The sequence below is a fragment of the Bradyrhizobium vignae genome, from assembly GCF_004114425.1.
In the GTDB taxonomy this organism is placed as follows: Bacteria; Pseudomonadota; Alphaproteobacteria; order Rhizobiales; family Xanthobacteraceae; genus Bradyrhizobium; species Bradyrhizobium vignae.
The window spans coordinates 5,001-56,127 of the sequence record NZ_RDQF01000051.1 but is presented as its reverse complement, the minus strand read 5'-3'; the positions used below and the strand labels follow the sequence as shown (position 1 = coordinate 56,127).

Genomic DNA, 51,127 nt, shown 5'->3' with positions numbered 1-51,127 from the left:
CGTCCTCGCCGCTCTGCAGATAGCGATTGTAATACTTGCGGAACGTCTGCGAGCAGGTCCCGTGGTGCCGGTAGAAGTCGCCGACCCGCTTGAACAGCGGCGATCGGCCAGCCTTCACCGCCTCATACTCCCAAATCAGAAAACGCCACTTCTGCAGATAGTTGCGTTCAACCGTTCGGTCATAGCTGTTGTCTCGCATCGGATCGTTCCTCCGCTGGAGCGATCCAATCAGCGAATTATTGAACATGCACAATTGCGAGCGCAGCGAAGCAATCCAGAATCCCTCCGCGAAGACAACCTGGATTTGCTTCGCTGCGCTCGCAATGACGATGTTGCTCAAGCTGTGCTCATAGTCACAGCGCCTGGCAACTATGGCCGCCCCGTTTGCAACCTCAACGCTGTTCGTTCGCGTGCCCTCAACTCCGGTTTGCCCAATAAGGATCACGCAGCTTGCGCTTGAAGATCTTTCCGGTCGCCTCACGGGGCAGCGCGTCCAGGAATTGGACCTCCTTCGGCACCTTGAAATTGGCCAATCGCTCGCGCAGAAAAGCCTGCACGCCCGCGGCCGTGAGCTGCGCACCGGGCTCCGGCTCGATGCAGGCGCACAGCCGCTCGCCAAATTCGGCGTCGGGAATGCCGAACACGGCGCAGTCGCGCACCCCTTGCATTGCGATCAGCACGTTCTCGATCTCGGCGGGATAGATGTTGACGCCGCCCGAGATCACCATGTCGCGCTTGCGGTCGCACAGGAACAGATAGCCGTCTTCGTCGAGATAGCCGACGTCGCCGACGCTGACCAGGCCGTCGCGTCCGGCTTCGGCGCGGGCCTGCGCCTTGCCGTGATAGTCGAAGTCCGGCACCGCCGTTTGGCGCATGTAGATCTCGCCGACCTCATTGACGTCGCAAAGGCTGCCGTCATCGCGAAAAATCTTGACGATGCCGCCTTCGATGGCGCGGCCCACCGTGCCGGGCTTCCTCAGCGCCTCCTCGGCCGAGTGCCACACCGGGATGCCGGTCTCGGTCGAGCCGAAATATTCGTTGATGACCGGTCCCCACCAATCGATCATGGCGCGCTTGACCTCGGGCGGGCAGGGCGCGGCGCCATGCACGACGAAGCGCAGCGACGACAGGTCGTAGTGCTGCCTGACGGCCTCGGACAGGCGCAACAGGCGGACGAACATGGTCGGCACCATGTGGATATGCGTCACCCGGTGGCGCTCGATCAGCGCCAGCAACTCCTCGGCGTCGAACCGCGCCTGCAGCACGATGGTGCAGCCGTTGCGGAAGGCCATCATGCCGTAGGAATGCGGCGCGGAGTGATACATTGGCCCGTTGATCAGCACGACCTGGTCCTCGCGCGGCTTGATGCCGTAGGCGATCGCGCCGACGCGCTCGGAGGCGGCCGCCTGTTCCGGCTGCATCGGCATGCGCCGCACGCCCTTCGGCATGCCCGTGGTCCCCGACGTGTAGATCATCGCCGCGGCACGGCGCGGCGGCTCCTGCATTTCCGGATGACTGTTGCGCCAGCGGTCCCAATCGGTCAGTCCGGCCGGGACCTCGGTCAGCTCATGGGGAATGGCGAAGGTCGTCGCCAGCTCGGGCGGCGTCGCGACGACGAGCAGGCGGACATCTTCCGGAATGCCGCCACGAATTTGCGGCAGCAGGTCGGCGTGGCAGACCAGGATCTTCGCAGCGCTATCCGTCAGGATATAGCGGACCTCCCCGGCTTTCAGGTGCCAGTTGATCGGCACCACGGGGCTGCCGAGCGCGGCCGAGGCCGCGACCACCTCGAACAGGGCGAAATCGTTGCGCAGCATCATGGCGACTGGCGCGCCTTCGGCAAGGCCGAGGGTGCGCAGCCCGCTTGCCGCGCGTCTGATGCGCGCCTGGATCTCGTCGTAGCCGATCTGGCGCTCACCGCTGATGATCATTGTGTGTCCTCGAGTCTAGCGATCGTCCAGCACGTCACCGAACCCCACCCAGCTCTTGCCGTTGAAGCGCCGGAGCTGAAGCTGCTGGAACGGCAGATAGTCGTCGGAGCCGGTCGAAACTGCCATGCCCGGCAGCAGCAGCGGCAGCTTCACCTCCTTCAGCGAGGCCGCCTGGCGCATGATGTTGTCGCGGCTGAAATCATCCTTGCACGCCTTCAGCACGGTCATCAGCAGTGTCGCATAGTGGTAGCCGGCTGCGTAGTTGGAATTGGAGAGATCCGCGTTCGGCATGTAGTGCTTCATGAAGGCGAAATATTCCTTCACACCGGGATCGTTGGCCCATTGCGGGTCCATCGTGTCCTTCTGGTTGCTCGACGAGATCAGGCCGACGGCGTTGTCGAGCCCGGCGGGCTCCAGGAACGAGATCGACGAGGCCGAGGTCGGCACGAAGAACAGCTCGGGCTTCCAGCCGATCTCGGCCACGCCCTTGATCATCTGCGAGGTGAACTTGCCGAGCACGACGCCGAACAGCACGTCGGCGCCCGACGCCTTCAGGGTCGAGAGCTGCGAGCTGATCGTCGGCGCGCTGGTCTCATAGGTCTGCTCCGCAACGATCATGCTGGCGGCCTTGGCGCCGAGCGCGCGTTTGAAGCCCGCGACATAGTCGCGGCCGAAATCATCGTTCTGGGACAGGATGGCGATCTTGGCGTCGGGCTTGGTCCGCAGCACGTGCTTGCCATAGACCACGCCCTCGGACTCGTAGGCGGCCATGCCGGGCATGGTCCACGGATATTTCTGCGGATCGGCCCATTTCGTCGCGCCCGAGAGCACGAACAGCTGCGGGACTTTCTTGCCGTTGAGATAGCGCTGCACGGCGCTGTTGGTGGCGGTGCCGAGCGAGCCGAACATCATCAGCACTTCGTCCTGTTCCACCAGCTTGCGGGTCTGCTCGACTGTTTTTGGCGGCGAGTAGGCATCGTCCAGCGTGATGAACTTGACCTTGCGGCCGTTGATGCCGCCCTCGGCATTGACCTTCTCGAAGAAGGCCTCCTGCGTCCGCCCGATCGCGCCGAAGCCGGAGGCCGGGCCGCTATAGGGCAGGGTTTGTCCGATGCGGATCTCGCCGCTGCCTTCGGCATGGGCGCCGCCGCTGGCGAGCGCCAGCAGGGACAGGCCGATCAATGCGGCTGCCAGCTTCATGATGTCCTCCCTTTTTTTCTTGCCCGGTCCGAGACGTCAGGCGCTCACGCGCATCAGGAAATCCTGACCGGCCTGATCGAATTCACTCTTCATGCGGTCGACGAGCTCCGCGACGGGAGGGACATCGGTGATCTGTCCGATGCCCTGGCCCGATCCCCAGATGTCGCGCCACGCTTTCGATTTCATGTTGCCGCCGGAGCCAAAGTTCATCTTCGATTTGTCGGCGACCGGGAGATTGCCCGGGTCGAGGCCGGCGGCGGCGATCGAAGGGCCGAGATAGTTGCCGTGCACGCCGGTGAACAGGTTGGTGTAGACGATGTCGTGCGCGGCATGCTGCGTCAGCGCCGACTTGTAGGCTTCGTCGGCATTGGCTTCCCTCGTGGCGATGAAGCGCGTGCCCATATAGGCGAGGTCGGCGCCCAGCGTCAGCGCGGAGGCGATGCCAAAGCCGTCGCTGATCGCGCCCGACAGCAGGATCGCGCCGTCGAACCATTGCTTGACCTCGCGGACCAGCGCGAAGGGCGACAGCGTGCCGGCATGTCCGCCGGCACCGGCGCAGACCAGGATCAGGCCGTCGACGCCCTGCTCGGCGGCTTTGCGCGCATGCTTGACGTTGATGACGTCGTGGAACACCAGCCCGCCATAGGAGTGCGCGGCCTCGACGATCTTCGCCGGCGGCCGTAGCGAGGTGATGATGATGGGCGCCTTATGCTTGACGCAGGTCTCCATGTCCTTCATCAGCCGGTCGTTGGAGGTATGACAGATCTGGTTGACGGCGTAGGGCGCGACCTTCTTGCCGGGATTGCGCGATCTGTATTCGCCGAGCTCGTCCTCGATGCGGCTCAGCCATTCGTCGAGCTTCTCGGCCGGACGGGCATTGAGCGCGGGAAAGGACCCGACCACGCCCGCCTTGCACTGGGCGATCACCAGCTCCGGCCCGGAGACGATGAAGAGGGGCGAGCCGACGACGGGCAGCTCGAGCGAATCCTTCAAGAGAGTGGGCAGCGCCATCATGTCCTCCTGAAACGCGGCACCGCCGGCGGGCGGATGACGAGGCGTTTCCATGTTGATTGTCGCGCGGGCGGATTGGCGCCCGTGTTGCGGATTTGAGTCCATTATAAGGTTGGACGGCGCGGCCCGGCCGTTCAATAATGAACGGACCATCATTTAGATATGAACAAGGCTGCCGATGGACTGGGACCTTTGCAAGACCTTCGTTGCGGTCGCCGATACCGGCAGCTTCACCGCCGCCGCCCGCCGGCTGCACACCAGCCATCCCACCGTCAGCCGCAACATCGCGGCGCTGGAAGCCCAGCTCGGCACCCGATTGGTGGCGCGCGCCGCCGACGGCCTGGCGCTGACCGCGGATGGAAGGACGTTGCGCGAGCACGCCGAGGCAATGGCTGCGGCGGCGCTACGGGCCGAGACCGCGGTCGCGGCGAAAGGACACAAGGCGCGCGGTATCGTCAAGCTGTCGATCGGCGCGACGCTGGCCTCTCATTGGCTGATGCCGCGCTTGCCTGCCTTCCTGCGTGCGCACGATCATATCCAGCTCGAGATCATCACCCATCCGTTTCCGGCAAGCGTGCGCCGGCGTGAGGCGGACGTGGTATTGCGGCCCGTCGACAGCGGCGAGGAAAACCTGGTTGGCCGCAAGATCGGCCGTCTCGGCACGGGATTCTATGCCTCCCGCGATTATGCCGCCGGGCGGTCACTGCCTGAACGGCGCGGCGAGTGGAAAGGGCACAGCGTCATCGGTTTCGCCGACCAGGCGTCCAATGCGCAGCTCGCGCGCTGGAGCGACGTCGTCACGCGGCAGGCGAGGGTGGTGATGCGCTGCTCCTCCCAGGGGGACATGCTGGCGGCGGTCCGCGCCGGGATCGGAATCTCGGCACTGTCGTGCTTCGTCGCCGAAGCCTATTCCGATCTCGTGCGCGTCGCCCCGCAGAAGCTCGCCAGCGTCGCGGATCTGTGGCTGCTGGCCCATCCCGACCTCGTCGAGCTCCCGGCGGTGCGCGCCGTGGTCGATTTCGTCGCCGAATGCGCCCGGGCCGACCGCGCGCGGCTGCGGGGCTAGCCCGCCCCCGCGAGCACGCCCTCGCGTTTCTTCACCGCGCGGTAATAGCTCCACCACAGATGCGCCGCCGCGCCGCGCAGTGGACGCCAGGGTTCGGCGAGCGGCGCCATTTGCTTCTCCGTCGGCCGCGCCTTGAGGCCGAGCCCGATCTTGATGCCCTCCTGCACCGCGAGGTCGCCGGCCGGCCAGGCATCGCCGTGGCCGAGGCAGAACAGCAGGTAGACGTCCGCGGTCCACGGCCCGATGCCGGGCAGCGCGATCAGCGTGTGATGCGCGGCATCGGCATCTTCTTCTGCAAGCACGTCCAGGTTCAACCGCTGCGCGGTGATCTCGCGGGCGAGATGCTTGAGGGTCTTGATCTTGGCGGCGGAGAGGCCGAGCCGTCCCAGCCGGTCGGTGCGCGCGCGGCGCACGGCGTCATGGTCGAACGGATCGAACGCCGCCGACAGCCGTCCCCAGATCGCCGCGGCACTCGCGGTCGAGAGCTGCTGCCCGCAGACGATGTGCGCCAGCCCCGTAAAACCCGGCTCGCGCCGCCGCAGCGCCGGCATGCCCGCGATCTCGAGCACGGGTTTAAGGCGCGGATCGCGCTTGATCAGCGCGTGAACGGCGTCTTCGAGATCGGACTGGGTTTCGAGGTGAATGGTCATTCTTATGGGATCATTGTTATGGGACTCGTCATGGCCGGGCTTGACCCGGCCATCCATCTCCTATCGTAACAGAGTCATGGAGGATGGAGTGCCGGGTCAAGCCCGGCAATGACGGATACACCGAGAACTCATGCCACCCGTTTTCCGATTTGCCCCGAGCCCGAACGGCTTCCTGCATCTCGGCCACGCCTATTCTGCGCTGCTCAATTTCGATCGCGCGCGAGAGACCGGCGGGCGGCTGCTGTTGCGGATCGAGGACATCGACGCGACGCGCTGCCGGCCGGAATACGAGACGGCGATCTACGAGGATCTCGCCTGGCTCGGAATTGCCTGGGAGAGGCCGGTGCGCCGGCAGTCCGAACATCCCGCCGATTATCGCGCCGCCCTGGAAAAGCTCTCTGCGCTCGGTCTCGTCTATCCCGCCTTCGAAAGCCGGGCCGAGATCGCAAAGCTTGTGGCCGCGCGCGAGGCCGATGGGCCATGGCCGCGCGATCCGGACGGCGCACCGCTTTATCCGGGCGACGCCAAATCACTGTCGGCTGACGAGCGCTCGCAGCTGATCGCCTCGGGCGCGCCTTACGCGCTGCGTCTCGACATGGCGGCCGCCTGCCGCGGCGCCGCCGGCCTGAGTTGGAACGAGCTCGGCGAGGGGCCCGATGGCGAGCGCGGCAGCGTCCCGGCGCGGCCCGAGGTGTGGGGCGACGTGATCCTGGCCCGCAAGGAGACGCCGACCAGCTATCATCTGTCGGTGATCGTCGACGACGCACTCCAGGGCGTCAGTGAGATCGTGCGGGGCCAGGACCTGTTTCATGCCACATCGGTGCACCGTTTGTTACAGGTCCTGCTCGGCCTGCCCGAACCCACCTATCGCCATCACCGGTTGATTCGCGACGAGGCAGGCCGGAAGTTGTCGAAGTCGAGCCGCTCGACCGGTCTGCGCGCCTTGCGTGCGGCCGGCATCGCGCCTGCCCGTGTCCGCCAGCTGGTGGGATTAGATTAAGTTTCTCTGGGGGTTAGCTAAACGTCGCCGTGACTCCGGGGGTTCCTCCATGCCATGCTTGGCCAGTGCGGGGTTCGAAGAGGGTACTTCGAAGGGGATTCATGGCGGCGAAAATGCGTCCAGCGCGCACAACGCGGACGTCCAGGCGGCTGCCTCGGAAGCCCGGGGCGGCCGCCCGGTTGCGCAAGCGCAGCACCAAGGCGGTCGGGCCGGACGTGGTCCAGGCGGCGCTGGCCGCCTTTGCTCATGAGGTCCGCACCCCCCTGACTGGTATTCTGGCGATCAGCGACCTGCTCGCGACCTCCGATCTCGGCGAACGGGAGCGGCGCTGGGCCGATACGATCAAGGCCGGTGCCGAGCATCTGGCGAGCCTCGCCACGCTGTTCGTGGATGCCGCCAAAACGGGCAAGGGGGCGGGAAAGGGCGGCGGCGCGCTGCGGCAGGACCTGTTCGACCTCAGGACGCTTGCCCGCAGCGCCGGCGATTCGCTGGCCGGCCGCGCCGCGGCCAAAGGTCTCCGGGCCGAGGTCGGGATCTCCGAAAAGCTCCCTGGACTTGTGGTCGGTGATCCCGTCCGCCTGCGCGCCGCGCTCGAGAACCTGATCGACAATGCCGTGAAATTCACCGACCAGGGCGGCGTGGCGCTCGCAGTCGAGCCGTGGCGTCCGGCCAAAGGTCAAGCGAAGGGCAAGGGCAGGGTCGGCGTCGCCTTTGCGGTCTCCGACAGCGGCATCGGCCTCACCATGGCCGAGATCAAGCGGCTGTTCCGTCCGTTCACCCAGGCCAATGTCACCATCGCCTCACGCTTCGGCGGTGCCGGCCTGGGGCTCTCCTCGGTCAAGCAATTGGCCCGCGCGATGGGCGGCGATATCACCGTGGCACCGCGCCGCGGCGGCGGCGCCACCTTCACGTTGACGGTGTCGCTGGATGCTGCGGGGTCAGGCAAGACTCGCAAGGCGAAGGACGGCAGCGAGCCCGAAGCGGTCGCCGCCCTTCGCGTGCTCAGCGTCGAGGACAATCCATTCGGCCGCGTCGTGCTCAACACCATCCTGACCGAGCTTGGCCATCATGCCGAGTTCATCGGGCGCGGCGAGGATGCGGTCGGCCGGCTGGAGCAGGGCGCGTTCGACGCGGTGCTGATGGACATGGTCCTGCCGGGCATCGACGGCATCGAGGCCATCAAGCGGATTCGCGCGCTGCCGACGCCGCTGGCTCAGATTCCGATCATCGGCGTGTCCGGCCGCGGCGAGGACGAGGCAGCCTCGCGCCAGGCCGGTGCCGATGCCTTCCTAGTCAAGCCTGTGTCTCCGCGGGCTTTAGCGACTGCGCTGCTTGAAGCGACACGCCGTGAGGAAGCCGCGACTTGATGATCGCAGCGTTGAGTTCGCCGCCGTAAACGAAGATCGCGGCGATGAAATACAGGAACACCAGCGCGATGATCACCGAGGCGAGGCCCGCATACATCGTGACGTAGTTGTTGGCGAAGCGCGCCAGATACTGTCCGAAGACGACGCCGGAAACCAGCGACGCCACCACTGTGAAGATGATGCCCGGCACGATCTGGAGGAAGCTGCGCCGTCCCGCCGGCAGCCAGGCGTGCAGGATGAACAGCGCCACCACCAGCGCGCTGATGGTGATGCCGTAGCGTAGCCAGGTGAGAATGCTTTCGTTCGATTCGACGAACAGGGGAATGTGGCGCCGCGCGGCCTCGATGATCAGCGGACCGAGCACGATCAGGAATGCCATGGCGAGGGCCGTGAAGGCCGCAATCAGCGTATAGGCGATCGATTCCAGCCGCAGCCAATACCAGCGCCGCATCTCCACCACTGCATAGGCGCGGTTGAGCGCGACCCGGAGCGCCTCGACGCCGTTGGAGGCGAAATAGACCGACAGCGCCGCGCCGATGGTCAGGATGCCGGTGCGCGTGGTGGTCAGCACGTCATGCACCTCTCCGGAGATCGAATCGGCGACCTGCTTGGGCCAGACCTGAAGCATCAAGCCGGCGGCTTGGTCGGCGAGTTCCTTGGAGCCGAAGAAGCCGGCGAGCGAGGTCAGCACGATCAGGAACGGGAATAGCGCCATCAGCGTCGACAGCGCGATGTGGCTAGCGATCGCCCAACCATCATCGGCGAGGAACGTGTAGAACGCGTCCATCACCACGACGTAGATGTAGCGGATCGCTTTCACCGCTTGCTCCAGCTTCGCCTCTCCCCGCGCGCGAGGAGGGGCCGACGCAAGCCGAGCGATGCGCAGCATCGTTCGGCGGCGGGTGAGGGGGACTCTCCGCGGGGACGAAGAGAGAGGGACGCGCGGAGAATCCCCCTCACCCGGAATCCGCGCTGCGCGCGCATTCCGGCCTCTTCCCGCACGCGGGGAGAGGCGAAGAGAACGGGGCGCTCGCGCAAATCGGAAATCATCGAACCAGCTTCTGATATTATTGGCTCAAAAGCCAGATCGCGAACGCCATGGCGGACCGGCGCACACGGTGTTATCTACCCCCAATGGCATCTCTCCTCAGTACTTTCATCCTGCCGGCGGCAGCGGGCGCCGTGGCGCTGGTGCTGCTGCTCGGACTCGTCAACATGATGCGCGGTGGTTCGCCCAACACCTCGCAGAAGCTGATGCGCTGGCGCGTGCTGCTTCAGTTCGTGGCGATCATCATCGCGATGCTCGCGGTCTGGGCGATGGGGCGATAGGGCATGATCCGAAACCCGAAGGGCCGCGTTTGCGAAAAGTGCGAAGCGGTTTTCCGACAAGGTCATGCCCTAAACCAAGGAGACCAGCATGGTGGTGCTGAACCGCATCTACACGAAGACCGGTGACGACGGCACGACGGCGCTCGGAACCGGCGAGCGGCGTCCGAAATACGATCTGCGCATCGAGGCCTATGGCACCGTCGACGAGACCAATGCGGCCATCGGCGTGGTCAGGCTTCACACGCGGGACATGCCCCAGTTCGATGCGATGCTTGGCCGCATCCAGAATGATCTGTTCGATCTCGGCGCGGATCTCGCCGTGCCCGAACGGGAGGGCAAAGCCGAGCGGCTGCGGGTAGTGGTGGGTCAGGTCGAGCGGCTCGAGCGCGACATTGACGCGCTCAACGACAAGCTCGCGCCGCTGACCTCCTTCGTGCTTCCCGGCGGCACGCCGGCCGCTGCCTATCTGCATGTGGCGCGCACGATATGCCGCAGGGCGGAACGCGTGATCGTGGAACTGGCGGCTCGGCCTGGCGAGCCGGTCAGCGCGGCTGGCATCCAATATATGAACCGCCTGTCCGACTTCCTGTTCGTGGCCAGCCGGGCCGTTAATGGCAATGGCGCCGGCGATGTGCTCTGGGTTCCGGGCCAGAACCGCTGACCCATCGCGGTCCGCAATTCAGAAGGCCAAAATTAGAGCCGTTCGCGCGTTGACCGGGGCAGATCAGGCCTTTAGGTTCCGCGCCAGTTGATAACCCCCCTCCTAAATTGAGTGAAAGAGGATCGATGAAGGTCTTAGTGCCGGTAAAGCGGGTGGTCGATTACAACGTCAAGGTCCGCGTCAAGGGCGATGGGTCGGGCGTTGAACTCGCCAACGTCAAGATGTCCATGAACCCGTTCGATGAAATCGCGGTCGAGGAAGCGTTGCGCCTGAAGGAAGCCGGCAAGGCCACCGAGGTCGTGGTGGTCTCCATTGGACCGGCGCAAGCGTCTGAGACGATCCGCACTGGTCTCGCCATGGGCGCCGATCGCGGCATCCTGGTCAAGGCCGAGGGCACCGTCGAGCCGCTCGCCGTCGCCAAGATCCTGAAGAAGGTTGCCGAAGAGGAGCAGCCTGGCCTCATCATCCTCGGCAAGCAGGCGATCGACGATGACAGCAACCAGACCGGCCAGATGCTGGCCGCGCTGCTCGGCTGGTCGCAGGCGACCTTCGCTTCCAAGCTCGAGGTCGAAGGCTCTGATTTCAAGGTCACGCGCGAAGTCGATGGCGGCCTGCAGACTGTGAAGCTGAAGGGACCGGCGATCGTCACCACCGATCTCCGCCTCAACGAGCCGCGCTACGCTTCGCTGCCCAACATCATGAAGGCGAAGAAGAAGCCGATCGCGGAGAAGACCGTCACCGATTACGGCGTCGACGTCGCCGCGCGTCTCGAGGTTCTCAAGACGGCTGAGCCGGCCGGCCGCAAGGCAGGCGTCAAGGTCAAGGACGTCGCCGAGCTGGTGTCGAAACTCAAGAACGAAGCCGGGGTGCTCTGATGACGACGCTTCTGATTGCCGAACACGACAATGCGTCGCTGAAGGATGCGACCAACAAGGCCCTGACCGCGGCTGCCGCGCTCGGTGCGGATGTCGAGGTGCTGGTCGCCGGAAAGAACGCCAAGGCCGCGGCGGATGCCGCTGCCAAGCTCGCCGGCGTGAAGAAGGTTCTGCTCGCCGATGGCGACGTCTACGCGCACGACCTCGCCGAGCCGCTGGCCGCACTGGTCGTGTCGCTGGCGTCCGGCTATGACGCGATCGTCGCGCCGGCGACCTCGCGCTTCAAGAACGTGATGCCCCGCGTCGCCGCCCTGCTCGACGTCATGCAGGTCTCGGAGATCATCAAGGTGGTCGCGCCCGATACATTCGAGCGCCCGATCTACGCCGGCAACGCCATCCAGACGGTGAAGTCGAAGGACGCCAAGAAAGTCATCACGGTGCGGACCTCGACCTTCGCCGCAGCTGGCGAAGGTGGCAGCGCGCCGGTCGAGAACGTGGCGGCGGCCGCTGATCCGGGTCTGTCGACTTTCGTCGGCGAGGAGGTCGCCAAGAGCGACCGTCCCGAGCTGACCTCCGCGAAGATCATCGTCTCCGGCGGCCGCGCCATGCAGAGCCGCGAGAACTTCGCCAAATACATCGAGCCGCTCGCCGACAAGCTGGGCGCCGGCGTCGGTGCCTCGCGCGCCGCGGTCGATGCGGGCTATGCGCCGAACGATTGGCAGGTCGGCCAGACCGGCAAGGTCGTGGCGCCCGAGCTCTACGTCGCGGTCGGCATTTCCGGCGCTATCCAGCATCTGGCCGGCATGAAGGACTCCAAGGTGATCGTTGCGATCAACAAGGACGAGGATGCGCCGATCTTCCAGGTCGCCGATTACGGCCTGGTCGCCGACCTCTACCAGGCGGTTCCGGAGCTCACGGCCGAACTCGCCAAGCTCGGCAAGTAAAGCCGTACAAAACACCGGCCGGGAGGTATAAACTCCGGCCGGTGTTTCATTTTTGACGCGTTTTCTTTGGCGTGGGGCACGCCTTCGAAGCGATCCAATCTAGGTTTCGAGCCAAGGTTCTGATTAAATCAGGCTTCTGGTCAAATCAGACCTCCCGGCTCAGGGGATAGGCAGGGCGCGACATGCGCGCCGTTCCGGTGGATGACATTATGGCGGCAGTGATCAAGAAGGTCGGCGTGATCGGCGCGGGTCAGATGGGCAATGGCATCGCGCATGTCGCGGCGCTCGCCGGCTTCGACGTGGTGCTCAACGACGTTTCGGCCGACCGCCTCAAGTCGGGCATGGCCACCATCAACGGCAATCTGGCGCGCCAGGTCTCCAAGAAAGCCGTCACCGAGGACGACAAGGCGAAGGCGATGGCGCGCATCACGCCGGCCGAGAAGCTGGACGATCTCGCCGATTGCGACCTCGTGATCGAGACCGCTGTCGAGAAGGAAGAGGTCAAGCGCAAGATCTTCCACGAACTCTGCGCCGTCTTGAAGCCGGAGGCGATCGTCGCCTCCGATACGTCCTCGATCTCGATCACACGGCTCGCCGCCGCCACCGATCGCCCGGAGCGCTTCATCGGCATTCACTTCATGAATCCGGTGCCGCTGATGGAGCTGGTCGAGCTGATCCGCGGCATCGCCACTGATGATGCGACCTTCGACACGGCCAAGGAATTCGTGGCCCGGCTCGGCAAGCAGGTCGCCGTGTCGGAGGATTTCCCGGCCTTCATCGTCAACCGCATCCTGCTGCCGATGATCAACGAGGCGATCTACACGCTGTATGAAGGCGTCGGCAATGTCGAGGCGATCGATGCGGCAATGAAGCTCGGCGCGCATCATCCGATGGGCCCGCTCGAGCTTGCCGATTTCATCGGCCTCGATACCTGCCTCTCCATCATGCAGGTGCTGCACGAGGGGCTGGCCGATTCCAAGTACCGCCCGTGCCCGCTACTGGTGAAATACGTCGAGGCCGGTTGGCTCGGCCGCAAGACCCAGCGCGGCTTCTACGACTATCGCGGCGCCAAGCCGATTCCGACGCGGTAAGACAGTCCTGTGCCCCGGACGCAGCGCAGAGCGCTGCCGAGACGGCGCACAGAAGCCACGTGCACGGGGCCCCGGCTCTGAGGCGCGTCACTTCGTGCCGCACCTCGTCCGGGACACCAAACCTTTCCCACTCACCTCTCGTTAACGCCTCGCGCCTAGGTTACGGCCGGTACGAGGGCTCGCGTCATGGATATGATGGCAATGGTCAGCACCATGCTGGCCGCTCAGCAAGGCGCGCTGCAGTCGAATATTGCGGCGACGCTGACCAAGCAGAACATGGATATGGAGAAATCCACCGTTCTGACGCTGCTCGGTGCCGGTCAGCCATCGCTCGCCAATGTCGGCCCTGGCGTCGGCGGCAATCTCAACGTGACGGCTTAAAGCGACGCGGCGGCCTTGCCGGTCGCCGCCCGGATTAGCTTGAGCGCGTCCTCGCTTGCCCATTCCGCCGGTCCCGCGATCGTCGCGATCTCGCACCCCTGGGGGTCGACCAGCACCGAGGTCGGCATGCCCAGCGCCCGGCCTATGGCCTTAAGATCCTGAAAAACCTTTGCTTTCTGGTCGTTGAAATAGCCGAGCCGGGTCAGATTGGCTTCTTTCAGGAACGCCCTGGGCTTCTCGGGGTCGCGGGTGTCGATGTTGATCGCCACGACCTCGAAATTCGGGCCCGACAGCTTGCCCTGGAGCTCGTCCAGCGCCGGCATTTCCTTCCGGCACGGCACGCACCAGGTCGCCCAGAGGTTCACCAGCAGCGTCTTGCCGCGGAAGTCGGACAGTTTTTTCGGCTTGCCGTCCGCGTCCTCGAAGACAAGGTCGGGCAGCTTCAACGGGGCGCTCGCCATGGTCAGCGCCGCCACCTCGCCATGGGCGAGCGGGGCAATCTTCTGCGCTGTGGCCACCGCCGTTCGGCAAGCGGGATCGCCAGATGGTGCGCGGTTGAGGCGGAGCCCGTACAGCGCGGCGAAGCCAGCCAGTCCGCCAATCGCCACGGTGGCGATGACGAGGGGGATGCGGCGCGTGGCGGAGGGCTTCTGGTCGAGCATATCGTTTGTCATCCGGTCGCAGATATGGCTATCAGGGGCCTCTTAATACGGCTGGCTGCGGCCAGCAAACGTGCGGCAAATCAAGGCGTGAGCAGGGGATCATGAGCAACAAGATGTGGGGCGGCCGGTTCTCGGAACGTCCCGACGAGATCATGGAAGAGATCAACGTCTCCATCGACGTCGATCGTCACCTCTTCGCCCAGGACATTGCCGCGTCCAAGGCCCACGCCGCGATGCTGGCCAACCAAGGCATCATCACGGCTTCTGATGCGAAAAATATCGGCAAGGGTCTAGACACGATTTTGTCAGAGATCGGCAAGGGCGGCTTCGAATTCAAGCGCGCGCTCGAGGACATCCATATGAATGTCGAGAGCCGCCTGTCGGAGCTGATCGGCCCCGCCGCCGGTCGCTTGCACACCGCGCGCTCGCGCAACGACCAGGTCGCGACCGACTTCCGTCTGTTCGTCCGCGATGTGATCGACGAGACCGATGCCGCGCTTGCCGCGTTCCAGCAGGCGCTGGTGCAGCGCGCGCTGGAGCACGCCGGCACGGTGATGCCCGGCTTCACGCATCTGCAGACGGCGCAGCCTGTCACCTTTGGCCACCATCTGCTCGCCTATGTCGAGATGGCCGCGCGCGACCGCGGCCGCTTCAGGGACGCGCGCCAGCGGCTGAATGAATCCCCGCTCGGCGCGGCCGCGCTCGCCGGCACCTCGTTCCCGATCGACCGCCACGCCACCGCGAAGGCGCTCGGCTTCGACCGGCCGATGGCGAACTCGCTCGATGCGGTCTCCGATCGCGACTTCGTGCTGGAGACGCTGTCGGCGGCCTCGATCTGCGCCGTGCACATGTCGCGCTTTGCCGAGGAGATCGTGATCTGGACTTCGCCGCTGGTCGGCCTTGTCAGGCTCAGCGACAAGTTCACCACGGGATCCTCGATCATGCCGCAGAAGCGCAATCCGGATGCCGCCGAGCTGGTGCGCGCCAAGACCGGCCGCGTCATCGGCGCGCTCAACGGGCTGCTGATCGTCATGAAGGGCCTGCCGCTCGCCTATCAAAAGGACATGCAGGAGGACAAGCAGGGCGCCATGGAGGGTTTTGCCGCGCTGTCGCTCGCGATCCGGGCCATGACCGGCATGGTCCGCGACCTCGTCCCTGACCAAGCCAAAATGAAGGCGGCCGCTGGCGAGGGTTACGCAACGGCGACTGATCTTGCCGATTGGCTGGTGCGGACCCTGAAGATGCCGTTCCGCGAGGCCCATCACGTGACTGGCCGGATCGTGGCGAAAGCCGCGGAGGGCGGCGTGGCGCTGCACGAGCTGCCGCTCAAGGAGATGCAGGCCATCGAGCCAAAAATCACCAAGGAGGTGCTCGGCGTGCTCTCGGTCGAATCGTCCGTGAAGAGCCGCACCAGTTTTGGCGGCACCGCGCCGAAGAACGTGGCGTCCCAGGCCAAAGCCTGGGCGAAGCGGCTGGAAAAAGAGCGAAAATTGGGCTGAGGGCAAAATTTCGCTTATGTTTCATGATCATCCGGCTCTCGCCAGAACGCGCCAATCTCTGTATGGTGCGCCGCGCGTAGTGGGGATTTCGTCGTGACGTCAAAGTTTCGCCCGGCCAGTTCGGGGTGGACCATCATTGTCTTGAGCCTGACGGCGCTTGCGCTGGCCGGCTGCGGCCGCAAGGGTCCGCTGGATCTGCCGCCGACCGCCTCCAACGCGTCCACGACCAGCGGTGCCGCACCTGTAGATACCGAGGCCGAAACTCAGCGGACGCCGAGCGTGTTCAACCCGACCTACGGTGCGGATGCCGCGCCCGCGGCGGCGAAGGGCAAGAAGAAACCGTTTATTCTCGACCCGCTCCTGGACGAACCTCCCGCCAAGAAATAAGCCGGGACAACCGAGCCTGCGCCATGAACCATTTCGAATATCGCAACGGCGTGCTGCACGCCGAGGCGGTGAACCTGTCCGAGCTGGCCGCGACCGTCGGCACGCCGTTCTATTGCTATTCGACCGCGACGCTCGAGCGGCACTACCGCGTCTTCACCGACGCCTTCGCCGGCGAGAAGGTGCTGGTCTGCTACGCCATGAAGGCGAACTCCAACCAGTCGGTGCTGCGCACGCTGGCCAAGCTAGGGGCCGGCGCCGACGTGGTCTCGGGCGGCGAGTTGAAGCGCGCGCTGGCCGCAGGCATTCCCGCAAGCAAGATCGTGTTCTCCGGCGTCGGCAAGACCGAGGCCGAGCTGCGTGCTGCGCTCGCCGCCGACATCCTCTGTCTCAACGTCGAATCCGAGCCGGAGCTCGAGCTGCTGTCGCGCCTTGCGACCGAGATGGGCAAGACCGCGCGGATCTCCTTGCGCGTCAATCCCGACGTCGATGCCGGCACGCATGCAAAAATCTCCACCGGCAAGTCCGAGAACAAGTTCGGCATCCCGATCGTGCATGCCCGCGAGGTCTATGCGCGCGCTGCGAAGCTGCCCGGTATCGAAGTGACCGGCACCGACGTACATATCGGCAGCCAGATCACCGACCTCTCCGGCATGGAGACCGCGTTTCGCATCCTCTCCGAATTCGTGCAGACGCTGCGCAGCGACGGCCATGACATCTCCCACGTCGATTTCGGCGGCGGCCTCGGCATTCCCTATTACATGGACCGCGAGGCGCCGCCGGCGCCGGCCGCCTATGCCGCCATGGTCAAGCGCGTCAGCCACAATCTCGGCTGCACGCTGATGTTCGAGCCGGGCCGCATGATCGTCGGCAATGCCGGCATCCTGGTCGCCAAGGTGATCTATGTGAAGCACGGCGACGGCAAGAACTTCGTCATCATCGACGCCGCCATGAACGATCTGATCCGCCCGACGCTGTACGAGGCCCATCACGACATCCTGCCGGTGACGCAGCCCGCCTCGGGCGCCGCCACCATCATGGCCGACGTCGTCGGCCCGGTCTGCGAGACCGGCGACTATCTCGCCCTCGACCGCACGCTGCCGACGCCAAAGCCCGGCGATCTGCTCGCCATCATGACCGCAGGCGCCTATGGCGCGGTGCAGGCCGGCACCTACAACACCCGGCCGCTGGTGCCGGAGGTGCTGGTGAAGGGCGACCAATACGCCGTGGTGCGCCCGCGCGTCGAGGTCGAGCAACTCATCGCGATGGATAAGCCGGCGCCGTGGCTGTGAGTGTTTAGGCGCGGCGCTATGTCTTCCGCCCGACCACCACGCCCGCCTTCTCCTCGATCGGCTTGATTGCCGCGGTGAAATCGGACTCGGCGCCTTCCGCGCTGATCACGGTCTCCCATAACCGTCCGACCGCATCCGCCACCTCCATCGACAGGCCAAGCTGCTTCATCTCCGCCAGCGCCAGCCGCACGTCCTTCACCATCAGTCCGGTGGCGAAGCCGAAATCGAAGGTGCGCGGCAGCACCGAGCGCGGGAACTTGTCGCGGCTCGCCGTGTTCATGCCCGAGCCGGCATTGATGACGTCGATCATCACGGCGGGATCGAGCCCGGCCTTGACGCCCATCACCACGGCTTCCGACGTTGCCACGATCGCGGTGGCCGACAGGAAATTGTTGGCGAGCTTCATGGTCTGGGCCGCGCCGGGCTTCTCGCCGATGAAGAACACCTTTCCGATCACGTCGAGCGCCGGCTTGAGCAGCTCGAACTCGGCTTTCGGGCCCGACACCATCACTGCCAGCGTGCCCTTCTCGGCGCCGCCGACTCCGCCGGAGACGGGACAGTCGATCTGCACGATGTCGCGTTTGGCGAGGAGGCCGTGAATCTTCACGGCCATCGCCGAGCCGACCGTGGAGAGATCGATGAAACGTTTGGCGCGCTTGCCCTCGATCACGCCGTTCGCTCCCGTTGCGACCTCGAGCGAAGCCTGCAGCGAAGGCAGGCTCGCCATGACGGTCTCGACTTGATCGGCGACGTCCTTCGGTGACGCCGCCGCAATTGCGCCGCGCGCCACCAGCTTGTCCATGACCTCCTTGCGCGTGTCGAATACCACGAGCCCGTGTCCCGCCTCGATCAGCCGCCGCGCCATCGGAAAACCCATGTTTCCGAGGCCGATGAATCCGATGTCCATGGTGTTTCCTTGTGGTTGTTATTCGTTGCTGTCGTGAAAATCCGCGCTCCATCCCCCGTGTCGTCCCGGACAAGCGCGCCTCAAGCGCGCGCTGATCCGGGACGACGATGAGGAGGAACGTTGCGCCCCTCACTCACACGCCGCCTCACGCCTTCCCATCGATCTCGGCGAACACCTCGCGCGCGATGCGGAAACTGTCGACCGCGGCGGGCATGCCGCCATAGATCGCGACCTGCATCAGGATCTCGCGGATCTCTTCGCGGCTGACGCCGTTGGTGAGTGCACCCTTGAGATGCGCGCGAAACTCGTGCTGGCGGTTGAGGATCGCGATCATGGCAATGTTGAGCATGCTTCGGGTCTTGCGCGGCAGCTCCTCGCGGCCCCACACCGCGCCCCAGCAATATTCGTTGAGCATCTCCTGGAACGGACGGTTGAAATCGTCGACGTTCTTCAGGGCGTTGTTGACATAGGCCTCGCCCAGCACCGCTTTGCGGACTTCCAGGCCCTTGTCGTGCATCTTCTTGTCCATGGCGTTTCCTTTGTTCCAACAGGGATGGCGCGCGGAAATTACGGGGTTGCACCGGGCCAGTCACGTCCTCGTGTTATGCGGGAAAAGGAGGCTCCTCCGTACCGGAACGGATGCCTCAGTGCTGCCGTTGTGATAGGCTCTTCTCTACCGGGCAACCTGGAGAGTTGATTGAACGGCGTCACCCCCGGCCCGTCAGGCCCGATCCGCAACAGTGACGCGCTGTCGCGGCTGAAGCTGGCGCAGGCCCTTGATCGGGCTACTTATGCCATCGCGTGGGAGCGTGCCTGGCCCAATGTGGCGCGCCTTCTGACCGTCGCCGGCTTGTTCCTGGTGGTGTCCTGGGCTGGTCTCTGGCTCGCCGTGCCGTTCGTTGCCCGGGCCATCGGCCTTGCCCTCTTCGCTGCGATTGCAGTCGTCGCCCTGTTCCCGCTGATTCGCTTCCGCTGGCCGAGCCGCGAGGAAGCGCTCGCCCGGCTCGACCGTGGCTCCGGCATCCGTCACCGCCCGGCCACCACGCTCACGGACACGTTGACCTCGCAGGACCCGGTCGCGCAGGCGCTGTGGCAGGCGCAGCGCGAGCGTACGCTCGCCTCCATCAAGCGCATCCGCGCCGGTCTGCCGCACCCGCGGCTCGCGCTTCACGACCCCTGGGCGCTGCGTGCCCTTGTCATGGTGATGCTGGTTGCGACCTTCTTCGCCGCAGGTGACGAGCGTGCGATGCGGCTCGGCGCTGCCTTCGACTGGAACGGGGTGCTGGCGCCGACCAATGTTCGCGTCGACGCCTGGGTCACGCCGCCGCTCTACACCGGTAAGCCGCCGGTCATCCTGTCGGCCGCCAACAAGGAGGCTGCGGCCTTGCCCGCCGGCGGCCCGCTTTCCGTTCCCGCCGGCTCGACCCTGATCGTGCGCTCTTCCGGTGGCAGTCTGGATGTCGTCGTCTCCGGCGGACTCAAGGAAGTCGCCCCAACTGAAGCCAGCCCCAAGGGGACCAACGAAAAGCACTTTGCCATTTCCGGCGACGGCACCGCGCGTGTCCGCGCGCCTTCCGGCCAGCCGCAATGGGCGTTTGCGGCCACGCCGGACCGTCCGCCGACGATCGCGCTCGCCAAGGACCCGGAGCGCCAGGCGCGCGGCGCGCTCCAGCTCTCCTACAAGCTTGAGGACGATTACGGCGTCACCGGCGCCGAGGCGAAATTTGCCCCGCGGTCGACCGATGCCAAGGACGGTACAAAGGACGGTACAAAGGACGGTACAAAGGACGGCACGAAGGACGGGACGAAGGCTGCTGCCGGCGATGGTGACACCAGGGCGGCTCCGCGGCCTCTGTTCCAGCCACCGCAATTCCCGCTCGCGCTGCCGAATGCGCGGACCCGCAACGGCATCGGACAGTCGGTGAAGGATCTCAGCGAGGATCCCTATGCCGGCGCCGAGGTCACGCTGACCCTCACGGCCAAGGACGAGGCCGGCAACGAGGCCGCAAGCGAACCGTTCAACATGCGCCTGCCCGAACGGCTCTTCACCAAGCCGCTGGCACGTGCACTGATCGAGCAGCGCCGCATTCTCGCGCTCGATGCGAACAAGAATTCCGACGTGTATGCCGCGCTCGACGCGCTGATGATCGCGCCCGAAATGTTCACGCCGGAGCCCGGACAATATCTCGGCCTGCACAACGTGGCCCGACAGCTCGAGGCCGCGCGCACCGATGATGCCCTGCGCGAGGTCGTGGCAAGCCTGTGGGCGCTTGCGGTGACGATCGAGGACGGCAAGATCTCCGACGTCGAGAAGGCGTTGCGCGCGGCTCAGGACGCGCTGAAGCAGGCGCTGGAGCGTGGCGCGAGCGACGAAGAAATCAAGAAGCTCACGCAGGATCTGCGTCAGGCGCTGAACGATTTCATGCGCCAGCTCGCCGAGCAGTTCCGCAACAACAATGACCCGCAGCAGCTGGCGCGGCCGCTCGACCCGAACACCAAGGTCCTGCGCCAGCAGGATCTGCAGAACATGATCGACCGCATGGAGCGCCTGTCGCGCTCCGGCGACAAGGATGCGGCCAAGCAGTTGCTCGACCAGCTCCAGCAGATGTTGGAAGGTCTCCAGATGGCGCAGCCGGGGCAGTCCGGCGAGAGCGACATGGAGCAGGCGCTGAACGAGCTCGGCGACATGATCCGCAAGCAGCAGCAATTGCGCGACAGGACCTTCAAGCAGGGCCAGGATTCCCGGCGCGACCGCTCGCGCGGCAAGCAGGGCGATCAGTCCATGTCGGAGCTGCAGCAGGACCAGCAGGGGCTGCGCGACCGCCTGAAGAAGCTGCAGGACGAGCTTGCCAAGCGCGGCCTCATGCAGAAGGGAGAAAAGGGGCAGAAGGGCCAACAGGGACAGAAGGGCCAGCAAGGGGATCAGGGCCAGCCCGGCCAGAACGGCGATCAGGACGGCGACCAGGGCGATGACGACGGCAGTCTGGATGCTGCCGACGGTGCCATGGGCGATGCGGGATCAAAGCTCGGCGAGGGCAATGCCGACGGCGCCGTGGACTCGCAGGGCAAGGCGCTCGATGCGATGCGCAAGGGTGCGCAGAAAATGGCCGAGGCGATGCAGCAGGGTGACGGTGACGGCCAGGGCGACGGACCCGGCCAACGCGCCGGCCGTCAGCAGAGCGGTGGCAACCAGACCGACCCGCTGGGCCGTCCGCTGCACGGGCGCGAATATGGTGACGATTACACGGTCAAGATTCCCGGCGAGATCGACACCCAGCGTGTCCGCCGCATTCTCGAAGAGCTCCGCCGTCGTCTCGGCGACCCCTCGCGCCCGCAGATCGAGCTCGACTACATCGAGCGGCTGCTGAAAGAGTTTTAACGTCACACTCGCTGTCATCGCCGGGCCCTGACCGGGCGATCCAGTATTCCAGAGACCGGCGTTGAAGAGCTCGCTCTTGGCACATCCGCCGCGGCGTACTGGATGCCCCGGTCCCGGCTTCGCCAAGGCTACGCCGGGGCCACAAGGGTGCTCGGCCGCCGAAGCTTTAGCGAAGGCGGCAAGCCGGGGCATGACAGGGGAGTGTGTAGCCGCTGCGCTAACCCTTCCTCGCTGCCAGCGCATCCGCCACGGCCGTGCGGATGTCGGCGACCGAGAAAGGCTTGGTCACGACGTCATGCACCAGCGCATTCAGGTTCGAGGCGCGCTCGCGCTGGTCGGCAAAGCCGGTCATCAGCAGAATGGTCAGATCAGGGAAATCGCGCGCGGCCGAGAGAGCCAGCGCGATGCCATCCATGACCGGCATCTGGATGTCGGTGAGCAACAGGTCGAAGGCGCCGTCCTCGCGGGTCAGGATCTCCAGCGCCTCGGCGCCGTCCTGGGCGGTGACGGTCTCATGGCCGTCCATGGCGATGGCGCGCGCCACGAGCGTGCGCATCGAATCCTCGTCGTCGGCGATCAAGATTTTCGGCATGAGACCAACCTTGGGATCAATCTCCCCTGTGGGGTCGATTATACGCTGCCGCCGGCGATGTCGCGCCGGTTGAAGAAACGAACGTCGATATTGCGGCCCTCAGGCGGCGGCGAGGCAAGGCGCGAGCGGAAGAAGGCGCGCTCGCCGGGCCGCAGCACGGTCTGTTCCAGCACCGTGTTCCAGGCGTAGATCTCCGCGCCTTGCGCGTCGCGCACGGCAAAGCGCAGCCGCGGGATGTCGAGCGGCTTCTTGCCCTCGCCCACGATCACGCCCTCGATCACCAGCACCTGCTTACCGTCCACGGTCTCGCTGGAGAGCTTGACGTCCTTGAAGGCGAGGCCCCGCAGGTTCACCTCGAGCCCGACCATCTTGTAGAACGCCGCCGTCTGGGGCAGCAGCCGCACCACGTCGCCGCGCCAGATCACCAGTGCCAGGACCAGCGCGCCCATCGCGGCGCAGGCGGTCGGGAGGCCAAAATAGGATTTGCGCGGAGCCGTGGTGGCGACCGCGCGGCTCACCCGCGCCCCGCGGCGGCGGAACAGGCCGCGGAACCAGGACTGGTGCTGTGCACCGGCGGCCTCCTCCTCGGCCTGCCGGGCCGCCGCTGACCATTCGTCCTCGGTTTCGCGGGCCTCCTGGTCCGGCCAGTCGCTGGCGATTGAGGGACTGTCGACGACAGGCGCATCAATGGTGCCGTCGTCCTTGGCATAGGAGTTCCATTGCTCGGCGAGGTCGGACTGGTCGTCGGCCCGGCTGGCCGCGGCGATCGCGGGAACGGACGCCTCCTCGATGGCATCCTCGGCATGCGCGATCCAGGTCTCCTTGCAGCGGGAGCAGCGGACCGCTCGTCCGTTCGCCCCAAGGCTCGCGAGCTTGATGGCGTAGGATGTCATACAATGGGGGCAGACGATATGCATGGACGAGCCTTGATGTATGAACGAAGGTCTTGGACTGGTCTTGACGATGCCGCGGCCGCGGAGAACCGGGCGCCCTTATGCTACAGGGCGACCGTTAACGAACCGGAAACCATAACGGCGGCAAAACCCGATGATCGCGCATGGCGGAGTGCCGCAGCGCGACCCGCGCCCCCTCTCGAACGGAGCTGAACTTGGTTCGGTTCGAAAATGTCGGATTGCGTTACGGTCTGGGGCCGGAGATCCTGCGCGATCTCAATTTCCAGATCCCGGCGCATTCCTTCCAGTTTCTCACCGGACCTTCCGGTGCCGGCAAGACCTCCCTGCTGCGTCTGTTGTTCCTCTCGCATCGACCGACGCGGGGCCTCGTCAATCTGTTCGGCCACGACATCTCGCAGCTCGGCAAGGACGAGATCGCGGACCTGCGCAAGCGCATCGGCATTGTCCTCCAGGATTTCCGGCTGCTCGACCACATGACGACCTATGAGAACGTCGCGCTGCCGTTCCGCGTCATGGGCCGCAGCGAGTCGAGCTACCGCAAGGAGGTGATCGACCTGTTGCGCTGGGTCGGCCTCGGCGATCGCATGGACGCGCTGCCGCCGATCCTGTCGGGCGGCGAGAAGCAGCGCGCGGCGATCGCGCGCGCCGTGATCTCGCGGCCGCAGCTGCTGCTCGCGGACGAGCCGACCGGCAGCGTCGATCCGACGCTCGGCCGGCGCCTGCTGCGGCTCTTCATCGAGCTCAACAAATCAGGCACCGCCGTCATCATCGCCACTCACGACATCGGCCTGATGGATCAGTACGAGGCACGGCGGCTGGTGCTGCACCAGGGACGGCTGCACGTCTATGAGTAGGCTAGACGAGCGCGGCGTGCTGGTCGATCTCGGACAGGAGCGTCCGCAGCTTCCGGCCAAGGCGCGCAACATGTCGCCGATCGTGCCGCGCGCCTCGATCCATGGCAGAGCGCTGGTCGCCGTCGTCGCCATCATGACCTTCCTCGCCTCGATGACCACGGGGACGGTGCTACTGGTGAGTGCCTCCGCCGCGGAATGGCAGTCGGACGTGGCAAGCGAAATCACCATCCAGGTTCGTCCGCAGGCCGGCCGTGATATCGAGCGCGACACCGCCGCCGTGGCGGAGGCGATGCGCGCGCAAGCCGGCATCGTCGAGGTCAAGTCGTTCACCAAGGAGGAGAGCGGTAAGCTGCTCGAGCCCTGGCTCGGCACCGGCCTGTCGATGGACGATCTGCCGGTGCCGCGCATGATCATCGCGCGCGTGCAACCGGGCACGCCGCTCGATCTCGGCGCCTTGCGCGCGCGCGTGACGCAGGTCGCGCCGGGGGCCAGCGTCGACGATCATCGCGCCTGGATCGAGCGCATGCGCGTGATGACAAACGCCACCGTGCTGGCCGGCCTCGGCATCCTCGCGCTCGTCATCATCGCCACGATCATCTCGGTTTCGTTCGCGACCCGCGGCGCCATGGCGGCGAACCGTCCGATCGTCGAGGTCCTGCATTTCGTTGGCGCCGGCGACCGCTACATCGCCAATCACTTCCTGCGTCATTTCCTCAGGCTGGGTCTGGAAGGTGGCGTGATCGGCGGCGGCGCCGCCATGCTGGTGTTCGGCTTCTCAGAGTCCATCGCAGGCTGGTTTTCCGGTACCCCCGTCGGCGACCAGTTCGCCGCGCTGCTCGGCACCTTCTCGCTGCGGCCATCCGGCTACATCGTGCTTGCGGTCCAGGCCGTGCTGATCGGCGGCATCACCGCGGTGGCCTCGCGCCAGACCCTGTTCGCGACCTTGAATGATGTTGATTGAGTTCTTTTCTTTCCTTCTCCCCTCGCGGGAGAAGGTGGCATAGGAGGCCTTCGGCCTCCGTTCTCGAGAACGCCGCAGCGAAGCTTCGGCTATGGCGCTGGATGAGGGGTTCTGTCCAAGCGTACAAATGCTGAGGTGAATGCGCGGAGAGAACCCTCACCCGTCTCGCCGCTGTCGCGACGAGCCACCCTCTCCCACAAGGCCCTACAAGGGGAGAGGGTGAATCGACTTTTCGGCCTGACAGTTTCGTAGCATTGATAAGCCTTTCAAACCGGACTCCACTTCGCCTCAAAACGTCATAAAATTACTCAGGGAAGGGATCACCGACATCGCATGACCTCGCCGACCGACGATCGATCGCCGAAACTGCCGCGCGGCTGGCTGCGCGCGACAATCGTGTCGACGATCGCGCTCGCCTTCGTCGGCGCGGCGGCGGGCTTCATTGCGTTCCTGTCGCAATTGCGCGGCGCCGAGATGGTGCCGGACCGCAAGGCAGACGGCATCGTGGTGCTGACCGGCGGCTCCTCACGGGTATCGGACGCCGTGGAGCTGCTGGCTGCCGGCTACGGCAGGCGGCTCCTGATCTCCGGCGTGCATCCGACCTCGACGGCGAGCGACATCTCCCGGACCTTGCCGGAGAACCAATCCTTCATGACCTGCTGCGTCGATCTCGACCGCACCGCGCTCTCGACCCGCGGCAACGCGGCCGAGGCGCGGCGATGGGCGCATGAGCGCCGATTTACATCTTTGATCGTGGTCACCTCCAACTATCACATGCCGCGCGCGCTGGTGGAATTCTCGCACGCGATGCCACAGACGACGCTGATCCCCTTTGCGGTGGTCGGCGACAAATGGCGCGAGGAGCCGTGGTGGACCTCGGGTTCGACGCTGCGCCTGCTCCTGTCCGAATATGTCAAGTACATCGCGGCCGAGCTCAGGGTCCGGCTGGAGGATTTCGGGATTGACCTTTCGCCCGAGATGTCGGAGCAGCCTGCGGGTCAGCAACCGAGGCGGCCCGCCACCGCCCAGGCCAATTGACTGGCAAATTGATCGGACCGTCGATGTTTCTGATTTTCCTGCGCTCGCTCGTGTTCAACGTGCTGTTCTACGCCGTGCTTGTTTGCCTTGCGATCGTGGCACTGCCGACCTTCGCATTGCCGCCGCGCGCGATGCTGACGGTGGCGGAATGGTGGGCCAAGGCAACGCTGGTCTTGATGCGGGTGGTTTGCAACATCAAGGTGGAATTCCGCGGTGTCGAGAACATCCCGGAAGGTCCGCTCTTGATCGTGGCGAAGCATCAGTCCTTCTGGGAGACGTTCGTGCTGCCGGGTTTCTTCAACCGGCCGATCTTCATCCTCAAGCGCCAGCTCATGCAGATCCCGGTGTTCGGTCAATTCCTGGTCAAGACCGGGATGATCGCAATCGACCGCAATGCCGGCGTGAAGGCGCTTCTGGACATGACGCGGCGGGCGCGCGAGGCGGTACGCAGCGGCCGCCAGCTCGTGATCTTTCCGGAGGGCACGCGCCGTGCTCCCGGCGCGCCGCCCGACTACAAGACCGGCTTTGCACAGATCTATTCGTCCTGCGGCGTGCCGTGCCTGCCGATCGCGCTCAATTCCGGCCTGTTCTGGCCGCGTCGCACCTTCATGCGCTATCCGGGCACGCTCGTGGTGGAGTTTCTCGAACCGTTGCCGCCGGGTCTGCCGAAGGACGAATTTCTCTCCCGCGTGCAAACGGTCATCGAGGACGCGACCGGGCGTCTCGTCGAAGCGGGGCGGAAAGAGCAGGAGCAGTTGATCGGTAGCGCGCCAAGCTACGCGCCGACCAGCGGCTAGCGACTTTCGCTGTCTTCGTTCGGAGCCGGCGCGTGCGGCGAATGCGCATCACCATGCAGCATCAATGCAAGCTGATGCAGCTGCGCGTCGCGAAAGCCTTCGGCCTCGATCGCCTTCACCGTCGCGGTGACGTAGTCGCGGTTGGCGCCGGACTGGCCGTGGCCCTGGATGACATGGCGGTGCTGCTCGGCGAGCGACAGACGGCCGGCATATTGCACATGACCGCGGTCGACGACGTAGGCGAGCGCGGAGACGCGCTGCCGCGCATCGTTCTCCAACCATACCGAGCGCATCACCTCGCGATAGACCGACGTGACCTGCTCGCGCGCGCGCAAATAAGCGACGACATCGGCGCGGTTCTTCTCGGCGACGCGAAAGGCGATGCCGCGGCAGGCGCCGCCGCGGTCGAGCCCGAGCACCAGGCCCGGCTTCTCCGGCGTGCCGCGGTGCACGAAGGAATAGACGCAGAGCGCCCGATGCTCGCCGACCAGCCGCGCCGGGACGCGTTCCTCGAAGTCGAAGCCCGGCCGCCACATCAGCGAGCCGTAGCCGAACACCCAGAGGTCGCCCTTGGCGGTGGTGACGGAGGGGAGGGAGATTTCGGACATTTCGGGAACGGCTACCAGAACCATGTTCCGAAGCGAAGCGAATTCTCCGTCTTTCGTCGGGGGCCGGCCCCGCTTACATTTGCCTGAATCTGGGGCCAAAGGGTCGCCGCATGTCCGATATGACCGTTGCCACAGGCCGCCGCTCCCGTTGGGGCCTTTTCATCGCACCCGTTCTCCTGCTGATCCTCGCCGTCGCCTGGAGTTGCTTCTGGTTCTACGCCGCGTCGCAAGCCGAAATCGCCGCAGACGCCTGGCGGGCGCAGGAAGCCAAATCCGGCCGCATCTATGATTGCGCCAAGCGCTCGATCGCGGGTTTCCCATTCCGCTTCGAGGTCCAGTGCTCCGGCGCGAGCGTCGCCCTGGTCTCGCAAAATGCGAGCAAGACGCCGTTCACGGCGAAGCTCGACAACATCCTGGTCGTCGCCCAGGTCTACGACCCCAAGCGCGTCATAGCCGAATTCTCCGCGCCTGCGACGCTCATCGACGGGGTGACGCAAAACACCTTCGTGGTGAATTGGAGCAAGGGCCGCGCCAGCGTGGCCGGCCTGCCGGCCGTGCCGGACCGTGCTTCCATCGTGTTCGACGATCCCAGCCTCAACCGTCTCGATGGCAGCGTGCAGGTGCCGCTTGCGCGCGCCAAGCAGGTCGAGCTGCACGGCCGCCTCGCCGACGGATCGCCGTCGGATCATCCTGTGATCGAGACCGTGCTCCATGTCGCGCAAGGCAGCATCCAGGGCGTGCATCCGCTGCTTGCCGAGCCGTTCGAGGCGGACACCCGCGCCAAGATCACCGGCCTCTCCGACCTCACGCCAAAGCCCTGGCCGCAGCGCTTCCGCGAGATCCAGGCTGCCGGCGGTCACATCGAGATCGTCCAGTCGCGGATCCAGCAGGGCGAGATGATCGCGGTTGCGGCCGGCACGCTCGGCCTCTCGGCCAATGGTCGACTCGACGGCGAATTGCGGATGACGGTGGCCGGCCTCGAGCGCGTGATCCCGGCGCTCGGCATCGAGAAGATGCTGGAGGAAGGCGTGCCGCAGGCGACGCTCGACCGTGTCGCGCCCGGCGTGAAGTCGCAGGACCTCAACAATCTGTTCGGCGCGCTCGACCGCGCCGTTCCCGGCCTCGGCAAGGTCATCAAGCAGAACGCCAATGCCGGCGTTGCTGCCGGCATCAATTCGATCGGCACCGAGAGCACGCTTGAAGGCAAGAAGGCGCGGAGCTTCCCGCTGAAATTCGTCGACGGCGCCGTGCTGCTCGGCCCGGTCAAGGTCGGCCAGATCCCGCCGCTGTATTGACTGCGCGGTAGCGTAATCCGGGACAGCGCCGGCCGTATCGAAGAACCCCCGGATTGCGCTGCGCTCCATCCATCCGGGCTAAGCGCTCACGGCTTCTTCAGCGCCGCATGCGGCCGGCCGAAGTCCGGCGCCGCCGAATCCTGGCCGATCTCGACGATGCCGCGGCGGATGGCGCGGGTACGGGTGAAGTGATCGAACAGCGCCTCGCCGTCGCCGCGCCGGATCGCGCGGGTCAGCTTTGCGAGATCCTCGGTGAAGGTGCCGAGCATCTCCAGCACTGCTTCCTTGTTGGCGAGGAACACGTCGCGCCACATCGTCGGGTCGGACGCCGCGATGCGGGTGAAATCGCGAAAACCGCCGGCAGAGAATTTGATCACCTCGGATTCCGTCACCTGCGCCAGCTCGTCGGCGGTGCCGACGATGGTGTAGGCGATCAGATGCGGCAGATGGCTGGTGATCGCGAGCACGAGATCATGATGATCCGGCGTCATCACCTCGACCTTGGCGCCCATCGCGGCCCAGAAGGCGCGCAGGCGATCGGTCGCCGCCGCGTCGGTGCCATCAGGTGGCGTCAGGATGCACCAGCGGTTGATGAAGAGCTCGGCGAAGCCGGAATCCGGGCCCGAATGCTCGGTGCCCGCCACCGGATGCGCCGGCACGAAATGAACGCCCTGCGGCAGGTGCGGTGCCATGTCCCTGACCACCGCTCCCTTGACCGAGCCGACGTCGGAGATGATCGCTCCCGACTTCAGATGCGCGGCGATCTCCTGAGCGACAGGTCCGCAGGCGCCGACGGGAATGCAGAGGATGACGAGATCGGCATCCTTCACCGCCTCCGCATTGGTCGCAACGACCTGATCGACGATGCCGAGCTCGGCAACCCGCGCGCGCGTCTTTTCCGAGCGCGCGGTGGTGACGATCTCGCCGGCCAGGCCCTGAAGCTTCGCGGCGCGCGCGATCGAGCCGCCGATCAGGCCGAAGCCGATCAGCGCGACGCGCTGGAAGTGCGCCGTCGTGCTCATTTGCCGCCCATGAAGTCGCGCAAGCCCTCGACCACGAGGCGGTTGGCCTCCTCGGTGCCGATGGTCATGCGCAGCGCATGCGGCAGGCCGTAGTTCTTTAGCCCGCGCAGCACGAGGCCCCGCTTGGTCAGGAAGGCGTCGGCGTCATCAGCGGTCTTGCCCTTGTCGGTCGGGAAATGGATCAGCACGAAATTGGCGACGCTCGGCGTCACCTTCAGCCCGAGCTTGCCGATCTCCTCGGTCAGCCAGTTGCGCCAGGTCTCGGTGAACTGCTTCGACATCGCCTGGTGCGCGGTGTCCTCGATCGCGGCGACCGCGGCGTACATCGCCGGCGTCGACACGTTGAAGGGACCCCGGATGCGGTTGACCGCATCGATGATGTGCTCGGGCCCGAACATCCAGCCGATGCGCAGCGCGGCCAAGCCGTGGATCTTGGAGAAGGTGTGCGTCACCACGGTGTTCTCGGTGGTGGCGACCAGCTCGATGCCCATCTCGTAATCGTTGCGCGAGACATAGTCGCAATAGGCGGCGTCGAGCACCAAGAGCACGTGCGAGGGCAGGCCGGCGCGCAGCCGCTTGACCTCGTCGAACGGCAGATAGGTGCCGGTCGGGTTGTTGGGGTTGGCGAGCCAGACCAGCTTTGTGCGCGGCGTGACCGCCTTGAGAATGGCATCGACGTCGGCAGTGAAGTTCGTTTCGGGCGCAACGATATTCTTGGCCCCGTTCGCCATGGTCGCGATCGGGTAGACCAGGAAGCCGTGCGTGGTGGAGATCGCCTCGTCGCCCTGGCTGAGATAGGTGTGCGCGAGCAGATTGAGGATCTCGTCGGAGCCGGCCCCGCAGATGATGCGGTTGGGATCGAGCCCAAACGAGCGGCCGATCGCCTCGCGCAGCACGCGCGAGGTGCCTTCCGGATAGTCTTCGAGATGATCCGCCACGTGCTTGAAGGCCGCGATTGCCTTCGGCGAGGGCCCGAACGGCGTCTCGTTGGCCGAGAGCTTGAACACCTTGCGGCCCGGCTCAGGCACCGGGCTCTTGCCGGGCGTGTAGGGCGCAATATCGAGAATGCCGGGATTCGGCACGGGGCGGGACATCTTGGACTCCGGATAGGCTGGGCTGCTCGCGATTTACGATTTCGCCCCGGTCGGGGGCACCGTATAGCGCGTTGCGTGGCTGCCGACGAGGGCCGTGGAGCGCACCGAGGCCCCCGCCTCGATCAGGGCAGCCCTGATTTTGTCGATGCTGGTCGCGCTGGTGACCGAGACCAGCAGCGCCGCGCCGTCAAAGGCGGTATCGGGCACCGCCACGATCTCGGCGAGCGGCGACAGGGCGCGCGCGACCTCGGCGTTCCACCCGGAGACACGTACGCTGAAGGTCTCGACCTCCGTCACCAGGGCGCTGTCGGCGACGCGCGAGACTGCGAACACCGGCATTGCCGCCGGATGATCGGCACGCTCGACGAAAGGCAGCCGCGCGATGATCTTCGGTGCGCCTTCCGCTTCGAGCTCCAGCCACCATGGTGTGCGGCTGGAGGTGGCCGAGACCAGCGCCAGGTCGCCCTTGGATCTCGCGACCGCCTCGACCGCGGCTTGCGCGCTGAAATGCGCGACGTAAGGCACCGTGAAGCCAAAATGGAAGCGCGCGGAATCGCGCATCGCCGGCTCGCTCACCGAGACGTCGGCATGCACGGAGAATGGCGCCTGCACATAGGTGAACGTCGAGATGATGACGCGCCAGATGCTCTCGACGGTGTCGAGCGGCAGGATGCCGCGATGGCGCTGCACGAGGTGGCGCATCATGTCGGCCTCGCGCGCAGGCCGAAACGCCGAGCCGACCTCCTGGGTCTGCTTCACCTGGATCAGGCGGTCGATGATGTCGCCGCGCTGCATCAGCAGGCGATGCATGCCCTCGTCGATCGCGTCGATCTCCTTGCGCAGTTCCTGGAGCGATGGTGGCGCGGGCGGACGTTGGGTCATGTCTGACTTGATTGTTGAAGAGCTTGGGCTGTTGAAGGACGTTCCGGTGCGGATCGGCAAGACAATTGGTAAGGCCGTCACCGCTGCGATCAATGTCCTGATTAGGCAGTCGGGCCGACGAAAGCAAAGAGAAATGACGGCCCTTTCCGTTCACGGCGCAAGAGGCGAATTGGCTCGATCCGGGCCGCGACTTGACGAAAACGGCCCGAGACGGTAGCTTTTGCCTGTTCCGTGGTCATTTGAGCCGGCCGGCTTGCAGCCACGTTAAAAAATTCGCTAAACAGGCCGGGGACGCTTCCGATCCCGGCCGAACCTATCGTTCAGGCCGGGTTTTTCATGGCCTGATGTCAGCGGCGCGGTCTAGTAGCCAGTCGCAAACGAGGTCGATGTCCGAGATGGGTAGCGTCAAGTCGATACCGAGTCCTGCGATCAGCGCCGACGAACGGTCGCACGAGGTGGATCATCCAAGCTCGCAAGTCGCGCATTTCGGCACCGAGCAGCCGCTGCGGCTCGATTGCGGCGTCGACCTCTCCCCGTTCCAGATCGCCTACCAGACCTATGGCGAGCTCAACGCCGATCGCTCCAACGCCGTGCTGATCTGCCATGCGCTGACCGGCGACCAGCATGTCGCCAATGTGCATCCCGTCACCGGCAAGCCCGGCTGGTGGGAGACGCTGGTCGGCCCCGGCCGACCCATCGATCCCAAGCACTACTTCATCATCTGCTCCAACGTGATCGGCGGCTGCATGGGCTCGACCGGGCCGGCGTCGATCAATCCCGCGACCGGCAAGGTCTGGGGCCTGGATTTCCCTGTCATCACCATCCCCGACATGGTGCGGGCGCAGGCGATGCTGATCGACCGGCTCGGCATCGACACGCTGTTTGCCGTCGTCGGCGGCTCGATGGGCGGCATGCAGGTGCTGCAATGGACCGCGGCATATCCTGCTCGCGTGTTCTCCGCGTTGGCGATTGCCTGCGCGACGCGGCACTCTGCGCAGAACATCGCCTTCCACGAACTCGGCCGCCAGGCCGTGATGGCCGACCCCGACTGGCACGGTGGCGGCTATGCCGACCGCGGCATCCATCCGCATCGCGGGCTCGCGGTGGCGCGGATGGCGGCGCACATCACCTATCTTTCGGATGCGGCGCTGCACCGCAAGTTCGGCCGGCGCATGCAGGACCGCGAGCTGCCGACCTTCTCGTTCGACGCCGACTTCCAGGTCGAAAGCTATCTGCGCTACCAGGGCTCGTCCTTCGTCGAGCGCTTCGATGCCAACTCCTATCTCTATTTGACGCGCGCGATGGACTATTTCGACATCGCCGCCGATCACGGCGGCGTGCTGGCCAAGGCCTTCGCCGACATCAAGACCCGCTTCTGCGTGGTCTCCTTCACCAGCGACTGGCTGTTCCCGACCTCGGAATCGCGCGCGCTGGTGCATGCGTTGAACGCTTCGAGCGCGCGGGTGTCGTTCGCCGAGATCGAGACCGATCGCGGCCATGATGCCTTCCTGCTCGACGTGCCCGAATTTTTCGACATCTCCCGCGCCTTCCTGCAATCGGCAGGCAAGGCCCGCGGGGTCAGCCTCAAGGACCGCTAGCAATGTCCGTCCAGCAAGTGCTGCCTCTGAACCGCGTTGCGACCGCGCCGTCCGGCCAGTTTCGTGCCGACCACCTGCTGGTCGCCGAGATGGTCAAGCCGGGCTCCAAAGTGCTCGACGTCGGCTGCGGCGACGGTGATCTGCTCCAGCTGCTGGAAACCCGCGGCATCGACGGCCGCGGCATCGAGCTGTCGCGTGAGGGCGTCAATCGCTGCGTCGCCAAGGGGCTTGCGGTGGTGCAGGGCGATGCCGACACCGACCTCGTCAACTATCCCGACGACGCTTTCGACTATGTGATTCTGTCGCAGACGCTGCAAGCGACGCGGCAGCCGAAGGTCGTGCTGGAGAACCTGTTGCGCATCGGCCGCCGCGCCATCGTGTCGTTCCCGAATTTCGGCTTCTGGAAGATGCGGCTCCAGCTCCTGATCGGCGGCCACATGCCGCGCACGGAGAATCTGCCGGCGACCTGGTACGACACCGCCAACATCCATTTCTGCACAATCAAGGATTTCGTGCAGCTCTGCGACGAGATCAACGTCAAGATGGAGCGCTCGATCGCGCTCGATCTCCACGGCCGCCCCGTGCCGCTGAACCTGCCCTGGTGGGTGTGGAACATGTTCGGCGAGCAAGGCGTGTTTCTGCTGAGCCGGGGTGGAGGGAAGTAGCTGTCCATCCGCGCTCCATGAGTTGAGGAGTCGAGATCTATCCTCCGTCATTGCGACGCGTGTGGTGAGCCACTGCCTCAATGCGCGGCCAGCGACCTCGGGTCCCGCACCGGCCAGCGGCCCGCCTCAACCAGCGTGACGAACCGCTCGACGCTCTTGTTGAACAACGCCGGCTCCTCGAGATTGAGCACGTGGCCGGATTTCGGAAACATCGCGAGGCCCGCTGCGGGCAGGTGCTTCTTCAGGAACAGGCTCGGCCCGATGCAGGGATCGTCCTCGTCGCCGCAGATGATCAGCGCGGGCGTCGACACCTTCGCGATCGCATCCGTCATCGTGTAGATCGAGGGGCGGCCGCCCTGGAAGCCCCGCATGGTGCGCGCCGATCCCTTGGCATCGTGCCGCGCCAGGGCGGCATAGAAATCCGCGTGGCCGCGCGGGTCCTTCACCAGGAACGGAATCCGGCTCGGCGCCTCGCGCGTGACTTTCGCGACCTCGGCGGAGCCCAGCGTCTCGAACTGCTCGGCATTGGCGCGGCACTGCTTGCGCCAGGCTTCCAGGTTCTCGAGCTCCGAGCCGGAGCCGACCCCGGCCAGCGTCATCGACAGCGCGCGTTGCGGCGTGTTCAATCCGATCTGCAGCGATGAGTAGGCACCCATCGACAGCCCGACCAGATGTGCGCGTTCGATGCCGAGGTGATCGAGCACCGCAAGCGCATCGGTGTAGAAATGCGTGTAGGTGTAGACCTCGCCGTCGGGCACGTCCGACGGCGTGTAGCCGCGCGCCGAATAGGTGATGCAGCGGTGGCCGCGCGAGAAGTAGCGCATCTGCGGCTCCCAATTGGTGTAGTCGGCCGCGAACTCGTGCAGAAAAAGTATCGGCGTTCCCTGACCCGCCTCTTCGAAATAGATGCGAACGTCGTCCCTGGTCGTGGCGTGGGGCATTAACTGTTTCCCTCTCTTCAAGCCGCGTTTGCAGGATCGCAGTTAACGCAGTTGTCCGCAATGCGGCAGCATCAGGCCAGTCCCGATACACAATCATCGCAGCCATTCGCCCGGGCGTGGCGTCTTTTTCTCGCCACATCCGGAAGCTTTACGGCCCGCCGGATGTCGGCCACCGCACGGGCCGACGGGAAGTGGGGTGTAACGAAGGATGACGTATGGTCGAGTTGTTTGCGTTCCGCCTGTCGCGGTGTGTTGTCGCGCTGGCGTTTTTCTTCGCGGCGGTTGCCGCGTTCGTTTCTCCGGCCTCGGCCCGGCCACATCATCGTCATAGCGCAGAGCGGCACGCTTACGTGCACCACGCCAGGCATCATCACCACCGCCATCATGCACGCGGCTCGCGCTTCGAGCGCAGCGCCGCGCAGTTGCAGGCGGGCGGCTTCGCCGACACGCAGGCCAGCTACAATCCGAATGCCAACGGCGGCGGCACGGGCAATGACAGCATGGCTGCGAGCGGCGGCTTGGCCGGCGGATCGGGCCTCGTGTCCGAGGCGCGCCGCTATCTCGGCGGCAATCCGACCGGGCGCGGCAGTCTCTGGTGCGCGCGCTTCATGAACATGGTGCTGGAGCATACCGGACATAAGGGCACCGGCTCCGATATGGCGAGCTCGTTCGCTCGTTACGGCACGCGCGTCTCAGGCCCGCAGGTCGGCGCCATCGCGGTGATGTCGCGCGGCCGCCGCGGCGGCCATGTCGGCATCATCACCGGCATCGACGCGCAGGGCAATCCGATCATGATCTCCGGCAACAACGGCAACCGCGTCCGCGAAGCGCCGGTCTCGCGCGGCCGGATTTACGCGTATGTGATGCCGAATTGAGGCTCGTCACCCTCATTGCGAGCGAAGCGAAGCAATCCAGAATCCCTCCGCGGAAATACTCTGGATTTGCTTCGTGCTTCGCTCCTCGCAATGACGGAGTGCGTGAAGACAGCGTTGGCTCACAGCAGCTTCGGCTCTTCCACCTGGACGGCGTCACCGACGCCGACGTCACCGTCTGCGATCACCTCGGCGTAGATGCCGCAGTCCATGTGGCCGAGATGGCGCGAGAGCGTGGGCGGAATTTCGAGATCGCGCTTGGCGGTCTCAGGATCGACATTGGTGGCCGGGCAGCGGACGATGCGCTTGATCACCTTCAGCCGGGCCTGCCCGATCGCAAGCGTCTGGCCGACGAGATCGAGCTCTGACCAGGCCGGCCAGCCCTTGACGTAGAGATTGGCGCGGAAGCGCAGGGGATGCACGGCGGCGCCGCCGAGCATGGTCTCGATCGCGCGAACGCTGCCGAGATTGATGATGGAGACGACCTTGCGGGCGACGTCAGAGAAGCTGTGGTCGCGGCCGGACAGAACCTTGGGCGGGCCCTTCAACTCGGGCTGGAAGTTCTCAGTAAAATAAGCCTCGATGGCGGCGCGTCCGGTGGTGGTCTCGAGATCGCCGCTGGCGACGATTTGGCCGTCCTTGCGGATGGTCAACACATTGGTGGCGTCGTCGAACCGGCTGTCGAGCTCGGCCAGCCGCTCATTGCGCGCCAGCATCAGGAACTGGATTTTCGGCTTCCATTCGGGAGCGTCAGGGTCGAACCCGCTCGGGCCGTTTTCGATGGCGTAGCGGCGGTCGGCCGGCAGGGTCTGGCCGACCCGCAGCGGGGCGCGCGACAGGCGTTCCGGGGTCAGGCCCTTGATCGGGTAGCGATAGAGGCCGGTGATCTCGGCAGTATGGCTGGCTGTCATGCTGCTACTTAAGGGATTCGGCCCGCCACCGCCAAGCCCGCCCACGTGCGCACGAAATTGTGAAGCCGCCTCTTTCGCATCCGCAAGCCGCTTCCCACATCTGCGTCAGGCCGGCGGCAACGCCGGCAAGAGACGGCCGTTTGCTGCTTGAGAAACCTCAATGCGGTAAGCGGAAACCCAATGAAGATGCCGTATTGGGGTGCCTGAGAGGGCCCCAAGGGCAGGCCGAGGGACAGAAAAGATGAATATCGAGAAGTATACCGAACGCTCCAGGGGCTTCATCCAGTCGGCGCAGTCGCTGGCGATGCGCGAGGGGCATCAGCAGTTTTCCACCCTGCACGTCCTGAAAGTCCTCCTGGACGACAATGAGGGCCTCGCGGCCGGTCTGATCGACCGCGCTGGGGGTAATTCCCGTGCCATTCTGAAGGCGACCGAGGACGCCCTTAAGAAGGTGCCGAAGGTTTCCGGCGCCGGCGCCGGGCAGATCTATCTGGCGCCCGAGCTCGCCCGCACCTTCGATGCCGCCGAAAAGGCCGGCGAGAAGGCCGGCGACAGCTTCGTCACCGTCGAGCGGCTGCTGCTCGGGCTGACGCTGGAGAAGACCAGCGAGGCCGGCACCATCCTCGCCAAGGGCGGCGTCACCCCGCAAAACCTCAATGCCGCGATCGAGGCGCTGCGCAAGGGCCGGACTGCGGATTCCGCGACCGCCGAGAACGCCTATGATGCCCTGAAGAAATATGCCCGCGACCTGACCCAGGCCGCGCGCGACGGCAAGCTCGATCCGGTCATCGGCCGCGACGAGGAGATCCGCCGCACCATCCAGGTGCTGTCGCGAAGGACCAAGAACAATCCCGTCCTGATCGGCGAGCCCGGCGTCGGCAAGACTGCCATCGCAGAAGGCCTCGCGCTGCGCATCGTCAATGGCGACGTGCCGGAGAGCCTGAAGGACAAGAAGCTGCTGGCGCTCGACCTCGGTGCGCTGATCGCCGGTGCAAAATACCGCGGCGAGTTCGAGGAGCGGCTGAAGGCGGTGCTCCAGGAGGTGACCGGGAGCGAGGGCACCTTCATTCTCTTCATTGACGAGATGCACACGCTGATCGGTGCCGGCAAGGGCGATGGCGCGATGGACGCCTCCAACCTGCTCAAGCCGGCGCTTGCCCGCGGCGAGCTGCACTGCATCGGCGCGACCACGCTCGACGAATACCAGAAGCACGTCGAGAAGGACGCGGCGCTGGCGCGGCGTTTCCAGCCGATCTTCGTCAGCGAGCCCTCGGTCGAGGACACCATCTCGATCCTGCGCGGCCTCAAGGACAAGTATGAGCAGCACCATGGCGTGCGGATCGCAGATTCCGCGCTGGTGGCGTCCGCGACGCTGTCCAACCGCTACATCACCGACCGCTTCCTCCCCGACAAGGCGATCGACCTGATGGACGAGGCCGCGGCGCGGCTGAAGATGCAGGTCGATTCCAAGCCGGAAGAGCTGGATTCGCTGGATCGTGAGATCATCCGGCTCAAGATCGAGCAAGAGGCGCTGAAGAAGGAAAGCGATCCCGGTTCCAAGACCCGGCTCGAAGCGCTCGAGAAGGAGCTGGCCGAGCTGGAAGAAAAGTCGGCGGCGCTGACGGCGCGCTGGAGCGCGGAAAAGGACAAGCTCTCCAACGCCCAGAAGCTGAAGGCCGAGCTCGACGGCCTGCGTGTCGAGCTTGCCAACGCTCAGCGGCGCGGCGAATTCCAGAAGGCCGGCGAGCTGGCTTATGGGCGGATCCCGGAGCTCGAGAAGAAGCTGTCGGAAATCGAGGCCAAGGAGAACGCCGGCGAGATGATGGAGGAGGCGGTCACCGCCAACCACATCGCGCAGGTGGTCTCGCGCTGGACCGGCGTGCCCGTCGACAAGATGCTGGAAGGCGAGAAGGAGAAGCTCCTGAAGATGGAGGAGCAGCTCGGCAAGCGGGTCGTCGGCCAGGCCGAGGCCGTGCGTGCGGTCGCAACCGCCGTGCGCCGCTCGCGCGCAGGCCTGCAGGACCCGAACCGCCCCACCGGCTCGTTCATGTTCTTGGGGCCGACCGGCGTCGGCAAGACCGAGCTGACCAAGGCTCTCGCGGAGTATCTGTTCAACGACGAGACCGCGATGGTCCGGCTCGACATGTCCGAATACATGGAGAAGCACTCGGTCTCGCGGCTGATCGGCGCGCCTCCGGGTTATGTCGGCTATGACGAGGGCGGTGCGCTCACCGAGGCGGTGCGGCGCCGGCCTTACCAGGTGGTGCTGTTCGATGAGATCGAGAAGGCGCACCCTGACGTCTTCAACGTCCTGCTGCAGGTGCTCGACGATGGCCGTCTGACCGACGGCCAGGGCCGCACCGTCGACTTCCGCAACACGCTGATCATCATGACCTCGAATCTCGGTTCGGAATTCCTGGTGAACCAGCCGGAGGGCGAGGATACCTCGGCGGTGCGCGAGCAGGTGATGGGAATGGTGCGGGCGCATTTCCGCCCCGAATTCCTCAACCGCGTCGACGAGATCATCCTGTTCCACCGCTTGCAGAAGAGCGAGATGGGCCGGATCGTCGAGATCCAGTTCGCGCGGCTGCAGAAGCTCTTGACCGATCGCAAGATCGTGCTGACGCTCGATGCCCCTGGCCGCGACTGGCTCGCCGCCAAGGGCTGGGACCCCGCTTACGGCGCACGGCCCTTGAAGCGGGTGATCCAGCGCTACCTCCAGGACCCGCTCGCCGAGATGATCCTCGCCGGCGACGTCAGGGATGGCGACACGGTCGCGATCTCCTCCGAAGGCAACGTGCTGACCTTCAACGGCAAGGCACCGCAGACCGCGGAGATCACGCAGTTCGAGGCGCCGGTGCCGAAGCGGAAGTTGAACTGAGCACGCCTAACGTGGCAGCGAACCTGTCCAAACCTCCCCGCTATGCGGGGAGGTTTTTTCATATCATGAGGCGAGCGTTGTGCTTCAGGCGACGAGGCGGTCCGGTGCTGCACTCTATGCACGACAAATAGCACAACCACCGGGTGCGTCACTACAGCGCATGCTGGAGCAGTGTGTTATAAATAGAACACGCATTGCGCTTTCTCTCTGAGCGTGCATGAATCTGCTTGAACAATTTGATCGAGGCTCGGCACACTCCCTATCCAATATTTGAGGGGTTGTGGCGAAGCACGGCCTGCGCGGGACATTGTTCGCGTGAGAGCGTGCTTCTTGGACACAGGGCGGCTCGCCATAACCCGAAAGGAATTTTTTGGGGGCGTGCGATGCGTACGGGTATCGTTGCGAGTTGCGTTGCGCTGGCGCTGTTTTTGGGCGGCTGCGATACCCTTGATTGGCGCTATACGAACGAGGGGGTCGGAACTGAGCTCTATGCACCGGAAACTGTGAATCAGGCGCGTCTTCAGGAAATATATGTCGGATATATCTGCCAACAGGCAGGACTTTCATACGAGGAGAGGGGGGAAATTCTTTTCTGTCGTGAGCCGCCCGTCAGCAGGAATTGGCAGATCTTCGTTCAGGCTGGCATGAATGACATCGATCGCCGCTGCGACGCGTATCTCACCTGGCTAGACAATAAACGCCGTTGGGTTGGACCAATTCATCAGCAGATCTTGGACACGGAAGCGGCAACTCTCCTAATCCTCGGAGCTACGGCCGCTGATCCGACCAAGGCCATTGCCGTCGTGGGCGCAGCCTTCGGCCTGGCTTCCCATGCGTTCACAAATTTCAACAGCCGCTTCATCTTCGAAGTCGAAAAATCAACTGTGCAATCGGTCGTTCTCACGCGGCAACAAAAGTATCGCGAAACGCTTCCAGTAGTGATCGACAATAGACCTGCCGCGATTTACGCGCTGCGGCAATATCTGCGCCTCTGCATGCCTATGACGATCGAGACGCAAATTAATACGACCGTCAAGCTGTTTGAAAGAGGTGGGACGGTTGCGCTCGAGCAGGCTGCTGCTCATCCAATGGTTGATGCCCGTACAGTCAGTACGGCGGCGACCGTGCGGATCACCAAACCGGCAAGCGATGCGAGCTACATTGATTTGCGCTCGTTGCTATTCCCCAACGGGGCGAAGACGATTGATCCAGAGCTGAAGGCGTATATCGGAAGACTGCTTGGCAGCGACAAAATCGCAATCGGCGTGATTGTGACTCGGCCCGAATTCTCGGGACTACGTCGAAGAATTTCTGCGTGCATCGTCTCTCGTTCCTCAGGGAGTCCCTGTGCCGACGGGTCGCTGGCGAAGTTCATTCAATAGCGGGGGTGGCAATGTCGCAGGTCGTTGAAGTTCCGGGATTGACAACGCGGGTTGAAGCCGAGCAACGCGCAGAAGATTTTATGATCGACAGCGTTCCGGTTGAAATCATCGAGCCGGGTGACGGGACATTTACCGTCCGCGCCACCTATCCAGATGATGTACACATTCCGAGCGCAATGCCCGACGAAGAACCTAGGCCACCGGGGGAGCATGTCGCTCCGCCGCCGCCAGCTCCCAAGAATAGGAAGACAAAACAACTCGGAGAAAAGGGGATAGCACTCATCAAGGCGTTCGAGAGTTGCATGCGTGCCGTACCTACAGGCTTCCAGGCTTACTTCGATCCGGTTCAGGTCTTGACCATCGGCTGGGGGCACACGAACGATAACGGCCGCACTTTTAAAGTAGGTGACATTTGGACCCAGCAGGAGTGCGACGCAGAATTCCAGAACGACATGCAGGTATTCGTTCGAGCCGTAAACAGTATGGTTACGGTACCGATCAATCAGGATCAGTTTGATGCCCTGGTTTCATTCGCATTCAATGTGGGAGCACCGAGCCTGAAAGGCTCAACCCTATTGAAGAAGTTGAATGCCAAGGATTACGCGGGCGCAGCGCAAGAATTCAAGCGTTGGAATAAAGCGAAGGGCAAGGAGCTGCCCGGACTGACGCGTCGCCGTGCATGCGAGGCATTGTTATTCCAGAGCATACCGGACAAGAATTACGACGGCATTCCCGACTGATTTGGCGTTTGATCGAAGCATCATCATTGAACGAAGGAGATTGACGATGTTGCCGGTGGTCGAAATTCCTGGGCTCACCAAGGCCGAAGCTGACCAACGCGCAATTGATCTTGGCATCGACAGCCCAACGATTGAAATCATTAGAGAGTCGGGTGGTTTGTTCACTGTACGAGCTACATATCCAGAAGGAATGATCATTCCGGGCGCGACGTCGGCCGTTGCCGATAACAGCGCTCCATTCGAGCTTACTGGATTGAGCCAAGCCGCAGTTGATGAGGAGGTGGCCGTTTTCAAGGGAAGCGGCTCGACCTTTACGGTAATCCCGGAAGCCGGCAATCTTTTCACAATCAGGATTTCGCCACCCAAAGCTCCGGCGCTCGTTGAGCCTCCGCCGACCGTCGTTCCAAACGCTCCCGATCTCGATGGCTACGTGCTTTGTCTCGATCGCATCAGGACCGAGCGAAGACCGGGCATGGGCTTCGACCGAACGGTTTCGCGCTATCAGGCTTATTTCAATCGTGCCCCGATCGCGGACGTTTTTGGGATGGCGGTGGAACGGCAAGGACCAGATGATAATGGATCGACGGGAGTCGCTAGACATCGCCGCATAGCAGCCGGAATTTATCCGCTCTTCACGCACGCAAGCGGGGCTACGAACAAGTACAAGACGATTGGTTACGCAAGGCCTGCGAATATTAGGATGAGACCGTGGCCTTGCATTGGAGTTGAGGAGACCGGTTCCCGGTCTGGAATTCTCATTCACTGCGCAGCCGGTTATCTAATGAGCACTGGTTGTATAAACTTGACTTCGAATGTGATCAGTGCGGGTACCAATCTGCTATTTTCCGACAGCTGGGCGCGCGTAACTGCGTTGATTGACAGTATTAAAGAACATCTCGGAGATAGATTTCCTAACAGCAACAACACAAGGTTGCCGCATGTGTCGCTGGTGATCCGGGACGGTGCTTTGGTTTAAGTCTTTCGGACTTTTCCTCAGCGGCACGGCCCGCGCAACTTTATCCGCGATTGCTCAGTTGCCAACAGCTGGAAGGCGAGTTCGTGAAATTGATCGTCTAGTTTAGGCGGCGATTGTGCAGCGGTGATCCCCTCGATCTGGCAGTGCATCATGGCGCTGTAAGTGGTGCGCAGAATTAGGTCGATCCTGGACGCGGCGCCGGGAAAGGCTTCGTCGATAATGACTTCGTTGCTCGGCCCCGAGAGGCACCTGATCCTGGAGAACTTCTCCAGCTTGCCTGCTATCACCCGCCTGTAGCGGCCGGCCCCGGCTCGATGCCGTCCTCCTCCTCCTCCTCAAGCTCCGACAAAATATCCACCAGCTCGCGGACCCGGCCCTGCGCCAGTGGGCGCAAATCGTTGATCATCGGCTCGTCGTTGGCGAGCCAAGCCTGGGCTTCGGCGAGTTCCTCGACGGTCGCGCCGGTCCCGATGATCTGGGCAATGGTGACGTCGTCGGCCCGATCCACGGCCTTGACGACATCGTCGCGTGAGAGGCGCGTCATGGGGCGATCCTCCTGCTGGTCGGCTTCCGTCAGCATCTAACGGGGAACCCGAGCGCGGGTTCCGCGGTCAGGGTCTGGTCCGGCGGATGCTATTTTTTCACCACCTTGTAGATCGCGTTCTCGATATCCGAGCTGAAGTAGATCGCGCCCGTCGCGCCGACAGCGACACCGGTGGGGATATGCGTCGGCAAGCCGCCGGGGGCACCGGTCAGGCCGATCGGAAGATTGGCGGCGATCTCGGTGATCTTGCCGCTGTCCGGTGCGATCTCGATCAGCCGCTTGGCGCCGACCTCCGCCACGATCAGCTTGCCGTCGCCGGTGCGCGCGATGCCTTCAGGCATTTTCAGCTCCTTGGCGACCACGGTCTTTTCGCCATTGCTGTCGATCCTGGAGACGAGGCCGGCAAAGGCTTCGGTAACGTAGACCTCGTCAGTCGCCCCGCGAACGAGGCCGACCGGACCTTCGAGCGCGCCGATCAGCGTGCTGCGATCCTTGCCGTGCTCGCCGCTCACCTTGACCAGTGACTTGGTGCCGAGCTCGGCCACCAGAATGCTGCCGTCCGCGAGCACGACCGCGTCATGCGGCGCCTTGAAGTCGTGCAGCATCTCGCGCGTGGCGCCGGTCTTGCCGTCGATCACCTGCACCGTGCCGGTGAACCAGCTCGACAGGACGACGTCGTTGCCGTTCGCCGTCGCGCTCATCGGATACTCGAGCGCGACGCCGGCAGCGTGCATGCGCGCCTTCTCGGTGACCTCGCCGGTCGCCCCGTCCACGGTGCGATAGGCGAACACGTCGGCGACATGGATGGCATCCTTGCCGTTATCTGATGTGACGCCGATGCCGCCGGGCAGGGCGAGCTTGCCGATGATGATCTGCTTGGCCTGGCCGGTCGCCGGGTCGACCTCCTGGATTCCGTTGTCGGCCATGTTGGAGACGTAGATGCGGTCCTTGTCGTCGATGGCCAGATTGTCCAGGGACGGCTTCAGCTGCGCGACCATGGTCTTGGCACCCGATTTGGGGTCGACCCGGACCAGCTGGCCGAGCGCGGTGTCGACCACGAAGAGGTTGCCCTTGGAATCGAAGTTCACCGCCGCCGGGACCTTGAAGCCGTCGGCGACGACGGTCAGCTCGGCCTTGTCGACGTCGACCTTGGCGACCTGTCCCTTGAACCAGAGCGGACCGTAGAGCTTGTCGTCGGGACCGAACTCGAAGCCGTTGAGGCCGCCCATCTTCTCCATGATCTGGCGGGGCGGTTTGACGCCCTCGACGTCGATCTCGTAGAGCGCATCGCCGAGGAAGACGGTGGTGGCGTAGAGCCTGCCGTCCTTGCGGAAGGCGAGCGAGTTGATGCCGGGAAGGCCGCTCGCAAGCTTCTTGATCGGTCCGTCGCCCTTGCGCGCATAGAGATCTCCCGCGAGGAAGCCGGTCCAGGCCATGGTGCCATCAGGCGCGAACGCGATGTCGTCGGCCATTCCGACTGGAGCTGGGATTGCAACCTTGGCGGTGCCGCCCGCAATGTCGACCTCGTAGAGCGCTGCGCCCGCGACGCTGCCGGCGAACAGATGGCCGGCTTTGTCGATTCCGAGCCCGTGCACGCCGTGGAACGCCGAGCCGGCAACGAGCCGGGTGACCTCCCAGCTGTCGGCCGATGCACTCGTGGCGGCGAAAAGCGCAGCGGCGACGGCTGCGCAGGCGAGCCTGGTTTTCATGGCGTGACCTCCCATTTTCGGGAAAGTATTCGCCCGTCACGCGGCTTTGGCAAACGAAACTTCACGTTGTAGTGCGGCAAGGCGGTGCGGCCCTACGGCGTCTCATGCCATCGCACCTCTGAAAATGTTCGCTGATTGCCGGCTTTACCTGATGCTCACAGCAGCTCCGTCCGGGCTTTAACGAGAGCCGTCGGTGCCGCTCGCCGCCGAAGCCTGCTTCGCAGCCAGCGCAGGATATCGTCATGAAACGAGATCTCGTCGCCACCAATCATCCCATCTTCGACGAACTTCATCCCAAGATCTACGGGGCGGCAGTCGGCCTCGTCGCATGGTTCGCGCTCATGGCGTGGGCACTGTTTGACCGTCGCAGTGATGTCAGCCTTTCCCTCGCCTTGGTCACGCTGCTGTTCGTGGTCGCGATCCTGCTGCCATGGATCATTTCGCGTGTCTGGAGGCGATATCAAATGCCGTACGAACGGCATTTGGGGCCGACGTCGCTGCATGATTGGGAAGCCGGCGAATTCAGGGTCTGGGGCGCGAAGCTTCACGGTTCGCACGCCGCGATCGACGTCCTGTTGCCGCTGGCCGCCGTCTCATTCGGGCCGACAGCGATTGGAATCGTCTTCGTGATCGTGCGGGCGTCGGTGCTTTCCTGACGCCAGCGCGCAGATCGCGGTCGAGCTGATGCCCCACCCGCCCACGGAGTGGGGCGGATGGGCGTTGACTGTTATCGGCTCGTCGTCAGCCGCGGCGGGTTCTGGGACATCATCCAGATCTCGACCGCAGCAAGAACGGCGACCAGAATGCCGACCACGACGTGAACGGTCATTGCCGTCTTGGCACCCTGGAACCCGAGCACCCAGGGCGCAATGAGCGTCCAAAGGCCGACGATCAGGTTGAGCCACTCCTCCCACACCGCGAAGGCTGCGAGCGCTGCGACGGCCAGGATCGCAATCACGATGCCCGCGACATACGCGTTCTGAGAGGCCGGTCCGGCATCGAAACCGAAAATCCAGGGCGAGACGAACAGGAATGCGCCGAGGATCAGGTTCGCGACGTCGCACCATTTTGCGTTCGTCCAGTTCTCCATGACATTCCTCCGTGAGCTCGGCCCCCTCATGCAACACAACAACTGGGCCATTCCCCAGCGTGTTCCCTGCGGTTCCAGCCAAATTGAATGATGGGAAGCGCGGCCAGCCCGGCCACGAGGCCGGCCTCGACCGATTTACCGGTTGGTGACCTGCAACGGCCCGCCGGTCGCGTCCGACATCCGGGCGATGGCGCCGCTCCGGCCGCTCATCATGCCGTCGAGCCGGTCGCGCTCCTTCTCGAAGCTTGCCAGCATCGGGCCTTCCAGCGAACGGCCGCGCGGCAGCTTCACGCGCATCGGGTCGACGAAGCGGCCGTTGACCAGGATCTCGTAATGGACGTGTGGACCGGTCGACAGGCCGGACGAGCCGACGAAGCCGATCACCTGGCCCTGCCGGACCTTCTTGCCGGCTTCCATGCCCTTGGCGAAGGCCGACATATGGCCGTAGGCGGTCTCGTAGCCGTTGTTGTGCTTGATGCGGATATATTTGCCGTAGCCGCCCTCGGTGCCGGCCTTCTCGATCACGCCGTTGCCGGAGGCGAAGATCGGCGTGCCGTAGGCGGTGGCCCAGTCGACGCCGGTGTGCATCTTCACATAACCCAGAATCGGATGGCGGCGGCCGCCAAAGCCGGAGCGCATGATGGCGTTGTTGACGGGCTTCCTGACCAGGAACTTCTTCGCGCTCTTGCCGGTCTCGTCATAGTAGTCGACGAGGCCGTCGTCGGGGCTCTGATAGCGGTAGTATTTCTTGGTCTCACCGCCGACCGTGAGGGAAGCGAACAGCACGTCGTTCTTTTCGGTCGCGGTCACGCCCTCGTCTTCACCGGCGTAGAAAACGTCGAAGGAATCGCCCGGCTGCACCTTGCGCTGGAAATCGACGTCGTAGGAATAGATCTTGATCATGTCCTCGATGACGGGCATCGGGACCTTGTTGCGCATCGCGGTCTCGTAGATGCTCTGGTAGAGCCGCACGCCGGAGCCGTCGTCATCGTCCTCGTCGTCGCTGCTGGCGCTCGCCGCAGTATCGGCGACGGTGTTCATGCTGGAGACGTCGACCGCGACGTATTTGCCGAGATCGGACAGTGCCGCGATCGCTTCCACCATGGTGTCGTTTGCAACCACGACGCGATAGGGCTGCAAGCGGGCGCCCGGGCTTGCGGGCGCCATCAGAATGCGGAGCTTCTCGCCTTCCTTGAGGCCGCCGTCGCGGCCGCGCGGTCCGAGCGTTGCGGTGATCGCCTTGATCTCGTCGGCATTGGCGCCGAGATCGCGCAGCACGGAGGCGACGCTGTCGCCCTTCTTGACGATGTGGACGCGTTCGCCGTTGGGATTGCCGCCGGTGATCTGCTCCTTGGTCTTCGGCAGCAGCGTGACGTTTTCCGGCACCACGCGCGTCTTGAAGCCCGCATAGGGGTCGGACGGCGACACCTCGGTGGCGTAGGCCATCTTGATGTCGGAGGGACCGGTCGCACCGGAGACGTCGGCTGTGGCATTGGCGAGCGAGGCGTAGCGCACCCCGCCATTGCCGCGCCAGTTGGCGGCATCGCGCACCCGCATCAGGATGTCGTCGAGCGCCACCACCGCGGAAATCTTGGCCTTCGGCAGCACCGGCGACAGGTCCTTGGTCACGAAGGACACTTCCGCGTCGGGCTCGACGGCTTCCGGATTGTTGGGATCGTCGGAGGCCGTCTTCGGATCGGAACCGACATCGGTGAGCAGGCGCTGGGCGTTGAACGGCGGGATCTTCGCCGACAGGTCGCTCGTCGTCATCGACAGGTTGCCTGCGATCCGGACGAAGGGACGCACGCGCATCACGTCACGGTTGCCGACGCGGGCGACCGTCGAAACCCGCATGACGTTGCGCGAAGCCGTGGATTCGCTCGGCGGCGGCAGGCGGTCGCTCTTGTGCAGCGTGGCGGCGCGATCGGCGGCGCCGAATGCACCCCGCAGCGCGCCTTCGACCCGCTCCGGCACCTTGGCGAAGGTCATTTCGCCGTCGAGCGACGCGAAAACGGCGCCGCCGATCAGGGCCGCGCCGCAGAGTCCGGTCAAGATTGTCCCGCTGAACCATTGCACCGAGACGCGGCGGCGGTCGATCACGGCGGCTTCAGAACCATCGACGGACAGCGGCGGCTCGTGGCCGAGATCGATGATCCCGGTCTCACGCCCGTAAGCGCCGCGTGACGTCCTGTGGTTCAACCCAAGTCCCCCGATTCAACGACCCAAAAGCCCCCTGTCTCGAGCCTCTTCCCGGTCGCCCTCTTCGAGGCGTATCGCGGGAAAACGGCAAGCCGCATAGGCGTTCGCGGTCAGAAGGCCCCGATGACGGGCCGGCCGAAATTACGAACAGCTAAACGGAAAAAGGTCTCTCGATGTCTCTCGAATGTCCGAAGAAGGTCGCGTCATCTGCAAGATCGCCTTCCTCTGACCCCATGAAAATCGCCGGCAGCCCCCACAGGCATCCCAGCGATTCAAGCTTGTCTCTTACCAGAACGCCGCGGGATTGTGGCTCAAGTACGGCGCCAAATATGGAAAAAGTTTCCTGAAACGGGGGGCGCCGGAGGCTGCCCGGGGGGCGCCCAGAGCCGCTTCCGGAGACCCCCTGGAGCCCCTCCGGAGCTCCCTAGGGCGCAAATTTTTTTTGAGATTTTTTGCGGCGCGGTCACCGTCCGTGCGCCCGTTGACGCTCTAATCGACTGGAATCGCTGGAATTTTTTCGATGATCCACTGTGCGACGATTTGTTGACGATTGGCGTTGACAGCCCGGAAGGTGGGGCCTATAACCCCAACCACTGAGCGCGGCGCCGCCGGGTCACTGACCGAGGCGAGCGAACGCGCCACTGATGCTCCTCACCTTGTTGAGTGACACAACAATCGACGTCAAGTCGGTTGGAGTCATTCATCGTCGGTAAGGGTGTCGGAACCCTTCCTCCTCGGAAGGTTGGGACCTCTCCGGTTCCGGGCTGTTTGACAAGTGAAGATGAAGAAAGAGAAACGTGGACGGCGGAGTCCTTGCGGGTCTCGCTTCTGAAAAGCCTCGGCTTTTCTGATCGAGACCGGACGAAAGACTTCGGCGGTACACGTTTAAAGGAAACACCATCGTTGCCAGCGATGTGAATCGCAGGCAGCTCTTCGGCTTCGGCCGATGAAAAATGGTGGGACCTCGTCAAACGTTGTGATCAGCCGGTTCAAAGTTCAAGTCCAACTTGAGAGTTTGATCCTGGCTCAGAGCGAACGCTGGCGGCAGGCTTAACACATGCAAGTCGAGCGGGCGTAGCAATACGTCAGCGGCAGACGGGTGAGTAACGCGTGGGAACGTACCTTTTGGTTCGGAACAACCCAGGGAAACTTGGGCTAATACCGGATAAGCCCTTACGGGGAAAGATTTATCGCCGAAAGATCGGCCCGCGTCTGATTAGCTAGTTGGTAGGGTAATGGCCTACCAAGGCGACGATCAGTAGCTGGTCTGAGAGGATGATCAGCCACATTGGGACTGAGACACGGCCCAAACTCCTACGGGAGGCAGCAGTGGGGAATATTGGACAATGGGCGCAAGCCTGATCCAGCCATGCCGCGTGAGTGATGAAGGCCCTAGGGTTGTAAAGCTCTTTTGTGCGGGAAGATAATGACGGTACCGCAAGAATAAGCCCCGGCTAACTTCGTGCCAGCAGCCGCGGTAATACGAAGGGGGCTAGCGTTGCTCGGAATCACTGGGCGTAAAGGGTGCGTAGGCGGGTCTTTAAGTCAGGGGTGAAATCCTGGAGCTCAACTCCAGAACTGCCTTTGATACTGAAGATCTTGAGTCCGGGAGAGGTGAGTGGAACTGCGAGTGTAGAGGTGAAATTCGTAGATATTCGCAAGAACACCAGTGGCGAAGGCGGCTCACTGGCCCGGTACTGACGCTGAGGCACGAAAGCGTGGGGAGCAAACAGGATTAGATACCCTGGTAGTCCACGCCGTAAACGATGAATGCCAGCCGTTAGTGGGTTTACTCACTAGTGGCGCAGCTAACGCTTTAAGCATTCCGCCTGGGGAGTACGGTCGCAAGATTAAAACTCAAAGGAATTGACGGGGGCCCGCACAAGCGGTGGAGCATGTGGTTTAATTCGACGCAACGCGCAGAACCTTACCAGCCCTTGACATGTCCAGGACCGGTCGCAGAGATGTGACCCTCTCTTCGGAGCCTGGAGCACAGGTGCTGCATGGCTGTCGTCAGCTCGTGTCGTGAGATGTTGGGTTAAGTCCCGCAACGAGCGCAACCCCCGTCCTTAGTTGCTACCATTTAGTTGAGCACTCTAAGGAGACTGCCGGTGATAAGCCGCGAGGAAGGTGGGGATGACGTCAAGTCCTCATGGCCCTTACGGGCTGGGCTACACACGTGCTACAATGGCGGTGACAATGGGATGCTAAGGGGCGACCCTTCGCAAATCTCAAAAAGCCGTCTCAGTTCGGATTGGGCTCTGCAACTCGAGCCCATGAAGTTGGAATCGCTAGTAATCGTGGATCAGCACGCCACGGTGAATACGTTCCCGGGCCTTGTACACACCGCCCGTCACACCATGGGAGTTGGTTTTACCTGAAGACGGTGCGCTAACCCGCAAGGGAGGCAGCCGGCCACGGTAGGGTCAGCGACTGGGGTGAAGTCGTAACAAGGTAGCCGTAGGGGAACCTGCGGCTGGATCACCTCCTTTCTAAGGATGATCCTTCAGCGAGCTCACGCTCACTATCGGATCGTTTTAGAAACATCAGTGGCCAACAGATCGCCAGATCGTTGAGCTGCATTGGCGGGATTTCGCCGTCTTCGTTTCTCTTTCTTCGCGGACGAACACGCGCTGGGCCTGCAACGGCAGGATCCAGGGTCCTTAACGGGATGTGCGTTAGGGGCTTGTAGCTCAGTTGGTTAGAGCGCGCGCTTGATAAGCGTGAGGTCGGAAGTTCAAGTCTTCCCAGGCCCACCACTTTCATCGAGTGAGCATTCGTCTTCTGGTTACGGGGCCATAGCTCAGCTGGGAGAGCGCGTGCTTTGCAAGCATGAGGTCGTCGGTTCGATCCCGTCTGGCTCCACCAGATGGTTTGATCACCGAGATCTTGACCGTCGTCCGCGAAACATCACTTCGCATCCTGCTAGTCTG

Annotated in this window: 48 protein-coding genes, 2 tRNA genes, 1 rRNA gene and 1 riboswitch; of the genes, 30 read left to right on the top strand and 21 right to left on the bottom strand. The window is 64.2% G+C overall.

The annotated features are described in order from the left end of the window. From EAV90_RS30700 to EAV90_RS30685, 4 genes are all read right to left on the bottom strand, one after another. The coding region (locus tag EAV90_RS30700; protein ID WP_164937177.1) for a hypothetical protein at nt 1–445 on the bottom strand (445 nt) is incomplete at its 3' end. Continuing rightward, nucleotides 417–1,931 carry an acyl-CoA synthetase gene (locus EAV90_RS30695; RefSeq protein ID WP_122400768.1) on the bottom strand — a complete coding sequence of 505 codons (1,515 nt, stop codon included), beginning with the start codon at nt 1,929–1,931 and terminating at the stop codon, nt 417–419. The genes EAV90_RS30695 and EAV90_RS30700, both read right to left, overlap by 29 nt. A gap of 15 nt (nt 1,932–1,946) precedes the next feature. Beyond that, entirely contained in the window at nt 1,947–3,131 is a 1,185-nt protein-coding gene (locus EAV90_RS30690) for an ABC transporter substrate-binding protein (RefSeq protein ID WP_122400769.1), read from the bottom strand. A gap of 36 nt (nt 3,132–3,167) precedes the next feature. Continuing rightward, a complete protein-coding gene (locus tag EAV90_RS30685) occupies nt 3,168–4,142 on the bottom strand; it encodes an NAD(P)H-dependent flavin oxidoreductase (protein WP_129145577.1) in 975 nt (324 codons plus the stop codon). 178 nt (nt 4,143–4,320) lie between these two features. Between EAV90_RS30685 and EAV90_RS30680 the strand changes: the two genes are divergently transcribed. Further along, nucleotides 4,321–5,208: a LysR family transcriptional regulator gene (locus EAV90_RS30680; protein WP_122400770.1), complete on the top strand. Its 888-nt coding sequence runs from the start codon at nt 4,321–4,323 to the stop codon at nt 5,206–5,208. Here EAV90_RS30680 and EAV90_RS30675 read toward each other — a convergent pair. After that, nucleotides 5,205–5,858 carry a DNA-3-methyladenine glycosylase family protein gene (locus EAV90_RS30675; RefSeq protein WP_122400771.1) on the bottom strand — a complete coding sequence of 218 codons (654 nt, stop codon included), beginning with the start codon at nt 5,856–5,858 and terminating at the stop codon, nt 5,205–5,207. The genes EAV90_RS30680 and EAV90_RS30675 overlap by 4 nt on opposite strands. Nucleotides 5,859–5,988: 130 nt before the next feature. On the opposite strand from EAV90_RS30675, the gene gluQRS reads away from it, so the two are divergent. Continuing rightward, on the top strand, nt 5,989–6,858 hold the full coding sequence (gene gluQRS / locus EAV90_RS30670) for a tRNA glutamyl-Q(34) synthetase GluQRS (RefSeq protein ID WP_122400772.1): 870 nt from the start codon (nt 5,989–5,991) through the stop codon (nt 6,856–6,858). 101 nt (nt 6,859–6,959) lie between these two features. Next, on the top strand, nt 6,960–8,225 hold the full coding sequence (locus tag EAV90_RS30665; RefSeq protein ID WP_122400773.1) for an ATP-binding protein: 1,266 nt from the start codon (nt 6,960–6,962) through the stop codon (nt 8,223–8,225). On the opposite strand, the gene EAV90_RS30660 is transcribed toward EAV90_RS30665, so the two are convergent. Further along, nucleotides 8,152–9,045 carry a YihY/virulence factor BrkB family protein gene (locus EAV90_RS30660; protein WP_122406362.1) on the bottom strand — a complete coding sequence of 298 codons (894 nt, stop codon included), beginning with the start codon at nt 9,043–9,045 and terminating at the stop codon, nt 8,152–8,154. The genes EAV90_RS30665 and EAV90_RS30660 overlap by 74 nt on opposite strands. Before the next feature lie 314 nt (nt 9,046–9,359). Between EAV90_RS30660 and EAV90_RS30655 the strand changes: the two genes are divergently transcribed. The 6 genes from EAV90_RS30655 (at nt 9,360) to EAV90_RS30630 (ending at nt 13,506) form a co-directional block, all read left to right on the top strand. Beyond that, on the top strand, nt 9,360–9,554 hold the full coding sequence (locus EAV90_RS30655; protein ID WP_035711572.1) for a twin transmembrane helix small protein: 195 nt from the start codon (nt 9,360–9,362) through the stop codon (nt 9,552–9,554). 88 nt (nt 9,555–9,642) lie between these two features. Continuing rightward, a complete protein-coding gene (locus EAV90_RS30650) occupies nt 9,643–10,215 on the top strand; it encodes a cob(I)yrinic acid a,c-diamide adenosyltransferase (protein ID WP_122400774.1) in 573 nt (190 codons plus the stop codon). Nucleotides 10,216–10,340: 125 nt separating this feature from the next. Then, nucleotides 10,341–11,090: an electron transfer flavoprotein subunit beta/FixA family protein gene (locus tag EAV90_RS30645; RefSeq protein WP_122400775.1), complete on the top strand. Its 750-nt coding sequence runs from the start codon at nt 10,341–10,343 to the stop codon at nt 11,088–11,090. Further along, entirely contained in the window at nt 11,090–12,034 is a 945-nt protein-coding gene (locus EAV90_RS30640) for an electron transfer flavoprotein subunit alpha/FixB family protein (RefSeq protein WP_129145576.1), read from the top strand. The genes EAV90_RS30645 and EAV90_RS30640 overlap by 1 nt, the downstream gene beginning before the upstream one ends. Before the next feature lie 209 nt (nt 12,035–12,243). Next, nucleotides 12,244–13,125, top strand: a complete 882-nt coding sequence (locus EAV90_RS30635) for a 3-hydroxybutyryl-CoA dehydrogenase (protein ID WP_122400776.1) — start codon at nt 12,244–12,246, stop codon at nt 13,123–13,125. Nucleotides 13,126–13,311: 186 nt separating this feature from the next. Further along, nucleotides 13,312–13,506 (top strand): putative motility protein, encoded by a 195-nt coding sequence (locus EAV90_RS30630; protein ID WP_027562813.1) that lies wholly within the window; start codon nt 13,312–13,314, stop codon nt 13,504–13,506. Here the strand turns inward: EAV90_RS30630 and tlpA are convergent. Further along, nucleotides 13,503–14,168, bottom strand: coding sequence for a thiol:disulfide interchange protein TlpA (gene tlpA, locus EAV90_RS30625; RefSeq protein ID WP_122400777.1), 666 nt, complete (start codon nt 14,166–14,168; stop codon nt 13,503–13,505). The two genes, EAV90_RS30630 and tlpA, sit on opposite strands and share 4 nt — an antisense overlap. A gap of 101 nt (nt 14,169–14,269) precedes the next feature. Here tlpA and argH point away from each other — a divergent pair, with 101 nt between their 5' ends. The 3 genes from argH (at nt 14,270) to lysA (ending at nt 17,343) form a co-directional block, all read left to right on the top strand. Next, entirely contained in the window at nt 14,270–15,667 is a 1,398-nt protein-coding gene (argH, locus tag EAV90_RS30620; RefSeq protein ID WP_122400778.1) for an argininosuccinate lyase, read from the top strand. Between the two features lie 93 nt (nt 15,668–15,760). Further along, a complete protein-coding gene (gene lptM / locus EAV90_RS30615) occupies nt 15,761–16,054 on the top strand; it encodes an LPS translocon maturation chaperone LptM (RefSeq protein ID WP_122400779.1) in 294 nt (97 codons plus the stop codon). Between the two features lie 23 nt (nt 16,055–16,077). After that, nucleotides 16,078–17,343: a diaminopimelate decarboxylase gene (gene lysA, locus EAV90_RS30610; RefSeq protein ID WP_122400780.1), complete on the top strand. Its 1,266-nt coding sequence runs from the start codon at nt 16,078–16,080 to the stop codon at nt 17,341–17,343. Nucleotides 17,344–17,359: 16 nt separating this feature from the next. Here lysA and EAV90_RS30605 read toward each other — a convergent pair whose 3' ends face one another. Together EAV90_RS30605 and EAV90_RS30600 are read right to left on the bottom strand one after the other, a co-directional pair. Continuing rightward, nucleotides 17,360–18,250, bottom strand: a complete 891-nt coding sequence (locus tag EAV90_RS30605; RefSeq protein WP_122400781.1) for an NAD(P)-dependent oxidoreductase — start codon at nt 18,248–18,250, stop codon at nt 17,360–17,362. 145 nt (nt 18,251–18,395) lie between these two features. Continuing rightward, entirely contained in the window at nt 18,396–18,779 is a 384-nt protein-coding gene (locus EAV90_RS30600) for a carboxymuconolactone decarboxylase family protein (protein WP_122400782.1), read from the bottom strand. Nucleotides 18,780–18,947: 168 nt separating this feature from the next. On the opposite strand from EAV90_RS30600, the gene EAV90_RS30595 reads away from it, so the two are divergent. Beyond that, nucleotides 18,948–21,629 carry a TIGR02302 family protein gene (locus EAV90_RS30595; RefSeq protein ID WP_122400783.1) on the top strand — a complete coding sequence of 894 codons (2,682 nt, stop codon included), beginning with the start codon at nt 18,948–18,950 and terminating at the stop codon, nt 21,627–21,629. A gap of 217 nt (nt 21,630–21,846) precedes the next feature. On the opposite strand, the gene EAV90_RS30590 is transcribed toward EAV90_RS30595, so the two are convergent. Further along, nucleotides 21,847–22,221, bottom strand: coding sequence for a response regulator (locus EAV90_RS30590; RefSeq protein WP_100232458.1), 375 nt, complete (start codon nt 22,219–22,221; stop codon nt 21,847–21,849). A gap of 38 nt (nt 22,222–22,259) precedes the next feature. Next, entirely contained in the window at nt 22,260–23,138 is an 879-nt protein-coding gene (locus EAV90_RS30585) for an MJ0042-type zinc finger domain-containing protein (protein ID WP_162500099.1), read from the bottom strand. A gap of 191 nt (nt 23,139–23,329) precedes the next feature. Between EAV90_RS30585 and ftsE the strand changes: the two genes are divergently transcribed. The 4 genes from ftsE to EAV90_RS30565 all read left to right on the top strand — a co-directional run bounded on the left by ftsE (nt 23,330) and on the right by EAV90_RS30565 (nt 26,785). Beyond that, nucleotides 23,330–23,989 carry a cell division ATP-binding protein FtsE gene (gene ftsE / locus EAV90_RS30580; protein ID WP_122406363.1) on the top strand — a complete coding sequence of 220 codons (660 nt, stop codon included), beginning with the start codon at nt 23,330–23,332 and terminating at the stop codon, nt 23,987–23,989. After that, nucleotides 23,982–24,950, top strand: coding sequence for a cell division protein FtsX (locus tag EAV90_RS30575; RefSeq protein WP_122400785.1), 969 nt, complete (start codon nt 23,982–23,984; stop codon nt 24,948–24,950). The genes ftsE and EAV90_RS30575 overlap by 8 nt, the downstream gene beginning before the upstream one ends. A 333-nt stretch (nt 24,951–25,283) precedes the next feature. Next, the gene (locus tag EAV90_RS30570; protein ID WP_129145575.1) at nt 25,284–25,988 is read left to right on the top strand and encodes a YdcF family protein; all 705 of its coding nucleotides are present in this window, start codon (nt 25,284–25,286) and stop codon (nt 25,986–25,988) included. 23 nt (nt 25,989–26,011) lie between these two features. Beyond that, a complete protein-coding gene (locus EAV90_RS30565; RefSeq protein ID WP_122406364.1) occupies nt 26,012–26,785 on the top strand; it encodes a lysophospholipid acyltransferase family protein in 774 nt (257 codons plus the stop codon). Here EAV90_RS30565 and EAV90_RS30560 read toward each other — a convergent pair. Continuing rightward, complete coding sequence (locus EAV90_RS30560) at nt 26,782–27,393, bottom strand: gamma-glutamylcyclotransferase (RefSeq protein ID WP_122406365.1); 612 nt, start codon at nt 27,391–27,393, stop codon at nt 26,782–26,784. The two genes, EAV90_RS30565 and EAV90_RS30560, sit on opposite strands and share 4 nt — an antisense overlap. A 110-nt stretch (nt 27,394–27,503) precedes the next feature. Here EAV90_RS30560 and EAV90_RS30555 point away from each other — a divergent pair, with 110 nt between their 5' ends. Continuing rightward, on the top strand, nt 27,504–28,688 hold the full coding sequence (locus EAV90_RS30555) for a DUF2125 domain-containing protein (protein WP_122400787.1): 1,185 nt from the start codon (nt 27,504–27,506) through the stop codon (nt 28,686–28,688). Between the two features lie 86 nt (nt 28,689–28,774). Here the strand turns inward: EAV90_RS30555 and EAV90_RS30550 are convergent, their stop codons facing one another. Genes EAV90_RS30550 through EAV90_RS30540 form a run of 3 tightly spaced genes read right to left on the bottom strand, consistent with a single transcriptional unit; the run spans nt 28,775 to nt 31,686 of the window. Then, on the bottom strand, nt 28,775–29,710 hold the full coding sequence (locus tag EAV90_RS30550; RefSeq protein ID WP_122400788.1) for a prephenate/arogenate dehydrogenase family protein: 936 nt from the start codon (nt 29,708–29,710) through the stop codon (nt 28,775–28,777). Further along, nucleotides 29,707–30,804 (bottom strand): histidinol-phosphate transaminase, encoded by a 1,098-nt coding sequence (hisC, locus tag EAV90_RS30545; protein WP_122400789.1) that lies wholly within the window; start codon nt 30,802–30,804, stop codon nt 29,707–29,709. The genes EAV90_RS30550 and hisC overlap by 4 nt, the downstream gene beginning before the upstream one ends. Nucleotides 30,805–30,837: 33 nt before the next feature. Continuing rightward, nucleotides 30,838–31,686 carry a chorismate mutase gene (locus EAV90_RS30540; RefSeq protein ID WP_122400790.1) on the bottom strand — a complete coding sequence of 283 codons (849 nt, stop codon included), beginning with the start codon at nt 31,684–31,686 and terminating at the stop codon, nt 30,838–30,840. On the opposite strand from EAV90_RS30540, the gene EAV90_RS30535 reads away from it, so the two are divergent. The 3 genes from EAV90_RS30535 (at nt 31,685) to metW (ending at nt 33,949) form a co-directional block, all read left to right on the top strand. Next, entirely contained in the window at nt 31,685–31,903 is a 219-nt protein-coding gene (locus tag EAV90_RS30535; RefSeq protein ID WP_122400791.1) for a hypothetical protein, read from the top strand. The two genes, EAV90_RS30540 and EAV90_RS30535, sit on opposite strands and share 2 nt — an antisense overlap. Nucleotides 31,904–31,907: 4 nt before the next feature. After that, nucleotides 31,908–31,987, top strand: a riboswitch (SAM riboswitch). Nucleotides 31,988–32,081: 94 nt separating this feature from the next. Next, on the top strand, nt 32,082–33,284 hold the full coding sequence (gene metX / locus EAV90_RS30530) for a homoserine O-acetyltransferase MetX (RefSeq protein WP_122406366.1): 1,203 nt from the start codon (nt 32,082–32,084) through the stop codon (nt 33,282–33,284). 2 nt (nt 33,285–33,286) lie between these two features. Beyond that, complete coding sequence (gene metW / locus EAV90_RS30525) at nt 33,287–33,949, top strand: methionine biosynthesis protein MetW (RefSeq protein ID WP_122400792.1); 663 nt, start codon at nt 33,287–33,289, stop codon at nt 33,947–33,949. Between the two features lie 77 nt (nt 33,950–34,026). Here metW and EAV90_RS30520 read toward each other — a convergent pair whose 3' ends face one another. Next, on the bottom strand, nt 34,027–34,890 hold the full coding sequence (locus EAV90_RS30520) for an alpha/beta fold hydrolase (RefSeq protein WP_122400793.1): 864 nt from the start codon (nt 34,888–34,890) through the stop codon (nt 34,027–34,029). Between the two features lie 215 nt (nt 34,891–35,105). Here EAV90_RS30520 and EAV90_RS30515 point away from each other — a divergent pair, with 215 nt between their 5' ends. Further along, entirely contained in the window at nt 35,106–35,765 is a 660-nt protein-coding gene (locus tag EAV90_RS30515; protein WP_122400794.1) for a TIGR02594 family protein, read from the top strand. Between the two features lie 119 nt (nt 35,766–35,884). Here the strand turns inward: EAV90_RS30515 and EAV90_RS30510 are convergent, their stop codons facing one another. Further along, nucleotides 35,885–36,673: an MOSC domain-containing protein gene (locus tag EAV90_RS30510; protein WP_122400795.1), complete on the bottom strand. Its 789-nt coding sequence runs from the start codon at nt 36,671–36,673 to the stop codon at nt 35,885–35,887. Nucleotides 36,674–36,914: 241 nt separating this feature from the next. Here EAV90_RS30510 and clpB point away from each other — a divergent pair, with 241 nt between their 5' ends. The 4 genes from clpB (at nt 36,915) to EAV90_RS30490 (ending at nt 42,652) form a co-directional block, all read left to right on the top strand. Continuing rightward, nucleotides 36,915–39,554 (top strand): ATP-dependent chaperone ClpB, encoded by a 2,640-nt coding sequence (gene clpB / locus EAV90_RS30505; RefSeq protein WP_122400796.1) that lies wholly within the window; start codon nt 36,915–36,917, stop codon nt 39,552–39,554. Nucleotides 39,555–39,937: 383 nt separating this feature from the next. Beyond that, nucleotides 39,938–40,936, top strand: a complete 999-nt coding sequence (locus tag EAV90_RS30500; protein ID WP_122400797.1) for a hypothetical protein — start codon at nt 39,938–39,940, stop codon at nt 40,934–40,936. A gap of 11 nt (nt 40,937–40,947) precedes the next feature. Beyond that, on the top strand, nt 40,948–41,676 hold the full coding sequence (locus tag EAV90_RS40230; RefSeq protein ID WP_197711526.1) for a lysozyme: 729 nt from the start codon (nt 40,948–40,950) through the stop codon (nt 41,674–41,676). A 46-nt stretch (nt 41,677–41,722) separates the two neighbouring features. Continuing rightward, on the top strand, nt 41,723–42,652 hold the full coding sequence (locus EAV90_RS30490; RefSeq protein ID WP_129145574.1) for a hypothetical protein: 930 nt from the start codon (nt 41,723–41,725) through the stop codon (nt 42,650–42,652). Nucleotides 42,653–42,935: 283 nt separating this feature from the next. On the opposite strand, the gene EAV90_RS30485 is transcribed toward EAV90_RS30490, so the two are convergent. Then, nucleotides 42,936–43,232 (bottom strand): hypothetical protein, encoded by a 297-nt coding sequence (locus tag EAV90_RS30485; protein ID WP_244607856.1) that lies wholly within the window; start codon nt 43,230–43,232, stop codon nt 42,936–42,938. Nucleotides 43,233–43,285: 53 nt separating this feature from the next. Continuing rightward, nucleotides 43,286–44,905, bottom strand: a complete 1,620-nt coding sequence (locus tag EAV90_RS30480; protein ID WP_129145573.1) for an NHL repeat-containing protein — start codon at nt 44,903–44,905, stop codon at nt 43,286–43,288. 242 nt (nt 44,906–45,147) lie between these two features. Here EAV90_RS30480 and EAV90_RS30475 point away from each other — a divergent pair, with 242 nt between their 5' ends. Continuing rightward, nucleotides 45,148–45,561, top strand: a complete 414-nt coding sequence (locus EAV90_RS30475; RefSeq protein WP_122400801.1) for a hypothetical protein — start codon at nt 45,148–45,150, stop codon at nt 45,559–45,561. Nucleotides 45,562–45,632: 71 nt separating this feature from the next. Here the strand turns inward: EAV90_RS30475 and EAV90_RS30470 are convergent, their stop codons facing one another. Both EAV90_RS30470 and EAV90_RS30465 read right to left on the bottom strand, forming a co-directional pair. Further along, entirely contained in the window at nt 45,633–45,995 is a 363-nt protein-coding gene (locus EAV90_RS30470; protein ID WP_122400802.1) for an SPW repeat protein, read from the bottom strand. Nucleotides 45,996–46,130: 135 nt separating this feature from the next. Beyond that, nucleotides 46,131–48,194 (bottom strand): M23 family metallopeptidase, encoded by a 2,064-nt coding sequence (locus EAV90_RS30465; RefSeq protein ID WP_129145572.1) that lies wholly within the window; start codon nt 48,192–48,194, stop codon nt 46,131–46,133. Nucleotides 48,195–49,197: 1,003 nt separating this feature from the next. Between EAV90_RS30465 and EAV90_RS30460 the strand changes: the two genes are divergently transcribed. The 3 genes from EAV90_RS30460 (at nt 49,198) to EAV90_RS30450 (ending at nt 51,062) form a co-directional block, all read left to right on the top strand. Next, nucleotides 49,198–50,686, top strand: a 16S ribosomal RNA gene (locus tag EAV90_RS30460). A gap of 190 nt (nt 50,687–50,876) precedes the next feature. Beyond that, nucleotides 50,877–50,953, top strand: a tRNA-Ile gene (locus EAV90_RS30455). A gap of 33 nt (nt 50,954–50,986) precedes the next feature. Further along, nucleotides 50,987–51,062 (top strand) — tRNA-Ala (locus EAV90_RS30450). The last annotated feature ends 65 nt before the right edge of the window (nt 51,063–51,127 follow it).

Bases quoted from the DNA above. Each gene is read 5' to 3' on its own strand.
- EAV90_RS30695 (WP_122400768.1), bottom strand. From the start codon at position 1,931: ATGATCATCAGCGGTGAGCGCCAGATCGGCTACGACGAGATCCAGGCG.
- EAV90_RS30690 (WP_122400769.1), bottom strand. From the start codon at position 3,131: ATGAAGCTGGCAGCCGCATTGATCGGCCTGTCCCTGCTGGCGCTCGCC.
- EAV90_RS30685 (WP_129145577.1), bottom strand. From the start codon at position 4,142: ATGGCGCTGCCCACTCTCTTGAAGGATTCGCTCGAGCTGCCCGTCGTC.
- EAV90_RS30680 (WP_122400770.1), top strand. From the start codon at position 4,321: ATGGACTGGGACCTTTGCAAGACCTTCGTTGCGGTCGCCGATACCGGC.
- EAV90_RS30675 (WP_122400771.1), bottom strand. From the start codon at position 5,858: ATGACCATTCACCTCGAAACCCAGTCCGATCTCGAAGACGCCGTTCAC.
- gluQRS (WP_122400772.1), top strand. From the start codon at position 5,989: ATGCCACCCGTTTTCCGATTTGCCCCGAGCCCGAACGGCTTCCTGCAT.
- EAV90_RS30665 (WP_122400773.1), top strand. From the start codon at position 6,960: ATGGCGGCGAAAATGCGTCCAGCGCGCACAACGCGGACGTCCAGGCGG.
- EAV90_RS30655 (WP_035711572.1), top strand. From the start codon at position 9,360: ATGGCATCTCTCCTCAGTACTTTCATCCTGCCGGCGGCAGCGGGCGCC.
- EAV90_RS30650 (WP_122400774.1), top strand. From the start codon at position 9,643: ATGGTGGTGCTGAACCGCATCTACACGAAGACCGGTGACGACGGCACG.
- EAV90_RS30645 (WP_122400775.1), top strand. From the start codon at position 10,341: ATGAAGGTCTTAGTGCCGGTAAAGCGGGTGGTCGATTACAACGTCAAG.
- EAV90_RS30640 (WP_129145576.1), top strand. From the start codon at position 11,090: ATGACGACGCTTCTGATTGCCGAACACGACAATGCGTCGCTGAAGGAT.
- EAV90_RS30635 (WP_122400776.1), top strand. From the start codon at position 12,244: ATGGCGGCAGTGATCAAGAAGGTCGGCGTGATCGGCGCGGGTCAGATG.
- EAV90_RS30630 (WP_027562813.1), top strand. From the start codon at position 13,312: ATGGATATGATGGCAATGGTCAGCACCATGCTGGCCGCTCAGCAAGGC.
- tlpA (WP_122400777.1), bottom strand. From the start codon at position 14,168: ATGCTCGACCAGAAGCCCTCCGCCACGCGCCGCATCCCCCTCGTCATC.
- argH (WP_122400778.1), top strand. From the start codon at position 14,270: ATGAGCAACAAGATGTGGGGCGGCCGGTTCTCGGAACGTCCCGACGAG.
- lysA (WP_122400780.1), top strand. From the start codon at position 16,078: ATGAACCATTTCGAATATCGCAACGGCGTGCTGCACGCCGAGGCGGTG.
- EAV90_RS30605 (WP_122400781.1), bottom strand. From the start codon at position 18,250: ATGGACATCGGATTCATCGGCCTCGGAAACATGGGTTTTCCGATGGCG.
- EAV90_RS30600 (WP_122400782.1), bottom strand. From the start codon at position 18,779: ATGGACAAGAAGATGCACGACAAGGGCCTGGAAGTCCGCAAAGCGGTG.
- EAV90_RS30590 (WP_100232458.1), bottom strand. From the start codon at position 22,221: ATGCCGAAAATCTTGATCGCCGACGACGAGGATTCGATGCGCACGCTC.
- EAV90_RS30585 (WP_162500099.1), bottom strand. From the start codon at position 23,138: ATGCATATCGTCTGCCCCCATTGTATGACATCCTACGCCATCAAGCTC.
- EAV90_RS30575 (WP_122400785.1), top strand. From the start codon at position 23,982: ATGAGTAGGCTAGACGAGCGCGGCGTGCTGGTCGATCTCGGACAGGAG.
- EAV90_RS30570 (WP_129145575.1), top strand. From the start codon at position 25,284: ATGACCTCGCCGACCGACGATCGATCGCCGAAACTGCCGCGCGGCTGG.
- EAV90_RS30565 (WP_122406364.1), top strand. From the start codon at position 26,012: ATGTTTCTGATTTTCCTGCGCTCGCTCGTGTTCAACGTGCTGTTCTAC.
- EAV90_RS30560 (WP_122406365.1), bottom strand. From the start codon at position 27,393: ATGTCCGAAATCTCCCTCCCCTCCGTCACCACCGCCAAGGGCGACCTC.
- EAV90_RS30555 (WP_122400787.1), top strand. From the start codon at position 27,504: ATGTCCGATATGACCGTTGCCACAGGCCGCCGCTCCCGTTGGGGCCTT.
- EAV90_RS30550 (WP_122400788.1), bottom strand. From the start codon at position 29,710: ATGAGCACGACGGCGCACTTCCAGCGCGTCGCGCTGATCGGCTTCGGC.
- hisC (WP_122400789.1), bottom strand. From the start codon at position 30,804: ATGTCCCGCCCCGTGCCGAATCCCGGCATTCTCGATATTGCGCCCTAC.
- EAV90_RS30535 (WP_122400791.1), top strand. From the start codon at position 31,685: ATGTCTGACTTGATTGTTGAAGAGCTTGGGCTGTTGAAGGACGTTCCG.
- EAV90_RS30540 (WP_122400790.1), bottom strand. From the start codon at position 31,686: ATGACCCAACGTCCGCCCGCGCCACCATCGCTCCAGGAACTGCGCAAG.
- metX (WP_122406366.1), top strand. From the start codon at position 32,082: ATGGGTAGCGTCAAGTCGATACCGAGTCCTGCGATCAGCGCCGACGAA.
- metW (WP_122400792.1), top strand. From the start codon at position 33,287: ATGTCCGTCCAGCAAGTGCTGCCTCTGAACCGCGTTGCGACCGCGCCG.
- EAV90_RS30520 (WP_122400793.1), bottom strand. From the start codon at position 34,890: ATGCCCCACGCCACGACCAGGGACGACGTTCGCATCTATTTCGAAGAG.
- EAV90_RS30515 (WP_122400794.1), top strand. From the start codon at position 35,106: ATGGTCGAGTTGTTTGCGTTCCGCCTGTCGCGGTGTGTTGTCGCGCTG.
- EAV90_RS30510 (WP_122400795.1), bottom strand. From the start codon at position 36,673: ATGACAGCCAGCCATACTGCCGAGATCACCGGCCTCTATCGCTACCCG.
- clpB (WP_122400796.1), top strand. From the start codon at position 36,915: ATGAATATCGAGAAGTATACCGAACGCTCCAGGGGCTTCATCCAGTCG.
- EAV90_RS30500 (WP_122400797.1), top strand. From the start codon at position 39,938: ATGCGTACGGGTATCGTTGCGAGTTGCGTTGCGCTGGCGCTGTTTTTG.
- EAV90_RS40230 (WP_197711526.1), top strand. From the start codon at position 40,948: ATGTCGCAGGTCGTTGAAGTTCCGGGATTGACAACGCGGGTTGAAGCC.
- EAV90_RS30490 (WP_129145574.1), top strand. From the start codon at position 41,723: ATGTTGCCGGTGGTCGAAATTCCTGGGCTCACCAAGGCCGAAGCTGAC.
- EAV90_RS30485 (WP_244607856.1), bottom strand. From the start codon at position 43,232: ATGCTGACGGAAGCCGACCAGCAGGAGGATCGCCCCATGACGCGCCTC.
- EAV90_RS30480 (WP_129145573.1), bottom strand. From the start codon at position 44,905: ATGAAAACCAGGCTCGCCTGCGCAGCCGTCGCCGCTGCGCTTTTCGCC.
- EAV90_RS30475 (WP_122400801.1), top strand. From the start codon at position 45,148: ATGAAACGAGATCTCGTCGCCACCAATCATCCCATCTTCGACGAACTT.
- EAV90_RS30470 (WP_122400802.1), bottom strand. From the start codon at position 45,995: ATGGAGAACTGGACGAACGCAAAATGGTGCGACGTCGCGAACCTGATC.